The sequence below is a fragment of the Actinotignum urematis genome (assembly GCF_051264595.1).
Lineage (GTDB): Bacteria > Actinomycetota > Actinomycetes > Actinomycetales > Actinomycetaceae > Actinotignum > Actinotignum timonense_A.
Genome location: NZ_JBOZBG010000001.1, coordinates 173,015 through 230,685, shown reverse-complemented (window position 1 = coordinate 230,685; position 57,671 = coordinate 173,015). Strand labels below are relative to the sequence as shown.

Genomic DNA, 57,671 nt, shown 5'->3' with positions numbered 1-57,671 from the left:
CATGCCAGCATCGCCCGCAGCGAGCTTGCCCCGCTTCCCGCTTCCGCCACCACCAGGGAGCTAGGGGAATGGGGAGAAAGCCTGGCCGCCGCATATGTGCGGGAACACGGCTACCAGGTGCTGGCCCAGAATTGGAGATGCCGGCGCGGGGAAATTGACCTGATATGCCGCGAAGAACCCAGCGGGGCTTTGGTTGCGGTTGAGGTGAAAACCCGGCGCGGGCACAATACGGTGCCGGCACCGCTGGCCGTCAGCCCCGAAAAGTATCGCCGGCTCCGGTGCCTCCTGGCGCAGTGGCTCCACGCTGATGGCGCGCACTACCCTGATCTCGCGGTGGATATCGTGGCCGTCACCGTGCCCACCTCCGGTCCCGTTACCATCGAGCATCTGCGGAATGCCTCATGATTGGCACCTCCCATACCGTCTCGATCCTCGGAGTCCAGGGCCTGCCCATCCGGGTGGAAGTAGCGATCCTTTCAGGTCTGCCGAATTTCACGATTGTGGGCCTGCCTGATGCGGCGGTGAGCGAATCACGCGAACGCATCCGGGCCGCTTTCGCCGCCGCCCGGATCAACTTCCCGGCCGGGCGCGTCACCGTCAATCTGTCCCCGGCAGATACCCCGAAAGTCGGCACCGCTTTTGATGTGGCAATTGCTGCCGCCATCCTCGCTGCGCAAGCCCACACCCACCTGCCACCCGGCACTGTTTTCCTGGGCGAATTAGGTCTGGACGGATCGGTACGCCCGGTGCGGGGAGTATTACCGTGCGTGCTGGGCGCCGCCCACCACGGCTTCCGGCACGCCATCGTTCCCCACGGTTGCGGAACCGAAGCTGCACTCGCCCAGATCCAGGTGGGAGAAATCTGGCATATCACCCAGATCGCCCAGCGCCTGGGAGCGGCCAGTGACCCGGTGCCACCGCCGCCACCTGTGCCGGTAGCCCAGCCTCGCACCAGCACTGATATGGGCGACCTCTCAGAGGTACGGGGCCAATACCTGGCCCGCCACGCCCTGGAAATAGCAGCCGCGGGAAGCCACCATCTCCTCATGATCGGAGCACCAGGAGTGGGTAAATCTATGCTCGCCACCCGCCTACCGGGAATCATGCCGCCCCTCACCCGCGCCCAAGCCGTAGAAAGTGCCAGTATTCGCTCCATTGTGGGGCAATTTGAGGAGATCACCACCCGACCTCCCTACGTGGCGCCCCATCATACGTCGAGTGCCACCGCGTTGGTGGGAGGCGGAAGCCGGCCCCGCCCCGGCGCCATCTCCCTCGCGCACCACGGCGTACTTTTTCTCGACGAACTTCCCGAATTCACCACCCGGGCTATCCAATCTTTACGCGAACCCATGGAATCCGGAGAAGTGCATATTCACCGCGCCCAAGGCTCGGTATGCTTCCCGGCTCGTTTCCAACTGGTCGCAGCAGGAAACCCGTGCCGGTGCGGCAGGCTACTAGATTCCCCAACCTCTTGCACCTGTTCGGGAGCGGACCGCGCCCACTACCAGCATCGCATCGGAGGTCCGCTGCGGGATCGCATCGATCTCATGGTGAATCTGCCCAGGCCGAGCCGGGCGGAATTAGCCGCGGGCAATAGCGGCGATAGCAGCGAAACGGTTGCCGCGCGGGTGCGCGAAGCACGCGAACGCCAACACCACCGCTTCCGGAGTGAAACCTGGGACGTGAACGCCGCTATCCCAGGCACCTGGCTCCGGGCCCACACTCAGTTAGCAACTAGCTCAAGCGCGAGTCTGAGCGAGGCCCTCACCCGCGGCCTCATCAGCATGCGAGCCGCGGATAAAATCCTGCGAGTTGCCTGGACCCTCGCAGACCTAGCCGGCCATACACAACCCACCACCGACGACGTTGCCGGGGCGTTCGCCCTGCGCGGGAAAGGAAATTCTGGCTATGACGGAGGATAAAACACCCCGGACCAGCAGCGAAATAACGGGAGCTGCCGGCGCGAGCGGCACCGCCGCGGAAACGGCCGACACGCTAGCGGCTCACCCGGGAACTACCGGAAAAGGAGCGGCTCACCCGGGAACTACCGGAACAGGAGCGGCTCACCCGGAAACCACCGGAACAGACGCTGCCGGTTGGGAAGAAGAAACCGCAGCAATGGCGTGGACACGCTTGGCCGAAGGGGAGGATTACCACGCCGTTGCTCTCACCGATAACCTCGGTTACGCCGGAGCGCTTGCCTGGCTCGAGGAAGCACGCGCAGGCGCACCAGTTCCTGAACCGCTACGCGCGGCAGCTAGCCGCTGGAGCGCCCGGTACGATGCACAGGGCTTTGCGCGCGACCGCGAACTACTCAACCGAGGCTACGGATTCACGTACCCGGGTAGCCCCACCTGGCCGCAATCCTTAGCGCAGCTCGGGGAACAACGTCCGCTGGGGCTGTGGTGGAAAGGAAATATCGCGGCACTGGATCGTCCCGCGCTCGCGATGGTGGGCTCGCGCGCCGCTACCGACTATGGCGAAAAGATCGCCACCGATTTTAGTTACGAGCTGGCCGAACGCGGTGCCCTTATCGTTTCCGGGGGAGCCATAGGTATTGATGCGGCCGCCCACCGTGGCGCCGTGCTTGCGAATGCTCCGACCGCGGTGGTGTTCGCCAGCGGGATCAACCGCCCCTATCCCAAAGCCCACCAGGAACTCTTCGCGCGGATTCTTGATACCGGCGGGCTCGCCCTCTCCGAAACCGCACCGGGCAATGCTCCCCACCGGCACCGTTTCCTGGCCCGAAACCGGATCATTGCTGGCCTATCACAAGCCGTTGTTGTTATTGAAGCTCCCTACAGGTCGGGCGCCATTAACACCGCGGGGCACGCCCATACCTACGGCATCCCGGTCGGGGCAGTACCCGGCTCCATTTACGCCATGTGCTCAACGGGATGCCACCGGCTGCTGCGGGAAGGTGCAGTGTGCATTACCCGGGTGGAAGATATTGTGGAAATGCTCGGCTTTAGCGCCGGCCAGCAACTCCTCCATGTCAATCGCACTCGGACTGCGGCGCAGGGAAACGGGGCGGCTCATGACCGTAGCGGAGCCGCAAGCCGGACGGTCACTCGTGCCCTTGCCAGCGGGGTGCAATTAGGGCTCGGGCTTGCCGTTACCGATCCGCTTGCCGGTGATCCGCGGGCGGTGCGGGTGCGTGATGCGCTACCGGCTCGTAATTACCAGCCGCTGGATAAAATAGCGCAGACCGCGGGAATGGGATTTGCTGAGGTGATGGCGGCCCTCGGGAAACTCGAGGTAGCAGGAATCGCGGAAAGTCGAGGAGGGAAGTGGCGCCTGACGCCCCAGGCTCGGGAGGCGAGCCGGCAGCGGTCCTCCTAAGACTGGCATAAACTGGGGAGCATGCGAGTAGCAGATATCTTGGAACGTTATGAGCGAGAATTGCGGCTGCGCCGCGGATACTCCGAACATACGATCCGCGCCTATCTGCATGAGGTGCTCTCCCTCCTCACTTTTCTCCACGAGCTATCCACCGGAAACAAAGCGGGGGATGAGGACTTATCCGACCTCGATATTGACCTCGAACACCTGGATCTCGCTGATCTGCGGGCTTGGCTAGCACATTCGCGCGAACACGGTAGCGCTTTGGCTTCGATGGCCCGGCAATCGGCCGCGATACGAACTTTTAGTTCCTGGGCATACCGGTGCGGCTATACCGCTTCGGATGCGGCTTCTAGGCTGAAATCACCTCGGGTCACCAACGAGCTCCCGCATGTTCTCAACGAGCACCAGGCCCAACAATTGCTCAATAATGCGAAAAGCCACGCTGTTGAGAGCGGAGAAGCTCTTGCCTACCGGGACTGGGCGGCTCTCGAGCTCATGTACGCGGCGGGTTTGCGCGTGAGCGAAGTCTGTTCCTTGGATATTGACCAGGTTCGCCCCGATCTGACGGTGCGCGTCGTCGGAAAAGGAAATAAGGAACGCGTGGTCCCGTACGGGGTGCCGGCCATGCGGGCCGTGCAAGAATACCTGCCTGCGCGTGCCGCTCTTATGAAAGAACCGACTCGGGCGCTTTTTTTGGGGGCGCAAGGTAGGCGCCTCAACCCGCGCTCGCTGCGCGACGTCGTGCACCGTGCCGCCAGCCGCGCGGGGGTGCCCGATATTACCCCCCACGATTTGCGCCATTCCGCCGCCACGCATCTTCTCAACGGCGGCTCGGATTTGCGCAGCGTCCAAGAGATTCTCGGCCACTCCTCCCTGCAAACCACGCAGCGCTACACCCACGTCAGCGCAGATAGGCTGCGGGCCGCATTCGCGCAGGCCCATCCGCGGGCCTAAGTACTCCTCACCAGAAACATCGTTGAAGCACCACAGAAGCATCCCTGAAATACCACACGAGCGTCACGTGAGCGTCACGGATGTTACGGGTACAGGCGAATTTCACGCCGGTAGAGGAGCGAGAGCGGGTCAATATAGGTTTTCCCGCGCCGTGCGCCCCAGTGCAAAACATCCCCGGGGAAGCGCCCGCCATCCTCATGGCCGGCCAGCAACGTTCCAATCACGGTCCCGGCGCTCACGGTATCCCCGCGGTGCACGCTTGGCTCCACGGGTTCATAGGTGGTGCGCAGGCCATTGGCGTGTTCAATAGAAATAACGGGGCGGTCCGCGAGCATCCCGGCATACACCACGGTGCCCGAGCCAGCAGCCAGCACCGGACTCCCCGCTGGAAGCTCCACATCGACACCGCGATGCCCGGGCAGCCAATTGTGCTTGGGCGGATCAAAGGGCCGGGTCACCACCGGCGCGCTACCGGTAGGGGAGTGGAAGCCGGTGGCGCGAGGCTGCGCTGCTTTCGTATGGGCTACATTTTCAGCGTCCGCCACGGGCGTGGACGTAAGTGGTTTTTCCGGCTCGCTATCCGTTGTCGAGGTTGCGGCCGGCGCGGGGGTATTATCCGACGACGCCGCCACCGTGCCAGATGCTGATTCTGAAATAAGGCTCGCCACCAGGGTAAGAGCTGCGCCGGCCGCAGCCAGGCAGCGTGCCACGATTATGCGCCCCGCACGGGAGCGCGAGCGCACTGCGGCCCGGGCACGGGTACTGGTGCCCGGGCCACAGCGTGCACCGGGGAATTGAGTCGCAAAAATCCTGAGAGTCTTCATAGGGCTGAGCATGCCCTGGCTAGGACTCGCCTGCCAGAGGGCCACCGCAGGCTGTGGATAGTCGATGCGTTCCAGCATCCTGTGGATAGCTCGGGCTTGTATCCGGGCGCTCGCCCCGGGATTTTGCGCTGTTATCCGCGGTTTTTGCCCTTTAGGCGCATCGTTTCCCGCCGCCCGCGGGTATTCTCTTTCGAAGCGTGCCGGTCCTGGCTCCGCGCCGTTCTCGCATCGCTGCGGGAGCGTAACCGCTCCGCCTCCGCCATCATTCGCAGATAGCGATCCAGCCGGTCCACGTCCAAAGCACCGCTCGCGCATGCCTCGCGCACCGCACACCTCGGCTCTCGCCCGTGGCTACAATTCGCGAAATGGCACGAAGCAGCTAGTTCGCGAATATCCGCGAAGGTATCCGCAATCGCCTCCGTGTCCATCGTGGCTCCCAGTGCACGTACCCCGGGAGTGTCGATGACCGCGAAGTGTTCTCCGCAAACCAGCTGGCGTCCGGTGGTGGTGTGCCGACCCTTATGGTCGCTTTCGCGCACCGTTCCCACCGTCTGGGTGGCTCCGAGCAAGGTATTGGTGAGGGTGGATTTTCCCGCGCCGGAGCGCCCCACCACCACGACCGTGCCGGAGAGGAGCTCAACGAGTCGCGCCACGTCCACAGCCGAGCGCGCATCAAGCGCAAGCACTTCTTCGCACCCTTCCCCCAGTTCCTGAAGATCTGCCGGGTTTGCCAGGTCCGCCTTCGTGAGCACCAGCCAGGGGCGGGCCCCGCTCGCGTGGGCCAGGGCCACGAAGCGTTCGATACGCCCGCGACTGGCTGCTGGCACCGCGGGTTCCACAATGAGAACCACATCAATATTCGCGCAGATAGGTTGCTCGAGAGCAGCACGGCCCACCGACGGGCGGGTGAGGTAGGTCCGGCGCGGCAAAATGTCGAGAATATGCCCGGCATCATCCACGCCTACCCAGTCACCCACCATCGGCGGCCAGGATTCACTATCCCGGCAGTGGCCCGGAATATCGAGGTCAATGCGCAACGGTGCCCCGTCCGGCGCACCATGCGCAGCCCCGTCCGGCACCTCGTCCGGCGCACCGGCCTCATCAACGCGGAGAACCTCAACGGCGCCGCGATGTACCGCGGCGATCCGCCCGCCGTGCACGCGCGCGGCGCCGCCAAGGCTCATTTCCGCGACTGTCAGGTAGGCGGCCCAGCGTTCATCAAAACCCAGAAAAGTCATAAAACATCCCTCCGCATACCCGAACGCAGCCGGGCCACCGCATGGCGGGTCGCTAATACACCGATACCGGCCCAGAGCGCCGCAACCGCAATATCGCGGACTACCAGCCACCCGGCCGGCTCAGCGATACCGGCAATGGTTCCCGAGAGGGGGACGGCATTCGCCAGTGCTGCCAGCACGGGCGGGTAGTACTCGAGAGGCACAATAACCCCGGTGAATACCGGCAAGAACGTCGCGAGTAGCGTTGCCCCCAGATACGGATCGGGCAGATCCACCCCGATCCCGGCCGCTGCCACTCCGAGCAGCACCCCGCATACCAAAGCAGCCACCGCTAAGAGCGTCACTCGCCCCAGCAGCGCGGCATCTTTGTCCGGGGAGAGCAGGCAGACGGCGCCGATGGCCGCACTACCGGTGGAGACCGCCAAGATACATGGAACGGTAGCCACCGCCACCCAGTACACCACGTCGAAGCGACGGCGCAGGTGAACTTCCTGGAAGATCCCCAGCGCCCGGTCGGTTGCCACCGCGCTGACCACTCCGGAGGCCACCGACGTGGCCAAAGCAACCAGCGCCGCGGCATAGCCGGTGCGCACCAGGTCCGGGGTTCCCACATCATTGCCGAGCACCACATCAAAAAGCACGTCGAGGAGCGGAAGCACCAGGAGGGCGGTCACCGCCGTCCCCACCGTCGCAAAGGTCACTGACGAAGCCCAGGAGACCCGAATAATCGAGCGATAACGCGTCAGCATCACATCACCTCCAAAGTCCCGGAGCGGGTAGCACGGCGCAGCGCCGCGCGTCCCGCCACACCCGCCGCTGCCAGCCACGTACCCAGCACGACCGCCCAGATCGCCACGTCGCTCCAGGTAATAGCTTCTCCGAAGAGCAGGGAGGTGGGCATCGAGAGGGGGACGAAGAGGGAGAGATAGGCCAGCCAGGCAGGTGGCGCCGTCGTCGTAAAAAGAATCCCGGATGCTAAAAACATCGGAACCAGAAGCAGACCTTCGTAACTAATCGCGTTCGGGGTGAGCACGAAAAGCGCGGCGATGACGAAGGATACGCTCAAGCAACCCATCCACAACAGAAGGACGCCGCACGCAAAACCCCACGACGGTGCAGTAAAGGTGATTGAGGCGGAGCACAGAGCCCACGTCACCCAGGCCACCGGGAATGCCGCCAGCCCGAAGGAACCGGCCGATGCCACCACCGCGGCTAGGCTCCGTAGCGCCCCAATCGGCGCGCTCACCAGGTAGACGAGGGTGCCCTTATAACGCTCGAAACCAATAATTCCGGCGGCGCAAGTGGCCGTGGTCCACATGCCGATAATCCCGGCACGCACCCACCCCTGCGTCGCGCTCATAGTCCCGAAAGCTCGGAAACTCAGGAATTGCACCAGTGCGGTGGCGAGCGTCGTCGTCACCATGAGCTGGATAAAATAGGGGACAGACACAAATTGGCGCACGTGAAAAGCGCTCATACGTAACTGCCGGATCACCGCGCCAACCCATCTGCCAGCGCCAGATACGTTTCCTCCAGCGAGGCCGGGCGGGTCACCAGGTCCTCCGGCTCGTGCCCGAGAAGCGCCACCAGGCGTTCGGCTTGCGCACCGGAGCGCGCATCCCAATAGATCGTGACCGCCCAATTACCCGCGCGCGGACGGCGAATAATCACCGCTTCGGGGAACGCAGCTTCGAGGCCCGCGAAAATATCTGCCTTGCGCGCACCCAGTGTGAACGTTGTGGTTGCACCCACCCCGGCATAGTCCGCAATATCGCGCACACTGCCGCGAACCGCGATTTTGCCGGTGCCGATGACGGTGATGATATCCGCCAGTTCTTCCACCTCCGGCATGGAATGCGAGGTGAGGAGCACGGCGGCGCCGCCGGCGGCAACCTCGCGGAGAATATCGCGCACCGTTAGCGCGACATCGGGGTCCAGCCCCGTGGTCGGTTCGTCAAGAAGAAGGAGTGGCGGGGCGCCCAATAAGGCGCGCGCCAGGTGGAGACGCTGGCGCATACCGCGCGAAAACTGGCCCACCTTGGCCCCGGCAGAATCGGTGAGCTTGACACGCTCAAGAACATCAGCGACGGCGCCGCGCCGCTGCCCGCTCGCCACCCCTTGCAGGTCGGCAAAATAGAGGAGATTATCGCGCGCCGTAGCCCGCGGATAAAACCCGAGGTCGCCGCCTAACACCAGGCCCAGGCGTGAGCGTGCCTTCTCCGGATGGCGCACCGCGTCAATCCCCGCGATCCGCACCTGCCCCGACGTGGGGGCCAGCAAGGTGGCGCACATCCGCACCGTTGTGGTTTTCCCGGCCCCGTTCGGACCGAGCAAGGCATGCACCTGGCCTGCCTGCACCTGGAGGGACACATCTTCAACTGCAACAAATTTATCTTTCCCGAAAACGCGCCGCACATGGGCGACATCGAGGACGGGAATATGAGGATCTATCAAAATCCTTGTCCTTATCAATCCAATTGCCGTATTCAGGGCAGCATGAACCCCTCCCGCACCCGCCATTTAGGAAAGTACATAGGCGTACTCACCCGGAGGCTTCAGAAAAGTAGTTATAAGCTCCGGGCGCGCATCATCGCTAAACGCGTGCGAGAATACGACTTTCTCGCATTTTTATATAAAGAGAATTTCCTTGATGCGATAGGTGTTGGATTCAAGGACTCTCATAGGGCAGGTCGCTCCTAGATTGCAGTGTTAGTAACTATGCAGGTCATCCTATAGTCATGTGGCAACGCTGTACAACCTCAGCCGCATCGTGAGACGTAGCGGGTGCACGTGTGCGAGCGGCGCTCGCCCTGACGGTCCCGCACCATATACGCGCCGCCCCGTATACGTGCTTACCAGGCCCGTCTATGTGCCCGCCCCGTGCGCACACTCTCTAGCCGCAATATTCCCGCGAAAATCACATCCGCCCGCCGTTCCCCGTTTTTCCGGGTGGGGTAGTATGTACAGGCGGCCGGTTATCTCCGGTCGTAATACGCGTGCCCGCATACGAGGGTCGCGGATCGGTCCCGCTATGGGCTGCCCAGTGGGTGGCGCATATTGGGAACCGTGGTTCGTGGGCACCAGGGCGCGGCGGCAATTCCGCCGTCGTGCAAGAACCGATACCGCGCCATCGCCCCGATGGCGCCTGAGAAAGGACGCCGCATGGCTGTCGTCACCATGAGCCAGCTGCTGGAAGCTGGTGTGCACTTCGGGCATCAGACCCGCCGTTGGAACCCGAAGATGAAGCGTTACATCCTCACGGATCGTAACTCGATTTACATTATTGACCTGCGCAAGACGGTCGCCGATATCGACCGCACCTACGATTTCGTTAAGGAAACCGTGGCGCACGGCGGAAATATCCTCTTTGTGGGCACCAAGAAGCAGGCGCAGGAAGCCGTGAAGGAACAGGCCGAACGCACCGGGATGCCCTACGTGAACGAACGTTGGCTGGGCGGCATGCTCACCAACTTCCAGACCGTTGCCAAGCGTATTGAACGCCTCAAGGAACTCGAGCAGATGGACTTCGAGGACGTTGCCGGCTCGGGCCTGACCAAGAAGGAACTCCTCATGCTGTCCCGCGAAAAGGACAAGCTGGAGAAGACCCTCGGCGGCCTGCGCGATATGCACCGCCTGCCCTCCGCCGTGTGGGTTGTGGACACCAACAAGGAACACCTCGCGGTCTCCGAAGCCAATAAGCTCAATATTCCGGTGGTTGCCATCCTGGACACCAACTGCGATCCGGACGAAGTGGCCTACCCGATTCCGGGTAACGACGACGCCATCGGCGCCGTCGGGCTGCTCACCCGCGTCATCGGTGATGCGGTAGCCGAAGGCCTCCTGGCCCGCGGTGCCGGCAAGAACGCCACCGAAGATGCGATGCCCGAATGGGAACGCGAAGTTCTCGCGGCCGGGGAAGCTACCGAAGAAGCCCCCAAGGCTGAAGAAGCCGCTCCCGCCGCGGAAGCCGAAGCAGCTCCGGCCGAAGCCACCGAATCCGAAGAAAACAAGTCCGAAGAAGCTGACGCCCAGGCCTAAGCCTGAGCGCTACAAGTGAGGAGTGAAGCATGGCTAATTACACAGCCGCCGATGTGAAGGCGCTGCGTGACAAGACCGGCGCCGGCATGATGGACGCCAAGAAGGCTCTCGACGAAGCCCAGGGGGATTCCGCCAAGGCCGAAGAGATCCTGCGCGTTAAGGGCATGAAGTCCGCCGCCAAGCGTTCGGATCGCACCGCTGCGAACGGTCTGGTGGCCTCGCACGTATCCGATACCGCTGCCGGCCAGCGTGGCATTCTCGTGGAGATCAACGCCGAAACCGACTTCGTGGCCAAGAATGAGAAGTTCATCGGTATGGCCGATGAGATCCTCACCGCCGCCGTGGATTCCGGCGCCGATACCGTGGAAGCGCTGCTCGCCGCCAAGCTGGGCGACGGCACCGTTGCGGATCGCATCACCGCCATGACCGCCGTCATCGGCGAAAAGATGGAAGTCTCCCACGTGGAAGTCCTCGAGGGTGAGCACGTGGAAGCTTATATGCACCGCACCAACCCCGACCTGCCCCCGCAGGTGGGCGTGCTGGTTGCCACCGATGCCAAGGCTGCCGAAGTTGCGCACGACATCGCCGTGCACATCGCCGCGCTCGACCCGAAGTACCTCTCCATCGAGGACGTTCCGGCCGACGTGGTGGAAACCGAAAAGCGCATCGCCACCGAAACGACCATCGCCGAAGGCAAGCCGGAAAAGGCCGTGCCGAAGATCGTGGAAGGCCGTATGCACGGCTTCTACAAGCAGGTCGTTCTCGAGGAGCAGGGCTACGCCCGCGAGCCGAAGACCCCGGTCAAGACCATCGTGTCCCAGACCGGCGGCAAGGTGACCGGTTTCAAGCGCCTGCGCGTCGGTTCGCACGCTGAGTAAGTTTGCGCGCACCGGGATGTAGTTTCCGGTTGCCGGGAGCCTAGCTTTCGGTTGCGATAACGCTAAACGCCGGAGGGCGGGAGGTACGAGAGTACGTCCCGCCCTCCGTTGTATGTAACGCCGGTGCCTTGCGTGTAGGTGCGGTGCGATTGGTGGGCGCCGGTGCGGTGTGTGCGCGGTGATGCGCGCCGTTAGTACGACGACGCCGCCCCGCGTGCCGCGGGGCGGGGCCAGCCCACCGTCCGCACCGTCGGCGAGGGGCGATCACCATGATGCGCCGCGAACTGGCCCGCCATCCCAGAGCACCGTAGCCTGCACCGTAGGGCCCGCCGTCCGCACCGTGCCCCGTCTCTATCTGCTCGTAAATATCTATAGCTCTCAGCGGGCACTTTCACATAAGATGAGGGGCGCTGAACTGACAAAGGAGTAAGAGGTGAGCATAACCATTCCTGATCCGCATACCCTCGCGGTTGAAAACGCCCGCGCGGCATACAAGAAAACTAAGAAACCGCTGACGCGATCCTTCGTGATGGCGCTCTCCGGCGGTGCCTTCATTGGCATGGGATACATTTTCTACATTACGTCGCAACAGGGCCTGGCTGACGGGCCGCTCGGCCCGGCGAAAGTCCTGGGAGGCCTGTGCTTCTCCGTCGGCCTCATCCTGGTGGTGCTGACCGGCTCGGACCTCTTCACCTCAACCACGATGACGGTCATGCCGCTCTACCACAAGCGGGTGCGCCCACGGCGCTTCTTCGCTCACTGGGGCACCTCCCTGGCCGGCAATCTCGTTGGGGCACTGTTCCTGGCGTTGCTCGTCTTCGGGGCCGGCCAGGCGCTCGCCAACGGCGGGGCATGGGGCGAAGTTGCCCTCCACACGGCGGCGGGCAAGGCCGCGCATTCTATCCCCGAGTCCTTCCTGCTGGGTGTGCTCGCGAATATCGCGGTGTGCGCTGGCGTGTGGATCGCGCAGTCGGGGCGGTCCACGGCGGATAAGATTCTCGCCTGCCTGTGTCCCATTCCGCTCTTCGTTGCCGCCGGCTTCGAGCACTCCATCGCCAATATGTTCCTGCTCCCGCTCGGCCTCATGTGCAAGTACTGGGGCGGGGATGCCTTCTGGAATTCCGAAGCGGTGCTCGCTTCCGGCCACGGGCTCGCCGACTACGCCGCGTTCACGCCGGGCGCCGTCGCCCTCAATATCGGTGTGGTGATTCTCGGCAATATTGTGGGCGGCGGTTTCATCCTCGCCACCTACTTCTGGGTTGCGTATCTGCGTGACGACGACGCAGCCGACGTTTACGACGCACCGCTCAAGTAATCCACGGTGCCATAGCCATCGCCCCGGGTACGGGGCAAGGACATCCCCAGGTACGGGCGCATGGCCATCCCGACTGCTGGGCAAGATTTCTACCCGGCCACGGGGCAAAGAAAGCGGGGGCTCCTGAGTGGAGGCCCCCGCTTTCGCGTGTGTCGGATGCTACGCGGCTGCTACACCACGAAAACGGCCACGCAAGCCAGCCCGATCCCCACAATCACCAAGGTGAGAAGGAAACCGAAGAGGACGGTGCGTGCCCCCGTATGCATAATCGTCTTGAGGTGGACACCGGCGCCCATGGCGCCCATGGCGGCGATGAGAAGCCAGTTAGCAACGTCGTTACCAAGAATCTGCAAGGCACTGGCCGCCCAAGCCTGGTTTTCCAGCACGGAGGCGATCCCCACCGCGATAAGGAAGCCGAGCACAAACAGCGGGATGAGGGGAGCAGAGCTACGGGTGTGCCCGTGGGCATCAAGCGCCGCCCCGTCCAGCCCCGCGGCGCGGGCCTCACGTTGCTTAGCGGCGCGCTCCAGTAGCCCCACCACGGCGATAACGGCGGCCAGGCACACCACGCGCCCGAGCTTGGCAGCGGTCGCGGTATCGGCCACCCCACCGTAAATATTCGCGGCGGCCACCACCTGGCCAACCTCGTGAATGGTGGCACCCATCCACACCGCCGCCTGATTGGCGCTCAAATCCAGCAGGTGGGCCAGCCAGGGGAGGGCCACCAGGGTGAGGGTACCGAAAAGCGTGACGCAGGCAATGGCGGTTGCCGCGGCGGTATCACGCTCATCTTCGTTACGTACCCGCACCACGGCGGAGGTTCCGGCCACCGCGGAGGCTCCGCAGATTGAGGTGCCCACGGCGGTGAGAATAGCCGAGGCATGGGGCACTCGCAGGAGTTTACTCAGCGGCACCGAAATGAGCATCGTTGCGGTCACGCAGGTGATGATAGTGATAAGAGTGCCCCAGCCCAGTCCCAAAATTGCGGGGATGGACAGGCGCAGCCCCAGGAGCACCACTCCGGTGCGTAGCACCCGCTTGGACGTGAAGGTGAGACCGCGGTTGGCCGAGCGGGGAATAAGTCCCAGGTTGCGCACCAGCATGCCCAGTACGATGGCGAAGAGCATGGCAGAGAGCAGGGGCATCAACTTACTCAAGCCCCAGGATGCCACCGCGATGAGAGCGGCGAGCAGCACGCCCGGCGTGAGGGCGCGCAAGGACGCCGCCCACGTGGCGGCGTCGAAAGAAGTATTTTTATTAGACACCCGGATATTATGCCTCAGCGCGCGCTGGTATGGTTAAGCCCGATGAACTGAGCGACGGGAGGCAATGGTGACACTACTGGAACATGACGCGAGCTCGGATGGAGTCCGCCGAGTTCTTCTAAAACTATCTGGAGAAACTTTTGGGGCGGGTAGCGTCGGTGTCGATGCCGCAGTGCTCCAGCGCGTCGCCGGGGAAATTGCCGAAGCGGCGGCTTCGGGAATCCAAGTGGCCATCGTTGTAGGCGGAGGAAACTTCTTCCGCGGAGCCGAATTGCAACAGTCCGGAATGGATCGGGCCCGGGCGGACTATATGGGGATGCTCGGCACCGTCATGAACGCGATCGCGCTCCAGGATTTCATTGAGCAGGCCGGCACCCAGTGCCGCGTGCAAACCGCGATCCAGATGACCCAGATCGCCGAACCGTATATTCCCCTGCGCGCCATCCGCCACCTCCAGAAAGGGCGGGTGGTTATTTTCGGCGCCGGGGCCGGCATGCCCTACTTCTCCACCGATACCGTGTCCGCCCAGCGCGCCCTTGAGCTGCGCTGCGATGAGCTCCTCATGGGCAAGAACGGGGTAGACGGAGTCTATACCGCCGATCCGCGTACCCATCCGGAAGCGGAAAAGCTCAGCACCATTAGCTACGATACAGTGCTTTCCCACAACCTCCAGGTGGCCGACGGCGCCGCCTTTGCCCTGGCGCGGAATAACTCCCTGCCGATGCGGGTTTTCGGGATGACCGAGCCGGGGAATGTTACCGCCGCGCTGCGCGGTGAGAATATTGGAACGGTGGTCTCCGCTCAGGGCGCATAGCCCCGCTAAGCCGGTAAGATATGTCACATCGGGCGCGTGGATGCTGCTGCGTCGTCGTACCACGTAGCTACGCGCCGTGAACGAAACTGCGAAGGAAAAAATATGATTGAAGAAGCTTTGCGCGAAGCCCGCGAAAAGATGGGCAAAACTATTGAAGCAACCAGCGAAGAATTTTCGCATATCCGCTCCGGGCGGGCCAGCGCCGGGATGTTCAACCCGATTCTGGTGGACTACTACGGCACCCTCACGCCGCTCCAGCAGCTAGCCACCATCACCATCCCCGAACCGCGCACCGTCATGATCACGCCGTTCGATCCGGGTGCCAAGCAAGGGATCGACAAGGCGCTGCGCGAATCTGACCTGGGCGTCAATCCCTCCGATGATGGCAACGTGCTGCGCGTGAACCTCCCGGCCCTGACCGAGGAACGCCGCAAGGACTACGTCAAGCTGGCTCGCAACCGCGCTGAAGATGGGCGCGTGTCCATCCGCGCGGTGCGTCGCAAGGCGAAGGACACCCTCGAAGCTATTCAAAAAGATGGCGAGGCCGGGGAAGATGAAGTCAAGCGCGCCGAAGACGAACTGGAAAAGCTGACGAAGAGCTTCGTGGAGCAGATCGATAAGCTCCTCGAAGGCAAGGAAAAGGACCTGCTCGAAATCTAATGTCGCGCCCCTCGTTGCGGAGCATGCTCGCTCCGCGTCCCCCCCAACCGCCGCGCCCCACCTCCTCGCGGGCCGGCCGGAATCTCAAAGCCGCCGTCCCCACCGCGCTCATCCTGCTGGCGCTGGTGGCGCTTAGCGTTCTCTGGCGCATCGAGCTTTTTGTGGTGCTTGTGGTGGTGGCGCTCAGCTTTGCTGTATGGGAGGCCGCGGGCGCGTTTCTCGCGCGCCGTATTCGACTCCCGCTCACGATGCTGCTGGCCGGGAATATCGCCATACTGGCGCTTGCCTGGTGGCGCGGACTCGGCGCCGCCATGCTGGCGTTCGGGGCGACGGTGGTGGCCTGCGCCGTGTGGCTGGGGATACGCGACCGGGCGCGTGCACAGGTGAGCGACGCCGCCTGCGCAGTTTTCGTTTCCCTGTGGATTAGCGTGCTGGGGAGTTTCGCGGTGGCGCTGTGCCAGCTTGATTCCCCAGCGTGGATGGTGGCAGCGCTCATCCTCCTGCCCGTTGCCAATGACACGGGGGGCTGGGCCGCCGGCGTGCTTTTCGGGCGCCATCCGCTCGCCCCGCGCATCTCCCCGAAGAAAACCTGGGAGGGGCTGGCCGGGTCGGTGCTGGCCTGCCTGGTGGTGGCACTTCTTCTTGCCACGGTGGCCCTGGGGCACAGCGCGTGGTGGGCGCTGGCCATCGGTATGGCGGCGGTGGTGTGCTGCACCGCCGGTGATCTGCTTGAATCACGCCTCAAGCGCTGGCTCGGTGTCAAGGATATGGGAGCAATTTTCCCCGGGCACGGTGGCATGCTGGATCGCATCGATTCCATCCTGCTCTGGGCGCCGTTCTGCTACCTCTTCTTCGCTGCGGCGCAAGGGGTGTTCTGAAGGACTCTCCAAATTTCCACACCGTAGTACCGGGCGGTGCTGCGCTGTGAGCGAGAGCGGCGCGTGGCGGGCGCATATGGCAAAATGAGTGCGGCACATTAAGAGGGAAGGTCGGCATGCCGGCACCGTGGTGCTGGCACAGACAAGTGAGGTGAGTTGTGAGCACGTTTAAGCGAGTGGGTCCGCTCACGCGCGGATACAATACCGAGCAGGTCGATGATTTCCTCGCCCGCGCGAAAGACGCATATTCGCGGGGAACTGGCGATATGGACGAAACGGATGTGCGGCGCGTCGGGTTTTCCCGCCAGCGCGGCGGATACGATCCGGCCCGCGTGGATGCCGCCCTTGATCGCCTCGAAGCCGCCTTTATTCACCTCAAGCGCGCAAATACCATCGGGGCGCGCGGGGAACAGGCCTGGCTCAACCTCGCCTACCAGGATGCCAAAAGTCTCTACCCGCGCCTGCTACGCCCGGCCGGGCAACGTTTTGCCGACGCCGAAGACTGGGGATACCGCAAAACGGACGTTGATGAGCTTCTTGACCGCCTCGCCCGGTATTTCGACGGCGAAGAAACCGTAACCTCTGAAGTGGTACGGGATGCTATTTTCCCGGAATCACGCGGAAAAAATGCTTATGATGAGGCCGTCGTGGACGTGTTCCTCGAGCGAGCTGTCAGCGTCTTGCTTGCGGTGGAGTAAACACACCGCGATGAAACGCTCCATTTGGCCGCATCGAGCCGCATCCTCGCTGCGCCGTCTCACGGGCGCGGATAAATCCCGCGCCCTGGAATTTTTAGCCCGCGACCCGATCAATTCCGTGCTCGCCCGCGTCAATGTGGAACGCATGGGCGTGGGAACATCCTCGGCGCTGGCGGCGATGCACCGCCGCGATATTGAAGCCCTCGCTTGGGACGGCGGGAATATTATTCCCCTCGGATTTTCAGCGGCGGGGCTGCGCGAACTAGGCGACGACATTCTGTCCCGGTATCGGGTAGCCTGCTCCATCCTCGGGCCAGCCGACCAGGTTCTTGGACTATGGGAGCACCTGGAGCGCTCCTGGAGTCCCGCCCGCGAGGTTCGCGCGCGCCAATATTCCCTCTCCCTGACCCACGCCTCCCCGGTGGTGCCCGATCCGCAGGTACGCCCGGCCGAACCCTGGGAATTTGGCGCTGTTTTTCCGGCGGCGGTGGCTATGTTCACCGAGGAAGTCGGATACGATCCCACCGTGTACGGACCCACCTACGCACGCCGGGTCCGGGAGCTCATCCGCGCCGGCCGCACCTTCGTGCGCATGGGCATCGACCCCACCACCGGCGCCCCGCGGGTTGAATTCAAGGCGGATATCGGTGCGCTGGCCGGGGGAGTGGCGCAGATCCAAGGCGTATGGACCGCTCCCGACCTGCGCGGGCGTGGGATAGCAACCCGGGCAATGGCCAGCGTCGTCGATCAGGTGCGCGCCCGCCACGCGCCCACCGTCTCCCTCTACGTCAATGACTACAATGCCGCCGCGGTGCGGCTCTACCAGCATGTCGGCTTCAGCCGCGCGGGGGAGTGGGCGACGGTTCTCCTCTAGCTGCGGGGGGGGCACCGTATTCGCTCCAGGCACCGTGCTGCGCCGTATGCGCCGTGCAGCGCCCCGTATGCGCCGTGCCGCGCCGTCGCCCCGTCCACCACCGGTGCCGCCCCGTCCACCACCGGTGCCGCGCCGTTGCCCCGTCCTCCACCGGTGCCGCGCCGTTCCCGGCAAGCGGGTAGAATGGCGGGCGTGCTGAGAATGTCTAGTCTTTTTGTGCGCACCTTGCGCGAAGACCCGGCCGACGCCGAGGTCGCCAGTCATAAGCTCCTAGTCCGCGGCGGGTACGTGCGCCGCGTGGCTCCCGGTATTTACACCTGGCTGCCGCTGGGCCTGCGGGTACTGCGGAAAGTGGAGCAGGTTGTCCGCGAAGAAATGGATGCATCCGGGGCTCAGGAAGTACTTTTCCCGGCGCTGCTCCCGCGCGAACCCTACGAGGCCACAAACCGCTGGAGCGAATACGGCCCCACTCTTTTCAAGCTGGCGGACCGCAAAGGCAACGACATGTTGCTCGCCCCCACGCACGAGGAAATGTTCACGCTCCTCGTCAAGGATCTTTATTCTTCCTACAAGGATCTGCCCCTCACGCTTTACCAGATCCAAACGAAGTACCGCGATGAGGCCCGTCCGCGCGCCGGCGTGATTCGCGGGCGCGAATTCGTCATGAAGGATGCTTATTCCTTCGATATGGACGAGGCGGGGCTGGACGCTTCCTACAATACGATGCGCGCGGCCTACCAGCGTATTTTTGAGCGCCTGGGCCTGCCTTACGCGATTGTCTCCGCCATGTCCGGTGCGATGGGTGGCTCGCGTTCGGAAGAGTTCCTGTTCCCCACCGCTATTGGTGAGGATACTTTTGTCCGGTCCGCGGGCGGTTACGCCGCGAATACCGAAGCTGTTACGACGCCGCCGCTCCCCGAGCAGGACTTCTCCGACGTTCCGGCACCCGAACTGGTGGACACCCCCGGGGCGAAAACCATCGCTGACCTGGTTGAGATGGCGAACCAGGTACATCCCCGCTTGGATCGCCCCTGGAATGCGGCCGATACCCTCAAGTCGGTTATCGTGACCCTCACCCATCCCGACGGGGAGAAAGAAGTGGTGGTCATCGCCCTTCCCGGGGATCGCGAAGTCGATATGAAGCGCGTGGAAGCCAGCTTGGCGCCGGCCGAAGTGGAGCTTGCTTCTCCTGAGGATATGGAGAAGTACCCGGGAATCGTGCCGGGCTATACCGGCCCCGGTGCGGTTGGCCCGCAAGCGCGTGGTGGCGCCGTTGCCGACGGTGCCGATGACGGTGCAGCAACCGGCGACGGCGCAACGGTGCCGGTGGCGCGCCTTCTCCTTGACCCCCACGTAGCCCGTGGTTCGCGCTGGATCGCGGGTGGCAACGCGGTGGATAAGCACGTATTCAACCTGGTGTACGGGCGTGATTTCGAGGCCGATGGCACCATCGAAGCCGCGGAAGTACGCGCCGGCGACGAAGCCCCGGACGGCTCGGGCCCGCTCGATATCGCACGCGGTATCGAAATTGGCCATATTTTCCAGCTGGGGCGCAAATACGCCGAAGCTCTCGGCCTGACGGTGCTCGACGAAAACGGTAAAATCCGCGTGGTCACCATGGGTTCCTACGGTGTGGGTGTTTCCCGCGTCCTCGCCGCTATCGCCGAGCAATACCACGATGAGAAGGGCCTGGTCTGGCCGGTGGGCGTCGCGCCCGCGCAGGTACATATCCTTGCCACCGGTAAGGACGACGCCGTCTTCTCCGCCGCGGAGGACTTAGCTACGCAACTGACTGCCGCGGGTATCGAAGTCCTCTTCGATGACCGCCGTAAGGTGAGCGCCGGGGTGAAATTCGCTGATTACGAGCTCCTCGGTATGCCCTACGCGGTGGTGGTTGGGCGGGGCCTGGCCAACGGGACTGTGGAAGTACGCACCCGCGCCACTGGGGAATCCGAAGACGTGGCGGTGGCGGATGCCGCCGCACGGGTACAGGAGATCCTGGCTGCTGCCCAGGCTAGCGAGTAAACATTCCCACGCTGGGTGACAGTGTGCTCGACTCTGATAACTGATAACCACAAAATGCGCTTCCAGCTACATAAATATGTATGCTCTGGAAGCGCATTTTGTGTGCCCTGGGGGAGTGCAGGCCGGATCCGACCGATAGCCGGCTGGCGTTCGGCTAAAAGGCACCTATGACTCCCACTGCGAAGCAGAAAGCCAGGAGAGTCCCCATATCCGCGACGGTCTCAAGATTGAACCCGAAACGGGGCGGTTTACTGCCGGGCTTGCGATATTTCTTGACGATGACGAATAAAATCGTGAAGACAGCGCAGGCGCCCAGCAACCGCGGCCACTGGTAGGCGAGTGCCTCATTAGTTATTGATTATCGCAGGGATAACGCAATTAGCCTGCCGTGTGTGGCGAAAGTCCGGGGAGTGCTGCGATGCCAAGGCTCTGGCTGGCATCACCAGTGGCCCCGTTAGCTCCGTTCGCACCGTGAGCCCCGCCTGCACCGGTGCCACTGCCCCCATTGGGCCCACCGCCAGCACCATCCAAGGCAAGCACAAAATTGAGAGCTTCCGTGGCCGGAACCGGGCTATGCCACAGCGCCCCGATCAACGTAGCGTAAGCGGCGGATGCGAGTTCATCGTCTGCAACAGCCGGGAGCGGAACGCTGGTGGCTCGGGTATCCGGGGTGCCGGCCCGAAGTAGAGCTTCCTCCAGATCAGCAATGCGCGCGATGCGTTCCATACGCTCGACATGCCCGTCCATGCCGCGGCGTGCCGCATCAACTTCATACCACTGGCGGGCCGTATTCGCGGCCGCGAGAAGCTTCTCGTCGCCGCCCGCCGGCACCAGGAGGTCGACGTCGTACCTGGGGCCACCCGCAACCGCGGCACCGAAGGGCTCCGGGGCAGGCAACCCGGCAGCCTCAGCCACGGCCTGAGCATCCCACGTTGCCCGCAGCGCCATAGCAAAATAAAGTGCGCGCTCCCCGGCTACTTCCTCGGATATCTCCGCGCGAGCGGCGGCGTCTTTCATTGCGTCGCCTGCCGCACTATCCGCCCCGTTTTTCACCGGTGTTTCCGCTGCGGGCAGTAGCGCATCAGCCGCAGTGACCGCCACGGTGCGGATTTTGGATAATTCCGCGAGTAACTCAGTGGCATCCGGAGCAAGAGGAGAAGGCTCGGGAGAATTTGTGTGCCCGGCCGGGGCGCCGCTCGGCCACGCCTGCCACACCCCGCCCAATTGGTTTTCCCATGCGCTCGCGTGTTCGGCAACATCCTGATATACCTGCGCGGCGTAGCCGCCCGTCTCAGCGGCCAGGTCGGTGGCGGCCGCGGAGCACCGTTGGGATGCCACGGCGAGGCTTTGGCGCAGTTCTTGCGTCGTCGTCATGGGTGCGGGGGAGGGATCGCCATGTTCCCACCGCGCTCCCATCGCAATAAGAATGGCGCCAATGATGAGGATCGTAAGCACGGCGGTGCCCACCAGCTGCACCGTGGTTCGAACCGGCTGAGAGGTGCGCCGATGAACGGGCGCTCCGCTCCGGGGTGCAGCTGCCATGCTTCTCCGCTTTCTTGACGAGAATAAAACCGCTTATATTGTGCCACCTCCATCGGTCTGGGAGACGGTGCGCGCGCTGATAACGGTGCGCGTGCTGATAACGGTGCGCGCGGATAACGGCGCGTGGCGCACCGTGCCACCGTGCCACCATCGGCACCGGCAGCGCTACTTGCACCGTGGGAGACGGCGGGTGATAGCTGCACCGTCGGCGAGCGCGGTCATCCCTGCACCGTGAGCACCGTCTGGCACGCCCGTGTACCACGGCGCGGCGCGGAAACTGTAGGATTAGCCCATGAGTCATTCCAAGAGTTCGCGTCCTCCCGCGCGGCGGGACCGCCGCTCTACCGGGCCCCGTAAATCCAGTCAGGCACAGCGGACCGGTGAAATCATCGCCGCGATTGAACCTCTTGTCTCGCAATGCGGACTCTACCTGGAAGGCGTGACGGTGGGCCGTGCCGGCGGGCGCGCCGTCGTTCAGGTCACGGTCGATCTTCCCAGCGGCCCCGGCGGTGTTGGCTCGGATCAGCTCACCGACGTTTCGCGTCTTATTTCCGCGCGTTTGGACGATGTCGACCTCGTCCAGGGTGCCTATAACCTTGAAGTGTCCACCCCCGGTGCCACCCGCCCGCTCGTGGAGCCGCGCCACTTTTCTCGCGCCGTGGGGCGCCTGCTGCGTCTGACACCCTCCGGTGAGGATGAGATCGTGACCAGGCTGCGCGCTGTTGAAGGAGATACCCTCGTTCTCGCATCAGATAACGGGGGAGCGGAACGGCGCTTACCCATTGGCCGGGTGGAACGGGCCCGCGTTGATATTGAATTCCATCGCGACGGCGAGGAAGAGTAGGAGAAATCGTGGATATTCAAATTCACATGAACGAGCTGCGGGCCCTGGAAAGTGAACTTGGTCTGAGCTCCGATGTACTCGTCGAAGCAATTGAAGATGCCTTGCTGCACGCATACGCACGGGTACCCGGTGCGATTCGCGGGGCCCGGGTCGATATGGATCGGCGCACCGGCAAAATCGTGGTGTGGGCCCCGGAAATTGACGAAGAAGGCAACGTCGTCGGTGAATTCGATGACACGCCGCACGATTTTGGGCGCATTGCAACGGCGACGGCGAAATCCGTGATCGCCCAGCGCCTCAAAGAAGCCGAAGCGAATCGCGTGCTCGGTTCCTTCAAAAATAAGCAGGGTGACATTATTTCCGGCGTTGTGCAAGGCCGGGCCGGGCGCGATAGCTTCTCCCGCGATCTCCTCGTGGAAGTCGGGGATCACGAAGCTATTTTGCGAGCGGAGGAACAGGTTCCCACCGAGCATCTCAACAGGGGGGATCGCATCCGCGCCCTGGTCTTGGATGTAGTGGTCACCAGCCGAGGTGCCTCCATTCGGCTCTCGCGTACCCACCCGGATTTTGTGCGCCGTCTCTTCGAACTGGAAGTGCCTGAAATTGCCAGCGGGACTGTGGAACTCGTGGCGCTCGCGCGCGAAGCGGGGCACCGCTCCAAGCTTGCCGTGTACGCGGAAGATCCGGAGGTTAATGCCAAGGGCGCATGTATTGGCCATAACGGTCAGCGCGTGCGTGCGGTCACCACGGAGCTGGGGGGGGAGAAAATTGACATCGTTGATTACAACGATGATCCGGCGGTATTTATCGCCGCGTCACTGTCCCCCGCGAAGGTAAGCCGGGTGGATATCCTCTCCGCGGAGAAGCGCCAGGCTCGCGCCATTGTTCCCGATGGGCAGGCGTCCCTCGCCATCGGTAAAGAAGCGCAAAATGTGCGCCTGGCAGCCAAGCTCACCGGGTGGTCCATCGATATTCGTAAAGAATCCGATGTGCAAGAAGCCTCCGGTGGCGACGTCGCAGATGGCGCCGCTTCCAGCGCCGCTCCCGCCATCCCCGCCGTTGAAGCAAGCGCCGCTGAACACGGGGAAGATCACGCGCCGCATCCGCATGATGACGTGCGTTAGTAGCATCTTGCCGCTAAAATAGATAGGGTGTGACTTTCGAGGCGGTGGGATGATGGCGAAAAATCCGCGCATGTGCGTGGGCTGCCGTCAGCGTGCCGCCCGGGAGGAACTGGTGCGCTTAGCGCTCACCGATGCGGGAGTCGTTGTGGATAAGGAACGGCGACTGCCCGGCCGGGGAGCGTGGGTGCATCTCCGCCCTGACTGTCTAGCCAGGGGAATGCGGTCGGGACAACTTGCGCATGCCTTTCGCTGCGCCGTCGTTCTTCCTCCGCATGCCGTAACAGAAGTAATCAGTTCGCTCGCGTGAGCGGAGCGAAAACCCGAGACCAAGAAAGCGGGTTGGAAGCTGATGGGCACCCGATGAGTACCCAACGATGAACAACCGGATTTAACGGGTCCGTGCGCACTTTTGCCGGGCCCAACGAAGGAGAACTGTGGCAAAAGTCCGCGTCCATGAACTCGCCAAAGAACTGGGGGTGACCAGCAAGAAGCTGCTGGCCACACTCAAGGAGAATGGCGAATTCGTCAAATCTGCCTCGTCCACCATTGAGGCACCTGTTGTGCGTAAAGCACGTGAATACTTTGAAGCGCACCCCGAATTGGTTGAATCCAAGGGGAGCGGCAAGCCGGCACCACGCAAGCCGGTTCGTAAGCATCCTGTGGCCCCCGATGCGGTGGATATGCCCGCCGGTTCGGCCTCGATTGTCGATGTGACGGCGCAGGCGAAGGCCGCCGCGAAATCCGATGCCGCCGGTACCGCTGGCGCCGGTGCACCCAAACCCGGCCCGAAGCCGGCCCCGGCCAAGCAGCATGCGGATAGCGCCGCGGCGCCCACCCCTGCCGCGGTGGCAGGTGGCGGCGCCGCTGCCGGAACGGCCACCGGCACCGCTACCGGCACCGGTGCACCTAAACCTGGTGCCGCAGCTGGTGCGCACGGCGGGGCAGCCCCGAAGCCCGGCAAGCCCGGCTCGCAGCAAGCCACGCCGAAACCGGCTCCCAAGCCCGGCGCTCCCGTACCCTCCGGCAAATCCGGGGAAGCGGCTTCCGCCCAGGGCTCCGCTGCCTCGCACGGCGGCGCTAAGCCCCAGGAAACGGGGCACGCCGGCCGTTCCAATATTCCTACTCCGCGCGGCGCGGTGAAATCAGCCAAGGCCGCGCGTGCCGAAGCTGATCAGCGCACCCCGCGCCCCGGTAATAACCCCTACGCCACTTCGCAGGGTATGCCCCGTCCGGGTGGCGGGCGCGGTCCGCGGCCCGGCAATAATCCGTATGCCACTTCGCAGGGTATGCCCCGTCCCGGTGGCGGGCGCAAGAATGCTGGTACTCCCCGCCCCGGTGCGCACCAAGGCGCGCATCAGAACAACCACGGCGGCGGGCAGCGCTCCGGTGGCGGGCGCGGGCACGGCGGTTCGCGTCCCTCGCCGGCGATGATGCCTAACCAGATGGCCGGTGCTCCGTCCTCCGGGCGGGGCGGTCGCGGCGGTGGCCGCGGGCGCGGTCCGGCTGGCGGCGGTCAGAATCGCGGCGGGCAAGGCCGGCCCACGGGCGGCTTCACCCGCAGTGGCGGGCGTTCACGCGGCGGCTCCACCGCCGGTGCTTTCGGGCGCCGCGGAGGCGGCGGAGGCCGCAAATCCAAGCGGACCCGGCGCGAAGAATACGAAGCACAGTCCTCGCCGATGCTTTCCGGTGTCCAGGTTCCCCGCGGGGATGGCTCCACCGTGGTGCGCCTGCGCCAGGGTGCTTCGCTGGCGGACTTCGCCGAACGTATCGGTGCGTCCTCGGCGGCCCTCATTACCGTGCTCTTCCGCATGGGCGAAATGGCCACGATGAACCAGTCGCTGGACGAAGATACCTTCAAGCTGCTGGGCGCCGAACTCGGCTACGAGGTGGAAGTGCTTTCCGCCGAAGATGAGGATCGTGAAATCCTGGAGAGCTTCGATATTAACCTCGAAGAAGAAGAGCTCCTGGAAGACGAAGAGAACCTCAAGCCGCGTCCTCCGGTTGTTACCGTTATGGGCCACGTGGACCACGGTAAAACCAAGCTTCTCGATGCGTTCCGCCATTCGCGGGTGGAAGGTACCGAATCGGGCGGTATTACTCAGGCCATCGGTGCTTTCCAGACCGATATCGAATACGAAGGCGAAACCCGGGCGATCACGTTCATCGATACCCCCGGTCACGAAGCCTTCACCCAGATGCGTGCCCGCGGTGCGGATATTACCGACATTGCGATCCTCGTGGTCGCCGCGGACGACGGCGTGATGCCCCAGACGGTGGAAGCTATCAACCACGCGCAATCCGCGGGTGTGAAGATCATCGTTGCGGTCAATAAGATCGACGTGGAAGGCGCCAACCCGCAGAAGGTGCGCAGCCAGCTGACCGAATACGGCCTCATCGCCGAAGAATACGGCGGGGACACCATGTTCCTCGACGTGTCGGCCAAGCAGCGTATCGGCATCGACGATCTGCTCGAAGCCATCCTCTACGTGGCTGATGCCGAACTGGAACTCAAGGCAAATCCGGATCGCACCGCGCGCGGTGTTGCCATCGAAGCGAAGCTCGATCAGGGCCGCGGCTCGGTGATTACCGCCCTGGTGCAAACCGGTACGCTGCGGATCTCCGATCCCATCGTGGTGGGTATTGCTCACGGGCGCGTGCGCGCCATGTTCGATGCCAGCGGCAACCCGGTCAAGGAAGCCGGCCCCTCCATGCCGGTCCAGGTGCTCGGTTTGGACGCGGTGCCCTCCGCCGGGGATGCTTTCCTCGTGGCGGACGACGAACGCACCGCACGCCAGATTGCCGAACAGCGCGAATCGGCCCAGCGGGCAGCTTCCCTGGCGCGGCGTCGTAAGCGTGTGTCGCTGGAAAACCTCGGGGATGTCCTCAAGGAAGGCAGCGTCGAAACGCTCAACCTTATTATCAAGGGCGATTCCTCCGGTGCCGTGGAAGCGCTGGAATCCTCGCTCCTCGATATTGAGGTCGACGACGAAGTGGCGCTGCAGATCATCCACCGTGGCGTGGGCGCCATCACCCAGAACGACGTCAATCTCGCAACCGTTGATAACGCTGTCATTATCGGCTTCAACGTGCGCCCCGCCGAACGCGTGGCCGATATGGCCGAACGCGAAGGCGTGGAGATGAAGTTCTACTCGGTCATCTACCAGGCCATCGAGGAAGTGGAAGCGGCGCTCAAGGGCATGCTCAAGCCCGTTCTCGAGGAAGTTCAGCTGGGCAGCGCCGAAGTGCGCCAGCTCTTCCGCTCGGGCAAGGCCGGCACCATTGCCGGCTCCATTGTCCGCACCGGTGCGATCAAGCGCGGGGCGAAGGCACGGTTGGTACGCGACGGCGTCGTGGTGCAACCCGAGCTCGAAATTGTCTCGCTGCGCCGCGAAAAGGACGATGTTACCGAAGTGCGCGAAGGCTACGAATGCGGCATTACGCTCGGCTACCGCGATATTCACGAAGGCGACATTATTGAAACCTTCGAGATGCAGGAGAAGGCCCGCAGCTAGGGAACTGTCCTGAGGAACGTTGCGGCCCGCCGGCTCGCCACTGGCGCTGGCGGGCCGCAGCATATCCACCAGCAATAAAGGAGATGAAGATGGCTAATCCCCGTGCGGAACGGGTAGCGAAACGCATCCAGCAGATCGTGGCGCAAACCATTAACACCCGTATGAAAGACCCGCGGCTGAATATGGTGACCATCACCGATACCCGCGTGACCGGCGACCTCCAGCACGCGACCGTATTCTTCACCGCCATCGGGCATGAGCACCAGGTGAAAGACGCCGCCCGCGGGCTGGAGGCGGCCAAGGGTGCGCTGCGCTCAGAAGTGGGGCGCCAGCTCGGCTTGCGGCTTACCCCGACCCTGGAATTCGTGGCCGACGAACTACCCGAAGGAGCCCGCACCTTTGAGGACGTGCTGGCTGCCGCCCTGCACCGTGACGCCGAACTGGCGCGCAATGCGGAGGGGAAGGAATACGCGGGGGAGGCTGATCCTTACCGCAAGCCCCGTGAGGTAACGGAAGGCGACGGTGCCGCCGCACCGTTAGCCCCTGAGGCATTCCATGAAACCGATGCGCCAGAATCCCTGGCCTGATCTGCCCCGCGCGCAGCATCCGGCGCCGAGCGGCGTCCTGGTTATTGATAAACCAGCCGGGGTGACCTCGCACGACGTCGTTGCCGCGCTGCGCCGTCTATGCGGCACTCGCAAAGTGGGGCACGCCGGTACGCTCGACCCGATGGCCACCGGGGTGCTCGTGGTGGGTATCGGCGCCGGTACCCGCCTCCTCACCTACCTGAGCGGGGCCGATAAGGATTACCGGGCTACGTTCACGCTCGGCATCGGCTCTGATACCGAGGATTGCACCGGTACCGTCACATCCGCTCCAGGTTTTTCCGGTACGACGGCGCAGCTCGACGCTGCCCTTGCTTCCCTCCAGGGTGATATTTCGCAGGTGCCCTCGGCGTATTCGGCCAAGAAGATCGCCGGGCAGCGTGCCTATGATCTGGCCCGGGCCGGGCAAGAGGTGGTGCTCGAAGCGGTGCCAATCCATATTGCCCGCCTGGAACGGAGCGGGGAGCTTTGCTGGCGCCAGGCGCCGGTCAGCGGTACGGCGGCGCTGGACGGTCCGGCTCTAACGGATAGTGCGGCGCAATTAGATGGTGCGGCTCCGATAGAAACTCAAGCAGGAGCTGTGCCGGTTGCAGATGTCGATGTGGAGGTGAGCTGCTCCTCGGGTACCTACGTGCGCGCCCTTGCCCGCGATACCGGGATAGCGTTGGGAAGCGCAGCCCTCATGAGCGCGTTGCGGCGCACCCGCGTGGGTGGCTTCCGGCAAGACGAGGCGGTGAGCGTAGCGGAACTGGCGCAATTGGTGCGGGGAGGGGCGCAGCCCCCCGTTATCCCACTGGCGCAGGTAGCGGCTCGCGCACTCCCGACGGTGCAGATCGCGGCAGCCGAAGCCGAATCCGTGCGCCACGGCCAGTTCCTTGAGGCACGGGGGAGAGCGGTGACCCCCGCCGCAGGAACGGCGCAATCGCGTACTGTAGGTGCGGGAACGGTATCGGGACAAGCACCCGGTGCGGAAAGCGAAGCTGGCACCGTCGCCCTGCTGCACGGTGATGAGCTTGTTGCGGTGGCACGCCGGCACGGGGATAGCCTCCGGCCGGCCACCGTATTCCCGCCCGGCGCATAAATACATAGCTACGTAGACATATAGGTGCATAAAAATCCCCGCGCCGGCACCTCTGTGGTGACGGCGCGGGGTGATGCACGCGTAGCGATAATGTGCGGTTAGTTCGCTACCGCGGCACGGTGGATATGCTCGAGCATGGCCACTCGCTCGGGCAGCGAAGCATTGGCCGGTACGCAGATCTTGGCACCCAGATACTGCGCCCCGCCCTCGCGAGCGGCCGTGGCGCAGCGGGTGATTTCCTCCGCCGTCATAATCGACGTCGGCTCATCGGCCCGCGAGGGGAGATGCCCGTCAATCCAGGAGTAGCCGTACTGGGTTTCTGCCGGGCCCGCCCCGGAGAACATGAGGCCGGCGAGCACGCCCGCCTGTGCACATGCCTCGATATGCGCGAAAGCAGTATCCGCGCTGCGTTCCTCGAGTGCGGAGCGGCCCCAGTTAATGTGGATACCCAGGCCCAGCTCCTGGCAGATGGCGATTTCTTCCTCGAGAGCAAGGAAGCCCTTTTCCGGAGCTTGACCTTCGATATAGCGGTCACAATGCTCAATCACGGGAACTGCCCCGGACCAATCCCACTCCGATAGCTCGGCAAGGGAGGCGCGGAAAGCTGCGCCGTCGGCCTGCTTGGTGGGGGCCGAATGGAGCTGCACCTTCGTGATGACGGGGCGGCCACTGAGCTGGGCGAGGGAGGCAACGGCGTCGCGGATCTCGCGCGTGAAGGCGAGAGCGGCCGTGCGGCCCTCCTCGTCGGGGGAGGCCAGTCCGAAAGCCGGGTTTTTGCCGACGTTCTGCATGGTGCCGGGAATCGCGGTAATTGTGTTAAGCGTCCAGTGCGGGGCGATGACGTCCGCGATGGCCTTGGGGTCACCGGCGAGGACTCCGGGGAAAGGAATTTCGATTCCGGAGATCCATTCCTGCTCCGCCAGCAGGCGATAGTAGTCAGATTGCACCGCGGGTTCGGGGAGCGATGCATAAGCCCCAACAACGAAGGGGAGTGTCATTTATTTTCCTTCCAAAATAATATTTATCGCAGCGCCGGATCACCGGTGCGGACGGTGTCGACCTCCGCGGGAGTGGGGGAGTAGGCACCGTCATGGCTGACGGTCAGCCCCGCCGTAATAACCGCCTGGTGCAGGGCGGGGCGCACGTCGGAGAAGTGGGCGGCGCGTAGGCGCTGCTTGGCTTCCACCGATCCGAGGAGCCCGGCTTCTAGGAGCCCGGCCAACATCCCGGCCATGAAGGAATCACCGGCTCCCACCGTGTCTCCCAGCTCCACATTGAGCGGATCGACGACGAGCATATCGCGCTCCCCGGCCAGCTTGACATAAGCGCCCCACGGCCCGCGGGTGACCACCACCATGCCCGGCCCGGAGGTAACCCACCGGCGCATAATCCGCTCCACCGGTTCACCCGGGTAGAGCCATTCAAGGTCCTCATCGGAGGCCTTGACCACATCGCACAGCGCCACCAGTTCCTCAATGCTCTCCCGCACCTTTTCGGGAGAACCCATAAGATCCGGGCGAGCATTGGGATCGTAAGAGACCGTGCCGGTCAGTGCCTGGCGCTTGACGGCGCGTAAAATCTTCTTGCTCGAGGCACCCACCACCGCAGAGTACGAGCCGCAGTGCAGGTGGCCCACCGTATCCGGGTCTGGGATTTCGGGGAAGTCCGATTCGACGTCGAACTCATAACGCGCCCGGCCCTCCGCGTCGAGGAAGGCGCTCGCGGTAGTGGTGCGGCTGGCGCCGTCCGACCCGGGGACGATCTCCACACCCATAGCGGCGGCCTGCGCGGCAATCCGTTCCCCGCGCTCATCACGCCCGAACCAGGTAGCGAGCTCCACGTGCTGACCGAGCCGGGCGACGCCGGATGCCACATTGAGAAGTGAGCCGCCCACGACCTCGGTGCCGGGTCCGCTTTCTCCCTCACGGATAATGATGTCCACAAGCGCTTCACCGGCGCTCACAAATCGTGCCATTGGTGCCTCCCATCGCCACAGCTGTTCTGCGCGCAGGCCCGGGGCACCGTAACCTGGCTGCCCGACGCTGCGCACGCTTTCTTCGCACACCAGTTTATCTGGAAAATCGCGGTGATTTTGGGGCATACGGGGCGCGGAAGACCCCGCCCCGTGGCATAAAAATGTCAAGTCCGGGTGCGCAAAAAATTCTGGTTTTTGCGCGGGTGGGATAACGGGGCGAATAAGCTACCCTGGAGAACGTGCAGATTTGGACATCTCCTTCAGATATTTCGCCGGATTTTGACCGGAGCGTCGTGACCTTCGGGGTATACGATGGCGTCCACCGTGGGCACCGTGCCGTGCTCACCCGCGCCGTTGATATTGGCCGGGAGCTCGGCTGGCCCGTTATTGTTCTCACGTTTGATCCCCATCCGGCCACCGTCCACCGCCCCGAGGCCCATATTCGCCTCGTTATGAGCCTGCAAGATCGTATTAACCGCATTGAAACGCTGGGTGTGGATGCGCTTTACCTTCAGCATTACGACGCCGCCTACGCCCGCGCCACCGCCGCGGAATTTGTACGGGACCAGCTGGTGGGCCAACTTCGGGCCGGCTTCGTGGTGGTCGGGCATGATGCCCGCTTCGGGGCGGGGAATACGGGGGATGAGGCGGTGCTACGCTCCCTCAGCGCGGAGCTGGGCTTCGGCGTGGAAATCGTAGGTGAGCGGTGCGATGAGGCGGGGGAACGGTGGTCCTCCACCCGGGTGCGCGCCGCGCTCGCCACCGGCAATGTTGATCACGCCGCGCAGATCCTGGGGCGCCCGCACCGTATCCACGGCACCGTGGTACACGGGGCGCGCCGCGGGCGCGAATTAGGATTCCCCACCGCCAATCTCAGCGGGGATGACCTGGGCGAAGTGCCGGCTGACGGCGTCTACGCCGGGTGGCTGGTGCGCCGCGTGCCGGGCGGCAGCGCTGAAGAATACCTTCCGGCAGCCATATCCGTGGGCACCAATCCCCAATTCGATGGCCAGGAACGCACCGTGGAAGCCCACGTGCTCGGGCGTAGCGACCTCAACCTCTACGGGGAGCCCATCAGTATCGATTTCGTCTCCCGCATCCGCCCCATGCTCACCTTCGGATCGGTGGACGAACTGCTGGCCCGCATCGACCTGGACGTTTTAGAAACGGCGGATCGCCTGGGTGTTCCGCCCGCCGGACGCGTGCCACCCGGCGCCGTGCAAGCCTAGCGCCGGCGGCGCCGTCAGCAAACGGCAGGCAGCATTCGCTAGGGTAGGTGCATGAGTACATTCGCTCTTCGCGTCGCCATCAACGCTGTTGCACTGTGGGTGGCCACGCTCCTCATTCCCGGTCTGGCAATGGTGGGGGAGGCCCCCGATACCCTCCGTCTCATCGGATGGTTCGTGGTGGCTGGCCTCATTCTTGCCATTCTCAACGCGGTCATCCGCCCGATCTTGAAGTTCCTGTCCTTCCCGCTCTATATCCTCACGCTCGGGCTTTTCTCCCTGGTGATTAACGCGGCGATGATCTCGCTTACCGCATGGGCCTCCCAGGGCTTGGCGGTGCACCTGGTGGTGGGCAGCTTCTGGGCGGCGCTCTTCGGCGGGATTGTGGTCTCCCTCGTCAATATGGTGCTCAGCGGTTTCGTGGACCGCTCGTAGCGCCCCGTCAGCCCCACCGTCCGGTCAGCCCCGTCAGCCCGCCGTCCGGCCCGCCCCGTCAGCCCCGCCACCCCCACCGTCCGGTCACCACCACCGAGCGGCAAAGGGAAAGCGGGGAAGGCCACACCCGCACTGGCGGATACGCCAGTGCGGGGCGTCGTCGCCGTGTGCTAGAATTTTTAGGCCGTTTACATCGGCCACGGTAGCGTCATGCCTGGGAGAACATGCCCCGGAGCTCCGTGCAACGGAAACTAAGGAGAATCGCATGGCCCTCAAGCCTGAAGAAAAGCAGAAGATCATTGCCGAATACGCCACGCACGAGGGCGATACCGGTTCCCCCGAAGTGCAGGTGGCGCTGCTCTCGGCTCGTATTTCGCAGCTGACGGAGCACTTCCGCTCGCACATCCACGACCACCATTCGCGTCGTGGCCTCATGCTTCTTATCGGCCAGCGCCGCCGCCTTCTCAGCTACCTCGCTGAGGAAGATATCGAGCGGTACCGGTCGCTGATCGCACGCCTCGGCTTGCGTCGATAAGTACTTAAAGCGGCTCGGGTTTCATCCCGGGCCGCTTTCCGTATGCCCGCAGGCGTGAGAAGCGGCTCAGCATCGCCGCAAGTGAACTGTGCGCGGCGCTCAGCTGCTTGCTCGGGCATTACGATAGACAGGGTGCGGTGCGCCTACGCACCCCAACATGTGGAGTACCGCGAACGTGGTCTTCGGTGATGGTTGACGAAGGCGGGAACGCTAGGGCCCGTTTTCGTGAATTACCACTGATGGCCGCCTCGCGGCCGAAATAAAAGGAGGTCCCGTGGAGGGTCCCAATATTCATAGTGTGGAAGCCGTTGTTGATAACGGCTCCTTTGGAACACGTACCATTCGATTCAAAACCGGGCTGCTGGCCCAGCAGGCCAACGGCGCCGCCCTGGCCTACCTGGACGGGGAAACCACCGTTTTCTCCGCCACCACCGCCTCGAAAAGCCCGAAGGAACACTTCGATTTCTTCCCGCTGACGGTGGATGTGGAAGAACGCTCCTACGCGGCCGGTAAAATTCCCGGTTCCTTCTTCCGCCGCGAAGGCCGGCCCGGTACGGACGCCATTCTGGCCGCCCGCCTCATCGACCGCCCGCTGCGCCCGCTTTTCACCAAGGGCATGCGTAACGAAGTGCAGATCGTGGAAACCGTGCTCTCCATCCACCCGGATGATGCCTACGACGTTCTCGCGATCAACGCCGCATCCCTGTCCACCTCGCTGACGGATCTGCCCTTTGCCGGGCCGGTCGGCGGCACCCGCGTGTCCCTCGTGGACGGGCAGTGGATCGCCTTCCCGCGCTGGTCGGAAATGGCGCGCGCCACCTTCTCCATGGATATTGCCGGGCGCATTGTTGGGGACGACGTCGCCATCACCATGGTGGAGGCCCAAGCTCCCGAACAAACGGAAGCGAACGTGGCCGCCGGTGGTATTGCCCCCACCGAAGAGGTTATTACCCAGGGCCTGGAAGCCGCCAAGGGCGTTATCCGCACCCTCTGCGAAGCGCAGCTCAGCCTCATCAACGAATGCGGGAAGCCCACCGCGGACTACCCCTTCTTCCCGAATTACACCGACGCCCAGTTCGAGGCCGTCGGGAATGTTCTCGGTGATCGTTTCAACACCATCCTCGGGATTGTGGACAAGGTGGAGCGCGATACCGCGCTCAATGACCTCACCGATCAGATCGTTTCCGAGCTGACGGTGCCCGCCGATGCCCAGTTCAACCTGGAAGAAGACGGCCCTGGGCTCGCCGCTGCGGTCAATGATCACTTCAAGGAAGTCATGCGCCGCCACGTCCTCACCGAAAACGTGCGTATGGACGGGCGCCGCCCCACCGATATTCGTTCGATTTCCGCGCAGGCCGGCGTGCTGCCGCGCGTGCACGGCTCGGCGATCTTCCAGCGTGGCGAAACCCAGATCCTCGGGGTGACCACCCTCAATATGCTCAAGATGGAGCAGCCGCTGGATAATCTTTCCCCGATTACCCACAAGCGCTACATCCACCACTACAACTTCCCGCCCTACTGCACCGGCGAAACCGGGCGCGTGGGCAGCCCTAAGCGCCGTGAAATCGGGCACGGGCACCTGGCCGAAATGGCGCTGGAATCCCAGCTGCCCAGCCGCGAGGAATTCCCCTACGCGATCCGCCAGGTCTCCGAGACGATGGGCTCGAACGGCTCGTCCTCCATGGGCTCCGTGTGTGCCTCCACGATGTCCCTGCTCAACGCGGGTGTGCCGCTCAAGGCCCCGGTTGCCGGCATCGCCATGGGCCTTATTTCCGCTCAGATCGACGGGGAAACTAAGTACGTGACCCTCACCGATATTCTCGGTGCGGAAGACGCCCTGGGCGATATGGACTTCAAGGTGGCCGGCACCCGCGACTACGTGACCTCGCTGCAGCTGGACACCAAGCTGGACGGCATCCCCGCGGAAGTCCTCTCCGCGGCGCTGTCCCAGGCCCGTGACGCCCGCCTGGCCATCCTCGATCTCATGAACCAGGCCATTGACGGCCCCGATGAGATGGCGCCCACCGCTCCCCGTATCCTCACCGTGAAGATCCCGGTGGATAAGATCGGCGAAGTCATCGGCCCCAAGGGCAAGATGATCAACCAGATCCAGGAAGATACCGGTGCGGAAATCACCATCGAGGATGACGGCACCGTCTTCATTGGTGCTGCCGACGGCGCCTCCGCGGAAGCCGCTCGTGACACCGTCAATTCCATCGCCAACCCGCAGCTCCCCGAAGTGGGCGAACGCTACGTGGGTACCGTGGTCAAGACCACTACCTTCGGTGCGTTCATCTCCCTCACCCCGGGCCGCGACGGCCTCCTTCACATCTCCCAGATTCGCCGTCTCGTGGGTGGCAAGCGCGTGGAGAACGTGGAAGATGTCCTCAATGTGGGCGACAAGGTCGAGGTCGAAATCGGCGAAATTGATGATCGCGGCAAGATCTCCCTGGAAGCGGTCGTTCCGGAAGGCGAAGAGAACGCCGAAGCGGAAAGCTCCGATCAGGGCGATAACGGCGCTCACGGCGAAGCGGAGGAGAGCGCCCCGCGGCAGAATCGGGCGCGCTCCCGTTCGCGCCGGCGCAGCGAGTCCTCGGCGCCCAGCGCACCCTCGGCAGACGACTCCGATGCTGACTCCAGCTCGAGTCGCGGTTCGCGTGGAAGTCGCGGCTCGCGGCGGCGTCGTCGCACCGTCCACACGGACGAAGACTAAAACCTGCGCCCACGGGCGCTAAGGCATAGTGAACTCCCCGAATGTTTCCGGACGTTCGGGGAGTTTGCGTAACTATCCAGAAAAGTATTCCCATGATGTATAGCGAACTGCCCCTTCCGCTTAACGCGGGCGCCAGTCTCAATATTGACGACGACGGCGCACTCCTACGCCGCACCGTCCTCCCCGGCGGGCTACGTGTCCTCAGCTACCGCCTGCCCCATATTCACTCCACCTACGTCAGCATGTGGGTGGGCGCCGGGTCTCGCGACGAAGTGGCGGAGACCCAAGGATCCACCCATTTCCTTGAGCACCTGCTGTTCAAAGGCACGAAGCGGCGCAGCTCCCTCGATATTTCGCGAGAAACGGACTACCTGGGCGGGGGATTCAACGCGGCCACCTCGAAGCAATACACCCACTATCACGGCCATATTTTTGACGAGGACCTGCCCCAGGCCATCGATATCCTCGCCGATATGCTCACCAGCGCGACCCTCAGCGCCGAAGATTTCGCTGTGGAACGCGGCGTTATCCTCGAAGAACTCGCGATGTATGCCGACGACGCCACCGATACCGCGATGGAAAAAATCCCGCAGCTGGTCTTCGGGGATCACCCGTTGGCGCGCCCCGTTGGGGGAACGGCGCAGACGGTGCGGGCCCTCCAGCACGAGGCGCTTCTCGAGCACTATCACGGGGTCTACCATCCTGATGAAGTGGTGGTGGTTGCCGCGGGCGCCGTTGATCACGACAGGCTATGCGAGCTGGCGGTGGGTGCGCTGAGCGCCGGAGGCTGGGACCTGAGCACGGAGCGTGACGCCCACCCGCGCCGTATCGCTCCGCCTATCGTCTACCAGGAAGCGCGCGAGCTGCACGTTCCGAAGGAAGTGGAGCAGGCGGCGGTTATCGTGGGGATGCCGGGGCTGCGCTTGACCAGTGAGGATCTGCCCGCCTTGCTCGCCCTCAATGCGATTCTGGGTGGGGGAACCTCCTCGCGGCTTTTCCAGGAAATTCGGGAACGGCGCGCTCTGGCCTACTCGACCTATTCCTTCCCGATCAGCTACCGCGAAGGCGGCATGTTCTGCCTGGCGGCCGGTTGCGCCCCGCATAATGTGGGTACCGTGCGCGAACTCATGATGACCGAATTGGATCGCCTCGCCCGCGACGGCGTGAGCGAAGAAGAAACGGAATCCGCCTTCCGGCGCCTGCGCGCCGATATTGTGTTCGACGCCGAGCGGGTGGGCACCGCCATGACCCGGCTCGGCACTTCGGAGCTAGTGCGCGGCAGCCTCATTTCGCATGAGGAACACCTGCGCCGTGCCCGCGCCGTGCGCGCCGCAGATATAAACGAGCTGGCCCGCCGCATTGCGGCAGGCCAGCGTTCATGCGTAACCGTGGGACCGGAGAACTAGCGGGCGCTCCGCTGGGCCGCTAGTTCGCTAGTCGGTTTTCGGCTATTCGGCGTCCTCCGGGCTAGGCGCGGATGGGGCGCTGTCGCCCGATGGCGCGGACGGGGCACTGGGTGCGGAGCCCGCACTTGTTGCCGACGGCGCGGCCGCACCAGCCTCCGCGCCGTCCGCCTCCCTCGCATCCGCCGCGGGCTCGCTAGCGGCCGGTTCGCCCACCGGGGCATGCACCACCTTGAGGGTGCGGTAGCGGTTGAGCGCCGCGGCAATATCCACCGCGCGTGGCCGGGCCAGGAAAGCCGGTTTTTCGCCGGCCCCCAGGGCATCCAGGCCGTGCGTGGCAATGGTCTCCTCCAGGCGCGCAATACCTTCCGGAACGGTGTATTTGCCGCGCAGGCACAGAGCGCGGGTGGGGTCGGTCAGGGAGCGAATCGCCCAGGCAATCGCAGCGGTCTGGCCCGGATCCACAATCTGGGGCACATCGCTGAGATCAATATCAGCGCGGTCCAGAGAAATAAGATCCACCCCGCGCGACTTCGTTTTCGCCTTGACCCCGTGGGCCTTGAGGGGGAGCGGATAGCGCGGCGCCGGGTGCGTAAACTCGGCAATATCATTGCGCTCCCGCGGGTGCGCCGCGGCAACCTCCCGGGCCTGCTCCGTAACATCGTGGCACACATAGTGGTCCATGAGGAGCACCCGATCCGCGGCATCCAAATAATCGCCCGAGCCACCCATGACCATAATGGTGGAAATACCGGCGCGCGCCATACCAGCAATCCGATCCACAAAAGGCGTAATTGGTTCCTGGTTTGCCGGCACCAGGGCACGCATCCGCTCATCACGAATCATGAGATTTGTGGCCGAGGTGTCCTCGTCAATAAGCAAGACCCGCGAACCGGCTTCAATGGACTCGGCAATCGCGGCGGCCTGCGAAGTAGAACCCGAAGCATTTTCGGTGGAAAAATCAGTGGTGTCCGTGCCATCGGGCAGGGAATTAATGAAAGCGGAAACATCCACACCGGTCACCCAGCGCCCATCGGCGGCACGCACCTTCACCGCGCTGGGATCCATGGCGACCAGCTCGCGTCCATCCCCTGGAATATGCGGGTAAACACTGCGCTCCAGCGCGGAGAGCAGCGTGGACTTACCGTGGTAGCCCCCGCCGACGATCACCGTAATACCCGGAATAACCGGCATACCGGTCACCTCACCGGCATGGGGCAGCTGCACGCTTTCGCGCAAATTCTCCGGGCTGGAGAAGGCAATGGCATCACTCAAAGGCAGATCGGAAATACCCGACCGGCGCACCAGTACTGCGCCGTCGTTAATAAAACCAATCCAACCGCGCTCCCGAATCACGTCCTGAAGGGCGAGATAATCCTCATATGTTTCTACATGTTTACGTAACGCGTCCCGGTGAGCCGCAAACTCTTCCCCTTCGGAGGAGAAATTGAGTGTGGCTTCAATGATTTCGGGAAGGTACTCATCTGCGGTTTGGGCCATAGCATGCCCGAGGATCGTGCGCCCCTGCGCTGGGAAGTGGCATTGGAAACGCAGCTCTACGTGATTGGCGAAAACGGTAGCGCTGGAGCGCTCCAGAATTTCTTGCCCCACTTTCGCGATGGAAATATCGCGAGAATGGCGGGCGCGTTCCGCAAAAGTACGGGCCAGGAAATCAGCAACAGCCAGGCGCTGCTCCGGAGTGGTGAGCAAATCAGCGGGAATCCCCACCTTCGCTGGATCGGCCGTCACCCGCAGCGCGGACGGCGGGGCGTAGGGATCGGATTGCACCCGATCAATATGCACCGTGTACATGCCGTAGTCGTAATCGCCGATAACCGACTTGTAGGCAGGGTAATTGCGTCCGTCCAGTTCGTGGAGGCGGTCGATAAGGTCGACGTCGCCTCCTTCGACCCGCGCAAATTCGCGCCGTTCACGGGGCGCCCCGCCCCGCCTATCCCGACGGTCATATTGGCGATCCTGGCCCCCGCGCGGGCCCCGGCCTCCCCGGTAGTCCCGCCCGCCGCGGGCATCGTAACGTTCCGAGCTGTGCTCATATCCAAAACTCATAGCCCCTAGTCTATCCAGGCCACGTAGCATGGACGGTATGACTATCAACGTAGCTGTGGTGGGAGCGGCGGGACGGATGGGGAGCACCGTGTGCACCGCCGTCACCGCCGCCCCCGATATGAACCTGACCGCCCGGATCACCAAGGACGATCCCATCAACGCCCAGACCCTGGCGGGCGCCACTGTGGGAGTGGACTTCACCGTTCCCGATGCCACGGAAGATACCGTGCGAGCCCTCCTGACTCACGGCTGCCACGCCGTCGTCGGGGCAACGGGATGGACCCCGGAAAAAATCGCACGTATTGAGGCGGTGGCCAAGGAGACGGGGCGCCATGTGCTCATCGCTCCGAATTTCGGTTTGAGCGCCGTGCTCACCATGATGTTCGCGGAAATGGCCGCCCCGTATTTCGAATCCGTCGAAGTGGTGGAAATGCACCATCCCGATAAAGTGGATGCTCCCTCGGGAACGGCGCGTGCCACCGCGGAGAAAATCGCGGCGGCCCGGGCGGCGGCCGGATGCGCTCCCGCTCCCGATGCGACCTGTGGGCCGGCGCCCGCCCGCGGGGAGAAAATTGCCGGCATCCCGGTGCACGCGGTGCGCCTACGGGGCCTGAACGCCCACGAAACGGTGCTGTTGGGCAACCCGGGCGAACAGTTCACCTTGCGCCAGGATTCTTTTACTCGCGAATCGTTTATGCCCGGGGTGCTTCTCGCTATCCGTGGCATTGACCAACATCCGGGCGTGCAGGTGGGATTAGAGCAGTATATGAGCTGGGGACGATAGGCTGAGCTCATGGACGAGCACACTTTGCCTTCACGCAGTTTCGGATCCGTCAGCGTTGCGATGGTGACCCCTTTTCACGTCGACGGCTCCTTGGATGTTGATGCCGCGGTGGCGCTGGCCACCACCCTCGTGGACCAGGGCTGCGATGCCCTGCTCCTCTCGGGCACCACCGGGGAATCTCCCACCACGCACCAGCCCGAAAAAGATGTATTGGTGCGGGAAGTGTGCGCGGCGGTGGGGGATCGCGCCATGGTTATCGCCGGCGCCGGTTCTAATGACACTGCCCACGCCGTGCGCATTGCCCGCGGTGCCGAAAAAAGTGGGGCGCAGGGGCTGCTCGTCGTCGCCCCGTATTACAACCGGCCCTCCCAAGAGGGCGTGTACCAGCATATTTTGAACGTGACGGAAGCAACCGATCTGCCCGTCATGGTTTACGATATCCCGGGGCGCACCGGGGTGCGGCTCGAATTGGATACGCTGCTACGGCTAGCGGAGCATCCGCGCATCCTCGCCGTCAAAGATGCCACCGGGGACGTGGCGGGAGGTTTCGTGAAAATGGCGCGTACCGGCCTGGAGTATTACTCGGGGGACGACGCCCTCAATTTCGCCTGGCTCGCCCACGGTGCCTCCGGGGTGATTTCGGTGGCCGGGCACGTTATTGCGGCGCGCTTGCGGGCCCTGGTGGAGCAGGTTGATGCCGGGGATCTGCCCGCCGCCCGCCGGGAAGCCGCCGCGCAGCGCCATATTATTTCCGCGATTATGGGAAGTGGTCAGGGCGCCGTTATGGCCAAAGAGGCGCTCAAGCTCCTCGGGGTTATCCCCTCGGCAACCCTGCGGCTACCCCTGGTGGGAGCCTCCGCGGCGCAGATCGCGGAACTGGCGGAAGCGCTGCGCGCCGAAGGGCTCCTCGCGGATTAGCCGGTGCGGGCACGGCGGCAACGGCGGCGGGCGCCCCGTGCTGCGCCGTGCCCCGCCGAGGGTGCGGGCACCGTGCCGCGCCGTGCCGCGCCGTGCCGCGCCGTGCCGCGCCGAGGTTGTGCTCCCCGCGCCGCGCCGTGCCCCGCCGCCGCGGACTAGCAAGCCGCCAGTTTTACGCCCGGGCATGAAGCACCTATGGAAGCGCCCCGCTTCGTGAGAGAATACAGGGGTGAGTGATGAAGTGAAGAAATCTGTACCACCGCTGCGGAACGCCGTTCGTATCGTTCCCCTAGGTGGGCTCGGTGAAGTTGGCCGCAATTGCAATGTTCTTGAATACCAGGGAAAACTGGTGGTTGCTGATTGTGGCGTGCTGTTCCCCGAAGAAGCCCAGCCCGGTGTTGATCTTATTCTCCCCAATCTTGACTACCTGGAAGACCGCCTCGAGGATATTGCCGCCATCGTGCTCACCCACGGGCATGAGGACCATATCGGGGCGGTGCCCTACCTGCTGAAAATGCGCCCGGATATCCCGGTGATCGGCTCCCAATTGACCATTGCTTTCGTGGAGGCGAAACTCCAGGAGCATCACATCACCCCGAATGTCACCGTGGTGGCCGAAGGGGATTCCATGAGTATCGCGGGCATGGAATTTGAGTTCATTGCCGTCAACCATTCCATTCCGGATGCGCTGGCCCTGTTCATCCGCACCCCGGAGGGCAATATTCTTATCACCGGTGATTTCAAGATGGACCAGCTCCCACTGGACGGGCGCCTCACCGACCTGCGTGCATTCGCAGCAGCCGGGGATGAAGGCGTAGACCTGTTCATGTGCGATTCCACCAACGCGGAAATCCCCGGTTTTGTGCATTCCGAGTCGGAAATTCAGCCGGTGATCGATTCGGTGATCGGCGGGGCCACCGGGCAGATCGTCGTCGCCTCTTTCGCCTCGCACGTGCACCGGGTCCAGCAGGTCCTCAACGCCGCGGCCCACAACGGGCGCAAGGTTGCCTTCGTGGGCCGCTCCATGGTGCGCAATATGAAAATTGCGGAGGATCTGGGGTATTTGGACGTGCCAGAGGGCACCGTCGTCGATCTCAAAAATATGAAGGATCTGCCCGAAAACCGCCGCATCTACATGTCTACCGGCTCCCAGGGCGAACCCATGGCGGTGCTTTCCCGCATCGCGAATCGTTCCCACCCCAAGGTGGCAATTAATCCCGGGGATACGGTGCTGCTGGCCTCCTCCCTCATTCCCGGAAACGAAAATTCGGTGTTCCGGGTGATCAACGGGCTTATCAAGCTCGGCGCGAATGTTATCCACCAGGGAAATGCGCGGGTGCACGTATCGGGGCACGCCGCCCAGGGCGAATTGCTCTACTGCTACAACATTTTGCAGCCGGCCTACGCCATGCCCATTCACGGGGAGGTGCGCCACCAGGTCGCTAATGCCGGTGTCGCGGTGAAAACCGGGGTGCCTGCCGATAATGTGATTCTGGCGGAAAACGGTTCGGTTATCGATATGATCGACGGCGAAGTTCGCCTCGTCGGCTCGGTGCCTTTCCAGAATATTTACGTGGACGGTTCCTCGGTCGGGGATATTACCGAATCCGAACTCAAGGACCGCCAGATCCTCTCCAACGAAGGCTTTATTGCTATTTTCGCGGTGGTGGATACCAATGCGCGGCGCATCGTTACCGGCCCGCACCTCCAGGCACGCGCCATGGCCGAAGATGAGACCGTCTTTGACAGCATCACTCCGGAAGTCACGCGTGCCCTGGAAGAAGCCGTGGCGAAGGGCTCGGATAGCTACGGGATGCAGCAGGCCATGCGACGCGTGGTGGGGCGCTGGGTCTCGCGTAAATTGCGCCGTTCGCCCATGATTATTCCGACCGTCGTGGAGGTGTAGTCCCCCTCGCATGCGGCGCGCCGGGAGGGGCAACTTTTTGCACAAAGGCTAGGCTTTTGATGTGAAGTTTCAGCGACGTGTCAAAAAAACCGAGAAAGAGACGACGGCGCCCGCGCGCCGTCCGTCCCGCCGTACCGCACCGTCCGCTAACGGTGCGGGTACGGAGCGGGCGGAGGGGCGCCAGCTGACGGGGAATGTACGCAACGCCCTCGTGGCGACGTTCCTCGGTCTCGCGGTTATTGTGGCACTGCGCGAATGGTTCAATATTTCCGGGGTACTCGGCGGGGTTATTCACCACGCCACCGCAGGTATCTTCGGGCTGCTCTCCGTTCTTATTCCCGCCGTCTTCCTGGCCCTCGCTATCAGGCTGGTGGTCCCGGCGCGCGGGAATGAACACCGGCGGGTACTGCTGGGCGTGTTGATTATCGTGGTGTGCCTGGCCGGCATTATTCACGTTGTGAAACAACCGCGCAGCCCGGCCGACCACTTCGCGGACGTAGAAAACGCCGGCGGCCTGATCGGTTGGCTTGGCGGGGGCGTCCTCGAGATGCTGTTCTCCCCGTGGGGTGCTGTTCCCATTCTCGTCATTATTATTTTGTGGGCCGGGCTCTATATTGCCGACGTGTCCATGGCGGATATTGCTGCCACCATTCGAGACCGGCGCGAACAGCGCCAGCTTGATGCGGGGGAGGAGATCGCCAACCGTGGGCATTCCGCCTCGGTGCCCTACGATTCCCCGCATGATATTGACGCGGCGGAGAACACCACCCGCCTCCCCAGCGCCGGGCGCACGTCGCGGCGCGGCAAGAAAACCGCGCGCAGTTACTTGGATGCGGCACTGTCCGGGGCTTCTTCTGAGCACGACGACGCCGCTACCGATCCCGCCGCCAGTGACGGCGGGAACGGCGCGGACGGGGCGGCGGGGGCCGCCTGGGCAGACGGTGCCAACGGTGCCAGCGGTGCCAATGATGCGCAGGGCCAGGGCGCCACCACGGTGCTGCCGCAAGCCACGGCGGGTAGCGGGGCGGCGGGCCGGGCGGCGTCGTCGCCGAAAAAAACGGTGCGTACCAAGAAAACCGGCGGCGCTACAGAAACCCAGGATGCGGCGGCCACGGTGCCTGATCTTCCCGCACCCGATACTGGCGCACCGTTCACCCGCACCCAGCAGCTAGCCCTTGACCCGAGTATTTTGTATGAGCTGCCCTCCCCGGATCTGCTCAAACGCGGGGCGGTGCATCCCGAACGCACCGAGGCGAATGATCGCGTTGTTGCCGCGCTCACCCAGGTCTTCACCGATTTCGGGGTGGATGCGCAGGTGGTCGGCTTTTCACGCGGACCGACGGTCACCCAGTACGAAGTGGAGCTGGGGCCGGGCGTCAAAGTCGAGCGCATCACCCAGCTCTCGAAAAATATTGCTTATGCGGTGGCAAGCGCCGATGTGCGTATTCTTTCGCCCATTCCTGGCAAATCTGCGATCGGTATTGAGATTCCCAATGCGGACCGTGAAGTGGTGCAGTTGGGCGACGTCTTGGCTTCCGACGTGGCGCGCCGTGACCACCATCCCCTCACCGTGGCGGTGGGGAAGAATGTGCGCGGGCAGTTCGTGGTCACCAACCTGGCAAAAATGCCGCACCTGCTGGTGGCGGGCGCTACCGGTGCGGGAAAGTCGTCGTTCATCAACTCGATGATTACCTCGGTACTTATGCGCTGCACCCCGGACGAAGTGCGGATGATCCTCGTGGATCCCAAGCGCGTGGAACTGACGATTTACGCGGGTATTCCCCATCTCATCACCCCGATTATCACCAACCCGAAGAAGGCCGCCGAGGCGCTGGAATGGGTGGTCAAGGAGATGGACGCGCGCTACGACGATATGCAGTCCTACCGCTTCAAGAACATCACCGATTTCAACGAGGCGATCCGGGCGGGCACCGTTAAGGCACACGATCCGCACCGTACCCTCCAGCCCTACCCCTACCTGCTGGTTGTGGTGGACGAATTGGCTGACATGATGATGGTGGCCCCGCGCGACGTGGAATCCTCCATCCAGCGCATCACCCAGCTGGCGCGCGCCGCCGGTATTCACCTGGTGCTCGCCACCCAGCGGCCCTCCGTGGACGTGGTCACCGGTCTCATCAAAGCAAATATTCCCTCCCGCCTGGCCTTTATGACCTCCTCGCTGGCCGACTCGCGTACCATCCTTGACCAGGGCGGGGCGGAGAAACTCATTGGCCAGGGTGACGCGCTCTTTATGCCGGGCGGTGCTCAACCGATTCGCCTCCAGGGTGCCTGGGTGGACGAGGCGGAAATTGAGCGCGTGGTCGAGCACGTGAAGACGCAGCTGCGCCCCCAGTACCGCGAAGATTTCCAAGAAACGGTGGAAGCCGCCGGGCGCGAAAAGAAACAGCGCGAAGAAATCGGTGAGGACCTCGATATCCTGCTCCAGGCCGCGGAAATCGTGATCACCACCCAATTCGGATCCACCTCCATGCTGCAACGTAAATTGCGCATCGGCTTTGCCAAGGCGGGGCGGATGATGGACCTGCTCGAACAATACGAAATCGTGGGGCCCTCCGAAGGCTCCAAGGCCCGCGACGTGCTGGTGGCCCCGGAACTGGTGGAGGATGCCCTCGCCATGCTGCGCGGAGAACGCGACTCTATTTACGAGGACGAACCGAGCGAGGCGGAAACCGAGGCCGGGGCAGGCGGCGCCGCAACGGGGCACGGTGCGGACGGCGGGAACGCCGGGAACGGTGCTAATGGCGCCTACGCTGGAAACGGTGCGAACGGCGCAAACGGTGCGGGCACAGCGAACGGTGCTAATGGTGCAAACGGTGCAAACGGTGCGAACGGCGCCGGAGCCGGCACCGGGTACGCAAACCGCTACGCCGAAGATCCACTGACACACGACCCGGAGAGCACCGTCCCCACCTGGTACGACGACGATGACCCCGCCGGCGAATCCGGGGAGGACGCTTGGCAGCTCACGGGGCGGTAAAGTAGGGCCATGTCTCACACGAACGCTCCGGAGGCGAGCGAGCCGCCCCTCCTCAATATTGCTAATGCTTTGACGGTCGCGCGGATCATCCTCATCCCCGTTTTTATCTGGGTGTTCTGGGAGCCGACCGCCACCCGCAGTTTCTGGGCCTGGGTAGTTTTCGCCGTCGCCGCGTTCACTGACCGTCTCGATGGGCAGCTGGCGCGTTCGCGGGGCCTCATCACCAACTTCGGGAAGCTCGCCGATTCCATCGCTGATAAAGGCCTCATCGCGGCGGCGCTCATTATGCTCTCGCTCCACGACCGGCTGTGGTGGTGGGTCACTATCCTCATGATCGCCCGCGAAATTTTCATCACCCTGGTGCGGATGCTCGTGGTGACCAAACAGGTCATGGCGGCCGGCTGGATTGGCAAACTCAAAATGTTTGCCCAGTCCATCGGCGCCGGTATCCTCATGCTGCCGTGGATTGCGTGGCTCGGGCACCCGGGCGGAGATATTTTCCAGTGGCTCGGGTGGATCACCCTCGGGGTGGCGCTTGTACTCTCGGTGTGGTCCGCCGTCGGGTACGTCGGCGACGCGGTGCGGATCGCCCGCGGTAGCGGCCACGAGGCGCACTCATGACGACGGCGCAGCCAGGTGGCGTCGCGGACCTCGCCGCGCTCACGGAAACTTGCGTGAGGAACTTGCACGAACGCGGCCTCAGTCTCGCCTGCGCAGAATCCCTCACCGGCGGGCTGCTCACTGCACAATTCGTCACCATTCCCGGAGTTTCCGCGGTGCTGCGCGGGGGAGTGGTCAGCTATGCCACCGACCTCAAAGCCAGCATCCTCGGAGTGTCCAGCGAGCGTTTAGCCAGCCACGGGCCGGTGGACTGGGAAGTTGCGCTCCAGATGGCCCGTGGCGTATGCGACGTCGCCGGAGCGGATATCGGCATGGCCACCACCGGGGTAGCCGGGCCCGGCCCGCATGATGGACACCCGGCGGGAACCGTGTGGATCGCGGTGAGCACGCGGAGCGGGGCGCATATGGCGCGCGAGCTCCATATTGCCGGGGGCCGTAGCGACGTACGGAGCGGGGCGGTGCGCGGCGCCGTCGAACTTCTTGCCGCGTTTTTGCACGACGGCGCAACCGATCAGTGCGCCGAGTCGGCTGTGTCCTGACTAACTCCTGTTCGCTCCCAGTAAATCTTCAGATTCGCCTGGCTTAATATTTGTGGAACCTTTTGATGGCCTCGTGCCACGAGCCTGGCACCGGAGGCGATGAAGATGTTTCGCTCTGTGGGGAATAAAAACAGGAAGTAGGCGTTGAGGTTAGTGATGACAATTGATACCCGTACCGGCGTAACCCGGAAGAATGATTTCGTAGTGCGTCCTGAACAGCGCCAACCCGCTCTCCTTCGCGAAGAGATTGGCGAGGTTTTGCGGGCCTACCGGCAGCGGCAAGGGCGTACCCTGCGGGAAGTTTCCTCCGATGCACGTGTTTCCCTCGGATACCTCTCCGAAGTCGAACGCGGTCAGAAAGAAGCTTCCTCGGAACTCCTCGCCTCGATCTGCCGGGCGCTCAACGTGCCCATGAGTCACGTGCTGCGCTTGGTTGCTGATCGGATTGACCTGGTTGAAGGTCGCATCCCGGCCCACCTGCGCGTACCGGAAAGCCCGGCAGAACTCATGCGCGGGGAACTTTCCACTACGAAGTAATCCCTATACACCACGTCGCAAACGGCGCGGTCAAGGTAGCGCCCCGCTCGCGAAGCGGGAGCGCTCGGAGCTAGCTCACTAGCTTCAGTATCCCTTGATACGCGCCGTTATGCTGTGTCGAACGCTTCTCACCAGGCGCCCTAATCGAAGCCCCACACCAATAAAGGAATGCAAAGCACCGGTGCGTGAATCTGAATTCTGGCTCAATATTGATCGTGCTTTCCCGCACGGGCGCGGGAGAAGCGCAGCCCAAGATCTCGTTCTATCCGCTCTGGGTGACCGTAGCCCGGCTCAAGCCCTCGAAGCCGGGGAAGATCCGCAGCGGATCTGGGATGCCGTGTGCGAGACGATGGGATTTCCGGATTACTACCATTACCTCCACCGGCTCACCCCGGAAGATTTCGCGGCCCGCGAGTAGCTGCGCGAATGCAGTGGGTGACACACCGCCTCCATGCGGTACCGAACAACCGTTCGTATTAGAATAGTCCACAGATCCTCAGGCGTCAGCGTTATCCACAGGAGTTTCGCGGCGCCTAAGTATGTCGTAGGCCGGATATACAGTGATCTCGAGCCTCTCGGAGAGGGAGTGTCTCGCCTAGGCCTGATCTGTAGGAAACGTGAGTAAGGATGGGATATGGCCGCAGCTAAAGCTAGTGCCCGCACCAAAACGGTCGGGCGCCCCGCAGTGGATGATCGCAAACAAGCAATTGATACCGCTCTGGCGCAAATTGATAAGCAATTCGGTAAGGGCTCCGTGATGCGGCTGGGTGACCATGTCCGTCCGCGGGTGGAAGTCATTCCTACCGGATCTATTGCTCTGGATATTGCCCTTGGCATTGGTGGCTTGCCGCGCGGGCGCGTGGTGGAAATTTACGGTCCGGAATCGTCGGGTAAAACCACGGTTGCGCTCCACGCTGTTGCTAGCGCGCAGCGCAATGGCGGGATCGCCGCGTTTATCGACGCGGAACACGCGCTTGACCCAATCTACGCGCGGGCTCTGGGCGTTGATACCGATTCGCTGATTGTCTCCCAGCCGGATACCGGAGAACAGGGCTTGGAAATTGCCGATATGCTCATTCGCTCCGGCGCGATTGACATCATCGTCATCGACTCCGTGGCAGCCCTCGTTCCCAAGGCCGAAATTGAAGGCGATATGGGTGATTCCCACGTTGGCTTGCAGGCACGCCTCATGAGCCAAGCGCTGCGGAAAATGACCGGTGCGCTCTCCGCCTCGGGCACCACCGCCATTTTCATTAACCAGCTGCGTGAAAAAATCGGAGTTATGTTCGGTAACCCGGAAACCACCACCGGTGGAAAAGCCCTCAAGTTCTACGCCTCCGTCCGTATGGACGTGCGGCGCATTGAGACCCTTAAAAACGGTAGTGAACCCGTGGGGAACCGCTGCCGTGTCAAGATCGTCAAGAACAAGATGGCACCGCCTTTCAAGCAGGCAGAATTTGACCTCATCTACGGTGAGGGGATTTCCCGGGAGGGAAGCCTCCTCGATGTTGGTGTGGAACTGAATATCATCCGCAAGGCCGGTGCCTGGTTCACGTATGAGAGTGACCAATTAGGCCAGGGTAAAGAAAAGGCCCGCCAATTCCTCATGGATAATCCGGATTTGCGTGATGAAATTGAGGATAAAATTCTCCGCAAGGCCGGCCTGCGGGAAGACCCGGAGGAAGCTGAAGCAAGCGAAACTGAAGCTAAGGCCGGAGCAGATAGCGCTACCGCAGGAGCTGGCGGTGCTAAGCAAGCCGCATCCGCGAAAAGCACTGGTAACGCCGCGGAAACCGTTGATTTCTAAGTAGGTGGTCGGGGTGGCACACTACTCGGATACCGATACCGATACCGGCGGCGGTCGATCATGCGGCGCTAGTTACGTGCGTCGCGGCGGCCGTTCACAGCGCGGTGCTAGTAGAGATGGGCGCGGCGCTCGGAGAGGGCCTGACCTCGAGTCCTTGAGTGAAGAGGAACACCTGCACCGGGCTCGGGATATTGTTTATCGCCAGCTCGGCATGATGGATCGTTCCCGCTATCAACTCAGCCAGGCGCTCCACACCCGCCAGGTGCCGGAAGCCGTGGCTGAGCGGGTACTCCACGAATTCGAGACGGCCGGCTATATTGACGATGCCAAGTTTGCGCGCACGCTCACAGTGGCTCGCCGGCGTGATAAGAATGCCTCCCGGCGCGCCATCGCAGCGGAGCTGCGCCGTAAAGGCGTAGACGCGAGCATCATCGAGGAAGTACTTGCTGATATCGAACCGGAAGCGGAACTCGATTCGGCGGTGGAGCTTGCTCTCAAGAAGCTACGCAGCGCCTCCGGGAAACCGGAAACGCTCGCCCAACGCACCTACGCCATGCTGGCTCGGCGCGGCTTCACGGCCGAACAATGCGCCCAGGCGCTCCGCCAAGCCCGCGCGGTGCTCCTAGAAGAACGCGCCGCGGAGGAGTGCGTCGCTGAGGAGTGCGCCGCGGAAGAACTCGCCGCGGAGCAAACTGATGATGATCAGTACGGTTACGCGGCAGATGAGGCGGTGGCCGGGTGATTATTGCAGTGGTGGGCCCCACCGCAAGCGGAAAAACATCCGTCTCGCTGGAGCTGGCGGAGCTTCTGGGCGGGTCGCAAAAAGTGGAGATCATCTCCGCCGATGCCATGCAGCTCTACCGCGGCTTAGATATTGGTACCGCCAAGCTTCCGGTTTCCCAGCGGCGCGGAATTCGCCACCATCAGATTGATGAGTTGGATATCGCGGAAGAAGCTTCGGTTGCGGCCTACCAGAAGCATGCCCGGCAGGATCTCGCTGCTATCACCACGGCGGGGAAAATTCCGCTGGTGGTGGGAGGTTCGGGGCTCTATGTATCTGCGCTTCTTGATGAATTGCAGTTCCCTGGAACTGATCCCGGGTTGCGCGCCGCGATTACGGAGGAAGCTCGCTGTGATTATCCCCGGCTCCTGCGGGAGTTAGAGGAACGCGATCCGCAGGCATACGCCACCATCGATACGCGTAATGAACGCCGCGTCATTCGTGCCGTGGAAGTTATTCGACTGACGGGAAAGCCCTATACCCCGAGTTTTCCGCGCCATACCTCCCACTACCAGGATGTGCATATCTTCGCGATCCACCGGGAATCAGCCGATCTTCACGCCGCTATTAACGAGCGGGTTGATGAGATGATGCGGGAGGGGCTCCTGGAAGAAACCGCCGGCTTGCTACGCCGAGGCTTGCGGGAAGCGCCCACCGCATCACGGGCAACCGGCTACCCCCAAGCCATGGCCATCCTGGACGGCACTCTTGGCCTCGCTGAAGGAACCGAAGAGATCCGTATCGCCACCCGAAAGCTCGCGCGCCGGCAACGCTCGTGGTTCCGGGCCGATCCCCGCATCACCTGGCTGGACGCAGGTACGGACACGCCAGCCCAGCTAGCCGCGCGCATCCTCACGAAACTCACTCGGTGAGTCCGAGGAACGGCGCGGCGGTTACCGAAGGAGCGCTTCCGTCAGTATCGAGTTAGCTCCCGTATCACTACCGGCGTACGTACAAGACCCGGAATCCCTTAGAGGAACCAATCTTCTCGCACTGATACCCCTCGTTTACCAGCCAGGAAGCAAGGGAATCAGCACCCAGATTCTTCTGTACAACCAGATACGCTTCCCCGTCATCACTCAGACGGCCCAACCACGTGGTGAGCAGCTCATGCAGGGCAGCTTTCCCGATACGGATAGGAGGATTTGACCACAGCAACCGAATCGACTTCTCACCCAAGCGTTCCAGAGCCTCATCCGGAGCCAACACCTCACCATGCAGGCCGTTTGCCTCAAGATTCATACGGGTCAATTCGCGCGCCCGCTCATTCACATCCACCGCGATAATCTGAGGTGCCTCGGCGGCCAAAGCCAAGGTGATCGGCCCCCAGCCACACCCGAGATCCACCGCGATATCGCCCGGCTCCAGCTCCGGCTCGGGCACTTTTCGTAAGAGCACTGCGGTGCCTTTATCGAGGCCACCGCCGGAAAAGACGCCGTCGTCGACCGTAACGGAATAGTCCCGTCCGCGGATCGTTACCTCGAGGGTGCGCGCATTACTCGCGGTATCCGGATGCTCTGAAAAGTAGTGCGAAGTCATAACACCAGCTTAAAGGAGCGTGCAGCGGCGCGGAAACTCTCGCGCAAACTCTCGCGAAAAATCCCGCGCACATACCTGAAGCACGCGTGCCACTTCCCGGTAGGAAACTCCGGCGCAACGTGAGAAAATAAAAGCGAATACAAAGGAGAACGTGGCCATTAGCAACGAAGTACATGAACACAAGCACCACGTCGGTGATGTCGATATCTCCACCCGCCGCGGCACGGTACTCCAAGCCGATACCGCCTGGCAGGCCAATACCGATAGCATCCACCGTGACCACACCGGCCTTCAGGAAGTGGAAGGCCTGGCGCGCGGTATCGAACGCGAACAAGGCATCGATGTTGAATACCGCCAGGTTCGCCTCGAAAGAGTCATCCTCGTGGGAGTCTTTTCTGAGGACCGCCCCCGCGCCGAAGAATCCCTGCGCGAGCTTGCCGCATTAGCCGATACCGCCGGCTCAACGGTACTGGCCGGGGTTATCCAGCGCCGCGCGCTACCCGACCGCGCCACCTACCTGGGCGCCGGCAAGGCCCGCGAACTCGCTGCGATGGTCGAAGCCCAGGAAGCCGATACTGTCATTGTCGATACCGAGCTCGCGCCCTCCCAGCGGCGCGCCCTCGAAGATATCGTCAATGTTAAAGTAATCGACCGCACCGCGCTCATCCTCGATATTTTTGCGCGGCATGCCCAATCGAAAGAAGGCAAAGCCCAGGTCGAGCTCGCGCAGCTCGAATATCTCCTCCCGCGCCTGCGCGGTTGGGGTGAATCGATGTCGCGGCAGGCCGGCGGGCAGGTGGCTGGTGGTGCCGGCATTGGATCGCGCGGCCCGGGTGAAACCCAGCTCGAATTGGATCGACGCCGCATCCGCCAACGCATGGCAAAGCTTCGCCGCGATATCAAAAAGATGGCACCGGCCCGTTCCACTCGGCGTGCCGAACGGCGCCGTACCGGGATTCCCTCCGTGGTGGTGGTTGGCTACACCAACGCTGGGAAATCCTCGCTGCTCAACCGGCTCACCGGTGCGAATGTTCTGGTGGAAAACGCGCTTTTTGCCACTCTTGATCCGACGGTCCGCAAAGCCATCACCCCGGAAGGTCGCGAATTCACGCTCTCGGATACCGTGGGATTCGTGCGGAATCTGCCCACCCAGCTGGTGGAAGCTTTCCGCTCCACCCTTGAGGAAGTGGACGGGGCGGATGTCCTCCTCCACGTCGTGGATGCCTCCAATGCGGATCCGGTCGCGCAGGTCACCGCCGTGCACGAGGTGCTTGCGGATGTGCCCGGGGCCCGCGATATCCCGGAGATTATTGTGCTCTCCAAAGCCGATATTGCCGCTCCGGTCGATCTGACCGCGCTGCGTTCCCGTTACCCGTCCGCTATCGCGGTGTCTTCCCACACCGGGGCGGGTATTGATGAGCTCCTCGCGCGCATCGAAGAAGAACTGCCCCACCCGAATATTGAAATCGACGCGGTCATTCCCTTCGAGCGCGGTGATCTTGTTTCACGGATCCTGGAAGAGGGGGAACTCCTGGAAGAACTTGAGTATCTGCCCACCGGAACTCGCATCCACGCGCGGGTGCGGGCAAATATTGCGGGCCAGATTGAGGCCCGCTGGGGTGCCCAAACAGACGTGCCCACCAGGATGCGGGCATGAGGAAAGAACTAACCGAGATCCTCGAGCTGGTGGTCGCGGATCTCGGGGGAGCGGTCCGCGAAGGGCAGAATCGCATGGTCGAGGAGACCGCCACCGCGCTGGAGGACTCCTCCCACCTGCTGATTCAGGCCGGGACGGGCACCGGGAAATCTATCGGCTACCTGGTCCCGCTCATGGAATGGTCGGTGCGCACCGGCCAGCGCGCGGCCGTTTCCACCGCCACCCTCGCCTTGCAGCGCCAGATCGTGGGGCAGGACGCGCCGCGGGTGGCGCGGGCCGTCAGCGCCGTAACCGGCCACGAACCGCATATTGCCCTGCTCAAAGGCTGGAATAATTACGTATGTTTGCGTAAAGTCCACGGCGGCTACCCGGAGGATGATGCCCTGGTCAGCCGCGCCGAAGGGGAATACGGCGCCAGCGCAACCGGCGAAGAAGTGATGCGCTTGCGCGAATGGGCCGCGGAAACCGAGACCGGGGACCGTGATGATCTTGTTCCCGGTGTCTCGGAGCGTGCCTGGCGCCAAGTCTCCTTGAGTAAACCCGAATGCGTGGGCGTCAAGTGCCCGCTGCGCGAGGTGTGCTTCCCGGTGCGCGCCCGCACCGAGGCCGCCGAAGCGGATATCGTCATTACCAATCATGCGATGTTGGGCGTGCATAGCTCGGGCACCCCGGTGCTCCCCGACGTGGATGCTTTCGTCGTGGACGAAGCCCATGATCTGGCTGACCGGGTCACCAGCCAACTCACCTTCGCGCTCTCCCACGGCGAGATCACGGGATTGGCGCGCCTACTGCGCCGCGAAAAAATCTTGGCTGATGGGATCGAACGGGCCCGTAACGGCGTCGTCGATATTCTTGATGAGCTGGAGGAAGGTCGCCTCACTTCCCTTCCGGCGCCCCTGCAGGACGCTCTTATGTTGCTATTGCGTGAATTGCAGCTGGTGGAGAACGACGTCGCAGCTCTGCCCGGTAGTACCGAATCGGATGCCGCAACGAAAGCGGTGGTGCGCCACCGGCTTTCTACCTGCGTCGATATGGTGAGTGCGATGGTCAGTGACGAGGTGGCGAACGGCTCTCTCGTCGTGTGGGTATCCCGTGATCTGGAGGGGCGGTCGAGCTTGTGCGCGGCGCCTCTCGACGTGTCCGCGCCGCTGGCGGATACTCTTTTCGAGGCGCGCCCCGCGATTCTCACCTCCGCCACGCTCGCTATTGGCGGGCGTTTTGACCTGGCCGCTCGGCAGATTGGTTTTTCGTATCCGAGCCAGGGGCCGTGGCGGGGAATCGACGTCGGCTCTCCTTTTACCTACCACCAGCAGGGCATTCTCTATATTGCGCGCCACCTGCCCGTGCCGGGAAAGGACGGGTACGGGGAGGAAACCCTGCGCGAACTCGTGGAGTTAATTGAGGCTTCCCGGGGCGGGGCGCTGTGCCTTTTCACTTCCCGTAAGGCCGCGAATGAGGCCGCGGCTTTCGCTCGTGATCACCTTGACCTGCCGATTTTCGTGCAGGGCGAAGACCAGTTGCCCACGCTTGTTAAGGATTTCGCGGCGGATCCGCATGCCTCGCTTTTTGGCACGCTTTCGCTGTGGCAGGGCGTGGATGTGCCCGGCCTGACGTGCCGCCTGGTGACGATTGATCGGATTCCCTTCCCGCGCCCCAATGACGCATTGGTGCAGGCACGTTCGCGGCGGGCTAACGAGCGTGGATTTAACGGCTTCATGGATGTTTCTGCCGCGCATGCTGCTTTGCTGCTGGCGCAGGGGGCCGGGCGCCTGATCCGCAGTGAGGCTGATCGGGGCGTGGTGGCGATTCTGGATCCGCGGCTTGTGACGGCGCGTTACGGCGGGTTCTTGCGTGCCTCCCTTCCGCGTATGTGGGGTACGGCCGACGGTGCCGTGGTGCGTGCGGCCCTGGGCCGGCTCGCGGAACAGCTTGGGTAACGGGAAGTAGTACGACGACGCCGCCTCGCGGCGGGAGGCTGACCTGCCACAAGTGTGGGCGTGGCAATGGCTGGGCCCGGGGCCTCAGCCCGGAGGCAGCTCAACCCTGGGACTTAGCGCTCAGCCGGCTCCGCCCGAGGTTGCTTAGAGGGTGCGCAGTACCATGACGACGCGGCCGAGCACTTCGCTATCATCGGCGGGAATGGGGGAGTAGGCGGGGTTGCACGGGAGTAGCGTGACGTGGCCATCGCGGCGTTGGAGGACTTTGACCGTGGCTTCGCCATCGATCATGGCGGCAACAATTTCCCCGTTTTCCGCGGTGGGCTGGCGGCGCACCACCACCCAGTCCCCATCGCAAATCGCGGCATCAATCATTGATTCGCCCTGCACTTTTAGCGTGAAAAGCTCACCGGTTCCAGTCAATTGGCGCGGGAGCGGAAAAACATCTTCTATGAGTTCTTCGGCCAGAATTGGAGCCCCAGCCGCGATCTTCCCGACAACGGGAACATTGATCGCCTCGCTAATATCAACCGGCACATCGGATTCCAGGCTTCTCTGAGCGGGTTCACCCACGGGGAGTAGTGTGCTTTCCCATGCCGAATCGCTGCGAGAACTACGGGCATGGGCGAGCCCCGCTTCCGTGAGTTCAATCATGCGTGGCCGGCGTGGGTTACGTGAGATATAGCCCTTTTCTTCCAGTGCATCGAGCTGGTATTTCACCGAGGAAGGGGAAGACATTCCTACTTCCTCACCAATTTCCCGCACCGTTGGGGGGACGCGGTGGGTGACGATCCCGTTAATAACAACGTCCAGTATCTCTGCCTGGCGAGCTGTGAGCTGAGGACGATCCATATGCACTCCCGAGAGTTCGTGCCGATTTTTATGTCGTAAGGGCGGGTTTGAATTGTTCTATGAGGGCGAGGCCCGGAACGTTACCGAAGCGAACGGAATCGAACGAACGTTCTAGACAAACCCTCACTGTCGTACTAGTCTAACATACAGATGTTCGGCGAACGAATGTTCGAGGAGTGAAAAATGAGTGTCGCATACCAGGAGATTCCGCGGGAAACTAGCCGTGCTCACACCAGCCGGCGGCACCCGAAACTGCGGGTGGTGGGTGAGCATCCGGCTGCTGTATATCGTGAGCTGCGCGGGGAAGAAGTGCGCTGCGGGGATGATTGTGGGGATGCCCGCGGAAGTGTCCGCGGGGGAGCTTCAGTTACCGCGCTGCGGGTGGTGCAAGCTCGTCGGCGTTGGAATACGCCGGCCCTGGGTGCGGTGCGCCGTCCGGTGGCTTTTGCGCCGCAGTCGATTGCCCGGTCAGCTACCCAACGTGCAGAGCCAGTGGCGGTCCGTTCGCGTACCGCTCCAGCTTCGCTGGATGTCATTGTTCGCATGGGGGTGCGGGTAGCACTGACTATCGCAGTCACCCTCCTGCTGGCCAGCTTTGCCATGATCGTGGGCACCACTTTCCTGGAAACGGGAATGGCCACGGTAACCGTGCAGGGCGGGGATACTCTGGCCAGCATTGCTGCCAGTATTCCGGGTGTTCCGGATATTTCCACCGGGGTGGCGGATATTGTCAATCTCAACGGACTTGTTTCTCATGACCTGGTTCCCGGCCAGGTGTTGGAGATTCCAGGCTATTAGTCCCGAGCTACCGGCTGTGCGCGGGCGGCACGGTCGGTGCGGGTAGTACCACGGGTAGCACTAGCGGGTCTGTCATAGTTATGCGGTTGGCGTATTATAGCTGAGACATTTAGAATGATTAATGTGCATTGCCCATTTTGTCGCAACCCTGATTCACGGGTGATTGATTCTCGTACCGCTGATGACGGTCTGTCCATTCGCCGTCGTCGTGAATGTCCGAACTGCCACCGGCGCTTCTCCACGCTGGAAACTGCCAGCCTCGTGGTTGTCAAACGCTCGGGTGCTACCGAACCTTTCTCCCGTCAGAAAATTATTAGCGGGGTGGGGAAAGCCTGTCAGGGGCGTCCGGTTACCGAAGATCAACTTGCGCTGCTCGGAGCCCAAGTGGAAGAAAAAGTCCGCTCCTCGGGAAGCTCGCAGATTGATGCGCATGATATTGGTCTTGCCATTCTCGAACCGCTCAAGGCTCTTGACCTGGTCGCGTACCTGCGTTTCGCCTCGGTCTACTCGAATTACGATTCCATTGACGACTTTGAGCGAGCCATTGCAGATCTACGCCAGGATCCGGATGTCCCAGTTGCATCCGAATCGCCGGATTTCTCGAAACCCCAATCCTGAGGGTTCTACGCGCCTGATGGTTCCACGCGCAAAGAACTGCGTCGGCGCAGGGTACTACCGATAGCGCCGGATGTTCCGGTGGCCGGGGCTATGCGGTTTCTTCGGGCTTGGCGCGGTCTTTCTGATCGGTCGCGTCGTCTCTAGTGGCACCTTTGTCTTTCGCTGCGGGTGTGACGGATCGTGTAGTGCCAGCAACCAGGTCGTGACCGGAACGCACCACCCACGTGGCAAAAGATTCCAGCGTGGCTCCCGCGGAGCGCACAAAAGCAGCAATCGTTTCGCCACTGGGGGCCGTTTTATCCACCCACTGGCGTACCGCATCGCCACTTTCCGCAGCGGACTTCGTGACACTGGACGCCCAGCTTTGAATCTGATCAACAGTCAGGTTATATGTGGTCTCCAACCCGGCCAAGACCCGCTCGAAAGTCTCACGGGTCATATCGCTCACCGCGGTAGTAGCACTACCTGCAACCGCGCCGGCTTTCTTCACCCATACGCCGGCTTTCAGCTC

The 57,671-nt window shown here is 63.0% G+C and carries 52 protein-coding genes (2 of these 52 running past the window's edge); 39 read left to right on the top strand and 13 right to left on the bottom strand.

What is annotated here, in order from left to right; all coding sequences use genetic code 11:
* The 4 genes in view from ACRQDJ_RS01030 to ACRQDJ_RS01015 are tightly spaced (at most 21 nt apart) and all read left to right on the top strand, a layout consistent with a single transcriptional unit that may run on beyond the window.
* A protein-coding gene (locus tag ACRQDJ_RS01030) for a YraN family protein (protein ID WP_284904337.1) crosses the window boundary here: on the top strand, positions 1–405 show its 3' portion. It extends 21 nt beyond the left edge of the window; the window shows 405 of its 426 coding nt (coding positions 22–426); its start codon lies off the left edge, out of view; the stop codon is at positions 403–405.
* Positions 402–1,922: a YifB family Mg chelatase-like AAA ATPase gene (locus tag ACRQDJ_RS01025; RefSeq protein WP_284904336.1), complete on the top strand. Its 1,521-nt coding sequence runs from the start codon at positions 402–404 to the stop codon at positions 1,920–1,922. The genes ACRQDJ_RS01030 and ACRQDJ_RS01025 overlap by 4 nt, the downstream gene beginning before the upstream one ends.
* A complete protein-coding gene (dprA, locus tag ACRQDJ_RS01020; protein ID WP_284904334.1) occupies positions 1,909–3,342 on the top strand; it encodes a DNA-processing protein DprA in 1,434 nt (477 codons plus the stop codon). The genes ACRQDJ_RS01025 and dprA overlap by 14 nt, the downstream gene beginning before the upstream one ends.
* 21 nt (positions 3,343–3,363) lie before the next feature.
* Positions 3,364–4,299 carry a tyrosine recombinase XerC gene (locus ACRQDJ_RS01015; protein ID WP_026428531.1) on the top strand — a complete coding sequence of 312 codons (936 nt, stop codon included), beginning with the start codon at positions 3,364–3,366 and terminating at the stop codon, positions 4,297–4,299.
* 83 nt (positions 4,300–4,382) lie between these two features.
* Here ACRQDJ_RS01015 and ACRQDJ_RS01010 read toward each other — a convergent pair whose 3' ends face one another.
* The 5 genes from ACRQDJ_RS01010 to ACRQDJ_RS00990 all read right to left on the bottom strand — a co-directional run bounded on the left by ACRQDJ_RS01010 (position 4,383) and on the right by ACRQDJ_RS00990 (position 8,815).
* Positions 4,383–5,009 carry a M23 family metallopeptidase gene (locus ACRQDJ_RS01010; RefSeq protein WP_284904332.1) on the bottom strand — a complete coding sequence of 209 codons (627 nt, stop codon included), beginning with the start codon at positions 5,007–5,009 and terminating at the stop codon, positions 4,383–4,385.
* 245 nt (positions 5,010–5,254) lie between these two features.
* Positions 5,255–6,361 carry a ribosome small subunit-dependent GTPase A gene (gene rsgA, locus ACRQDJ_RS01005; protein ID WP_284904331.1) on the bottom strand — a complete coding sequence of 369 codons (1,107 nt, stop codon included), beginning with the start codon at positions 6,359–6,361 and terminating at the stop codon, positions 5,255–5,257.
* Positions 6,358–7,110 carry an ABC transporter gene (locus ACRQDJ_RS01000; RefSeq protein WP_284904330.1) on the bottom strand — a complete coding sequence of 251 codons (753 nt, stop codon included), beginning with the start codon at positions 7,108–7,110 and terminating at the stop codon, positions 6,358–6,360. The genes rsgA and ACRQDJ_RS01000 overlap by 4 nt, the downstream gene beginning before the upstream one ends.
* Positions 7,110–7,838 carry an ABC transporter permease gene (locus ACRQDJ_RS00995; RefSeq protein WP_284904329.1) on the bottom strand — a complete coding sequence of 243 codons (729 nt, stop codon included), beginning with the start codon at positions 7,836–7,838 and terminating at the stop codon, positions 7,110–7,112. Before ACRQDJ_RS00995 ends, ACRQDJ_RS01000 begins: the two co-directional genes overlap by 1 nt.
* A 14-nt stretch (positions 7,839–7,852) precedes the next feature.
* Entirely contained in the window at positions 7,853–8,815 is a 963-nt protein-coding gene (locus ACRQDJ_RS00990) for an ABC transporter ATP-binding protein (protein ID WP_284904327.1), read from the bottom strand.
* Between the two features lie 708 nt (positions 8,816–9,523).
* On the opposite strand from ACRQDJ_RS00990, the gene rpsB reads away from it, so the two are divergent.
* The 3 genes from rpsB to ACRQDJ_RS00975 all read left to right on the top strand — a co-directional run bounded on the left by rpsB (position 9,524) and on the right by ACRQDJ_RS00975 (position 12,592).
* Positions 9,524–10,399, top strand: coding sequence for a 30S ribosomal protein S2 (gene rpsB / locus ACRQDJ_RS00985; protein ID WP_284904326.1), 876 nt, complete (start codon positions 9,524–9,526; stop codon positions 10,397–10,399).
* A 29-nt stretch (positions 10,400–10,428) separates the two neighbouring features.
* Positions 10,429–11,277: a translation elongation factor Ts gene (tsf, locus tag ACRQDJ_RS00980; RefSeq protein WP_284904324.1), complete on the top strand. Its 849-nt coding sequence runs from the start codon at positions 10,429–10,431 to the stop codon at positions 11,275–11,277.
* Positions 11,278–11,710: 433 nt separating this feature from the next.
* A complete protein-coding gene (locus ACRQDJ_RS00975; protein WP_284904323.1) occupies positions 11,711–12,592 on the top strand; it encodes a formate/nitrite transporter family protein in 882 nt (293 codons plus the stop codon).
* 170 nt (positions 12,593–12,762) lie between these two features.
* Here ACRQDJ_RS00975 and ACRQDJ_RS00970 read toward each other — a convergent pair whose 3' ends face one another.
* Positions 12,763–13,857, bottom strand: coding sequence for a YeiH family protein (locus ACRQDJ_RS00970; RefSeq protein ID WP_026428539.1), 1,095 nt, complete (start codon positions 13,855–13,857; stop codon positions 12,763–12,765).
* A gap of 64 nt (positions 13,858–13,921) precedes the next feature.
* Between ACRQDJ_RS00970 and pyrH the strand changes: the two genes are divergently transcribed.
* The 6 genes from pyrH (at position 13,922) to ACRQDJ_RS00940 (ending at position 19,806) form a co-directional block, all read left to right on the top strand.
* A complete protein-coding gene (gene pyrH, locus ACRQDJ_RS00965) occupies positions 13,922–14,671 on the top strand; it encodes a UMP kinase (protein WP_284904320.1) in 750 nt (249 codons plus the stop codon).
* A 102-nt stretch (positions 14,672–14,773) separates the two neighbouring features.
* Positions 14,774–15,331, top strand: a complete 558-nt coding sequence (gene frr / locus ACRQDJ_RS00960; RefSeq protein WP_016442491.1) for a ribosome recycling factor — start codon at positions 14,774–14,776, stop codon at positions 15,329–15,331.
* Entirely contained in the window at positions 15,331–16,209 is an 879-nt protein-coding gene (locus tag ACRQDJ_RS00955; protein WP_284904318.1) for a phosphatidate cytidylyltransferase, read from the top strand. The genes frr and ACRQDJ_RS00955 overlap by 1 nt, the downstream gene beginning before the upstream one ends.
* Positions 16,210–16,367: 158 nt before the next feature.
* On the top strand, positions 16,368–16,907 hold the full coding sequence (locus ACRQDJ_RS00950) for a DivIVA domain-containing protein (RefSeq protein WP_284904317.1): 540 nt from the start codon (positions 16,368–16,370) through the stop codon (positions 16,905–16,907).
* Between the two features lie 10 nt (positions 16,908–16,917).
* A complete protein-coding gene (locus tag ACRQDJ_RS00945) occupies positions 16,918–17,781 on the top strand; it encodes a GNAT family N-acetyltransferase (RefSeq protein ID WP_284904316.1) in 864 nt (287 codons plus the stop codon).
* A 201-nt stretch (positions 17,782–17,982) separates the two neighbouring features.
* Positions 17,983–19,806 carry a proline--tRNA ligase gene (locus ACRQDJ_RS00940; protein ID WP_284904209.1) on the top strand — a complete coding sequence of 608 codons (1,824 nt, stop codon included), beginning with the start codon at positions 17,983–17,985 and terminating at the stop codon, positions 19,804–19,806.
* Positions 19,807–20,184: 378 nt separating this feature from the next.
* Here the strand turns inward: ACRQDJ_RS00940 and ACRQDJ_RS00935 are convergent, their stop codons facing one another.
* Complete coding sequence (locus tag ACRQDJ_RS00935) at positions 20,185–21,348, bottom strand: hypothetical protein (RefSeq protein ID WP_284904202.1); 1,164 nt, start codon at positions 21,346–21,348, stop codon at positions 20,185–20,187.
* A 292-nt stretch (positions 21,349–21,640) separates the two neighbouring features.
* Here ACRQDJ_RS00935 and rimP point away from each other — a divergent pair, with 292 nt between their 5' ends.
* The 6 genes from rimP (at position 21,641) to truB (ending at position 28,514) form a co-directional block, all read left to right on the top strand.
* Positions 21,641–22,192, top strand: a complete 552-nt coding sequence (gene rimP, locus ACRQDJ_RS00930; protein WP_087070982.1) for a ribosome maturation factor RimP — start codon at positions 21,641–21,643, stop codon at positions 22,190–22,192.
* A 14-nt stretch (positions 22,193–22,206) separates the two neighbouring features.
* Positions 22,207–23,316, top strand: coding sequence for a transcription termination factor NusA (gene nusA, locus ACRQDJ_RS00925; RefSeq protein ID WP_284904207.1), 1,110 nt, complete (start codon positions 22,207–22,209; stop codon positions 23,314–23,316).
* Positions 23,317–23,365: 49 nt separating this feature from the next.
* A complete protein-coding gene (locus tag ACRQDJ_RS00920) occupies positions 23,366–23,623 on the top strand; it encodes a YlxR family protein (protein WP_350309595.1) in 258 nt (85 codons plus the stop codon).
* A 127-nt stretch (positions 23,624–23,750) separates the two neighbouring features.
* Positions 23,751–26,828, top strand: coding sequence for a translation initiation factor IF-2 (infB, locus tag ACRQDJ_RS00915; protein WP_284904200.1), 3,078 nt, complete (start codon positions 23,751–23,753; stop codon positions 26,826–26,828).
* An 89-nt stretch (positions 26,829–26,917) separates the two neighbouring features.
* A complete protein-coding gene (gene rbfA, locus ACRQDJ_RS00910; RefSeq protein ID WP_284904199.1) occupies positions 26,918–27,415 on the top strand; it encodes a 30S ribosome-binding factor RbfA in 498 nt (165 codons plus the stop codon).
* Positions 27,393–28,514: a tRNA pseudouridine(55) synthase TruB gene (gene truB, locus ACRQDJ_RS00905; protein WP_284904198.1), complete on the top strand. Its 1,122-nt coding sequence runs from the start codon at positions 27,393–27,395 to the stop codon at positions 28,512–28,514. The genes rbfA and truB overlap by 23 nt, the downstream gene beginning before the upstream one ends.
* Before the next feature lie 98 nt (positions 28,515–28,612).
* Here the strand turns inward: truB and ACRQDJ_RS00900 are convergent, their stop codons facing one another.
* Together ACRQDJ_RS00900 and ACRQDJ_RS00895 are read right to left on the bottom strand one after the other, a co-directional pair.
* On the bottom strand, positions 28,613–29,512 hold the full coding sequence (locus ACRQDJ_RS00900; RefSeq protein ID WP_284904197.1) for a DUF4862 family protein: 900 nt from the start codon (positions 29,510–29,512) through the stop codon (positions 28,613–28,615).
* Positions 29,513–29,535: 23 nt separating this feature from the next.
* On the bottom strand, positions 29,536–30,489 hold the full coding sequence (locus tag ACRQDJ_RS00895) for a PfkB family carbohydrate kinase (protein ID WP_026428554.1): 954 nt from the start codon (positions 30,487–30,489) through the stop codon (positions 29,536–29,538).
* Between the two features lie 239 nt (positions 30,490–30,728).
* On the opposite strand from ACRQDJ_RS00895, the gene ACRQDJ_RS00890 reads away from it, so the two are divergent.
* The 5 genes from ACRQDJ_RS00890 to ACRQDJ_RS00870 all read left to right on the top strand — a co-directional run bounded on the left by ACRQDJ_RS00890 (position 30,729) and on the right by ACRQDJ_RS00870 (position 36,804).
* Positions 30,729–31,718 carry a bifunctional riboflavin kinase/FAD synthetase gene (locus ACRQDJ_RS00890; RefSeq protein ID WP_435713305.1) on the top strand — a complete coding sequence of 330 codons (990 nt, stop codon included), beginning with the start codon at positions 30,729–30,731 and terminating at the stop codon, positions 31,716–31,718.
* Between the two features lie 51 nt (positions 31,719–31,769).
* Positions 31,770–32,150 carry a phage holin family protein gene (locus tag ACRQDJ_RS00885; RefSeq protein WP_026428556.1) on the top strand — a complete coding sequence of 127 codons (381 nt, stop codon included), beginning with the start codon at positions 31,770–31,772 and terminating at the stop codon, positions 32,148–32,150.
* 265 nt (positions 32,151–32,415) lie between these two features.
* A complete protein-coding gene (gene rpsO / locus ACRQDJ_RS00880; RefSeq protein ID WP_016442511.1) occupies positions 32,416–32,685 on the top strand; it encodes a 30S ribosomal protein S15 in 270 nt (89 codons plus the stop codon).
* Positions 32,686–32,959: 274 nt separating this feature from the next.
* On the top strand, positions 32,960–35,398 hold the full coding sequence (locus ACRQDJ_RS00875) for a polyribonucleotide nucleotidyltransferase (RefSeq protein WP_435717715.1): 2,439 nt from the start codon (positions 32,960–32,962) through the stop codon (positions 35,396–35,398).
* 92 nt (positions 35,399–35,490) lie between these two features.
* Positions 35,491–36,804: a M16 family metallopeptidase gene (locus ACRQDJ_RS00870; RefSeq protein ID WP_284904193.1), complete on the top strand. Its 1,314-nt coding sequence runs from the start codon at positions 35,491–35,493 to the stop codon at positions 36,802–36,804.
* A 42-nt stretch (positions 36,805–36,846) separates the two neighbouring features.
* Here ACRQDJ_RS00870 and ACRQDJ_RS00865 read toward each other — a convergent pair whose 3' ends face one another.
* Positions 36,847–38,868, bottom strand: coding sequence for an ABC-ATPase domain-containing protein (locus ACRQDJ_RS00865; protein ID WP_284904192.1), 2,022 nt, complete (start codon positions 38,866–38,868; stop codon positions 36,847–36,849).
* A gap of 37 nt (positions 38,869–38,905) precedes the next feature.
* Between ACRQDJ_RS00865 and dapB the strand changes: the two genes are divergently transcribed.
* The 11 genes from dapB to miaA all read left to right on the top strand — a co-directional run bounded on the left by dapB (position 38,906) and on the right by miaA (position 50,631).
* Entirely contained in the window at positions 38,906–39,652 is a 747-nt protein-coding gene (gene dapB, locus ACRQDJ_RS00860) for a 4-hydroxy-tetrahydrodipicolinate reductase (RefSeq protein ID WP_284904190.1), read from the top strand.
* A 9-nt stretch (positions 39,653–39,661) separates the two neighbouring features.
* Positions 39,662–40,570 (top strand): 4-hydroxy-tetrahydrodipicolinate synthase, encoded by a 909-nt coding sequence (dapA, locus tag ACRQDJ_RS00855; RefSeq protein WP_284904189.1) that lies wholly within the window; start codon positions 39,662–39,664, stop codon positions 40,568–40,570.
* Between the two features lie 229 nt (positions 40,571–40,799).
* Positions 40,800–42,476: a ribonuclease J gene (locus tag ACRQDJ_RS00850; RefSeq protein WP_284889643.1), complete on the top strand. Its 1,677-nt coding sequence runs from the start codon at positions 40,800–40,802 to the stop codon at positions 42,474–42,476.
* A 61-nt stretch (positions 42,477–42,537) separates the two neighbouring features.
* Positions 42,538–45,474: an FtsK/SpoIIIE family DNA translocase gene (locus ACRQDJ_RS00845; RefSeq protein WP_284904187.1), complete on the top strand. Its 2,937-nt coding sequence runs from the start codon at positions 42,538–42,540 to the stop codon at positions 45,472–45,474.
* 9 nt (positions 45,475–45,483) lie between these two features.
* The gene (gene pgsA, locus ACRQDJ_RS00840) at positions 45,484–46,095 is read left to right on the top strand and encodes a CDP-diacylglycerol--glycerol-3-phosphate 3-phosphatidyltransferase (protein ID WP_087070963.1); all 612 of its coding nucleotides are present in this window, start codon (positions 45,484–45,486) and stop codon (positions 46,093–46,095) included.
* Positions 46,092–46,634, top strand: coding sequence for a CinA family protein (locus tag ACRQDJ_RS00835; RefSeq protein WP_284904186.1), 543 nt, complete (start codon positions 46,092–46,094; stop codon positions 46,632–46,634). The genes pgsA and ACRQDJ_RS00835 overlap by 4 nt, the downstream gene beginning before the upstream one ends.
* 156 nt (positions 46,635–46,790) lie before the next feature.
* Positions 46,791–47,171: a helix-turn-helix domain-containing protein gene (locus ACRQDJ_RS00830; protein ID WP_026428564.1), complete on the top strand. Its 381-nt coding sequence runs from the start codon at positions 46,791–46,793 to the stop codon at positions 47,169–47,171.
* 181 nt (positions 47,172–47,352) lie between these two features.
* Positions 47,353–47,589, top strand: a complete 237-nt coding sequence (locus ACRQDJ_RS00825) for a DUF3046 domain-containing protein (protein WP_234984521.1) — start codon at positions 47,353–47,355, stop codon at positions 47,587–47,589.
* Positions 47,590–47,805: 216 nt separating this feature from the next.
* Entirely contained in the window at positions 47,806–48,978 is a 1,173-nt protein-coding gene (recA, locus tag ACRQDJ_RS00820) for a recombinase RecA (protein WP_284896747.1), read from the top strand.
* A 154-nt stretch (positions 48,979–49,132) separates the two neighbouring features.
* A complete protein-coding gene (locus ACRQDJ_RS00815) occupies positions 49,133–49,720 on the top strand; it encodes a regulatory protein RecX (protein WP_284904185.1) in 588 nt (195 codons plus the stop codon).
* Positions 49,717–50,631, top strand: coding sequence for a tRNA (adenosine(37)-N6)-dimethylallyltransferase MiaA (miaA, locus tag ACRQDJ_RS00810; protein WP_284904184.1), 915 nt, complete (start codon positions 49,717–49,719; stop codon positions 50,629–50,631). Before ACRQDJ_RS00815 ends, miaA begins: the two co-directional genes overlap by 4 nt.
* A gap of 67 nt (positions 50,632–50,698) precedes the next feature.
* Here miaA and ACRQDJ_RS00805 read toward each other — a convergent pair whose 3' ends face one another.
* Positions 50,699–51,298 (bottom strand): class I SAM-dependent methyltransferase, encoded by a 600-nt coding sequence (locus ACRQDJ_RS00805; protein WP_284904183.1) that lies wholly within the window; start codon positions 51,296–51,298, stop codon positions 50,699–50,701.
* Between the two features lie 151 nt (positions 51,299–51,449).
* Here ACRQDJ_RS00805 and hflX point away from each other — a divergent pair, with 151 nt between their 5' ends.
* Together hflX and ACRQDJ_RS00795 are read left to right on the top strand one after the other, a co-directional pair.
* Positions 51,450–52,955, top strand: coding sequence for a GTPase HflX (hflX, locus tag ACRQDJ_RS00800; RefSeq protein ID WP_284904182.1), 1,506 nt, complete (start codon positions 51,450–51,452; stop codon positions 52,953–52,955).
* Entirely contained in the window at positions 52,952–54,892 is a 1,941-nt protein-coding gene (locus ACRQDJ_RS00795; protein WP_284904181.1) for an ATP-dependent DNA helicase, read from the top strand. Before hflX ends, ACRQDJ_RS00795 begins: the two co-directional genes overlap by 4 nt.
* 144 nt (positions 54,893–55,036) lie before the next feature.
* On the opposite strand, the gene lexA is transcribed toward ACRQDJ_RS00795, so the two are convergent.
* Positions 55,037–55,744, bottom strand: a complete 708-nt coding sequence (lexA, locus tag ACRQDJ_RS00790) for a transcriptional repressor LexA (protein ID WP_284904180.1) — start codon at positions 55,742–55,744, stop codon at positions 55,037–55,039.
* 183 nt (positions 55,745–55,927) lie between these two features.
* Here lexA and ACRQDJ_RS00785 point away from each other — a divergent pair, with 183 nt between their 5' ends.
* Positions 55,928–56,542, top strand: coding sequence for a LysM peptidoglycan-binding domain-containing protein (locus ACRQDJ_RS00785; protein ID WP_284904179.1), 615 nt, complete (start codon positions 55,928–55,930; stop codon positions 56,540–56,542).
* A gap of 114 nt (positions 56,543–56,656) precedes the next feature.
* Positions 56,657–57,160, top strand: a complete 504-nt coding sequence (gene nrdR / locus ACRQDJ_RS00780) for a transcriptional regulator NrdR (RefSeq protein WP_026428570.1) — start codon at positions 56,657–56,659, stop codon at positions 57,158–57,160.
* Between the two features lie 88 nt (positions 57,161–57,248).
* Here the strand turns inward: nrdR and ACRQDJ_RS00775 are convergent, their stop codons facing one another.
* Positions 57,249–57,671 carry the 3' end of an AMP-binding protein gene (locus ACRQDJ_RS00775; RefSeq protein WP_284904177.1) on the bottom strand. The gene runs 1,680 nt beyond the window's last position, so only the last 423 of its 2,103 coding nucleotides appear in the window; the start codon falls outside the window, past its right edge — the gene reads right to left on this strand; the stop codon is at positions 57,249–57,251.

What these genes read in the sequence shown, in the direction of transcription:
- ACRQDJ_RS01025 (WP_284904336.1), top strand. Translation starts at nt 402, where the DNA reads ATGATTGGCACCTCCCATACCGTCTCGATCCTCGGAGTCCAGGGCCTG.
- dprA (WP_284904334.1), top strand. Translation starts at nt 1,909, where the DNA reads ATGACGGAGGATAAAACACCCCGGACCAGCAGCGAAATAACGGGAGCT.
- ACRQDJ_RS01015 (WP_026428531.1), top strand. Translation starts at nt 3,364, where the DNA reads ATGCGAGTAGCAGATATCTTGGAACGTTATGAGCGAGAATTGCGGCTG.
- rsgA (WP_284904331.1), bottom strand. Translation starts at nt 6,361, where the DNA reads ATGACTTTTCTGGGTTTTGATGAACGCTGGGCCGCCTACCTGACAGTC.
- ACRQDJ_RS01000 (WP_284904330.1), bottom strand. Translation starts at nt 7,110, where the DNA reads ATGCTGACGCGTTATCGCTCGATTATTCGGGTCTCCTGGGCTTCGTCA.
- ACRQDJ_RS00995 (WP_284904329.1), bottom strand. Translation starts at nt 7,838, where the DNA reads ATGAGCGCTTTTCACGTGCGCCAATTTGTGTCTGTCCCCTATTTTATC.
- rpsB (WP_284904326.1), top strand. Translation starts at nt 9,524, where the DNA reads ATGGCTGTCGTCACCATGAGCCAGCTGCTGGAAGCTGGTGTGCACTTC.
- tsf (WP_284904324.1), top strand. Translation starts at nt 10,429, where the DNA reads ATGGCTAATTACACAGCCGCCGATGTGAAGGCGCTGCGTGACAAGACC.
- pyrH (WP_284904320.1), top strand. Translation starts at nt 13,922, where the DNA reads ATGGTGACACTACTGGAACATGACGCGAGCTCGGATGGAGTCCGCCGA.
- frr (WP_016442491.1), top strand. Translation starts at nt 14,774, where the DNA reads ATGATTGAAGAAGCTTTGCGCGAAGCCCGCGAAAAGATGGGCAAAACT.
- ACRQDJ_RS00955 (WP_284904318.1), top strand. Translation starts at nt 15,331, where the DNA reads ATGTCGCGCCCCTCGTTGCGGAGCATGCTCGCTCCGCGTCCCCCCCAA.
- ACRQDJ_RS00945 (WP_284904316.1), top strand. Translation starts at nt 16,918, where the DNA reads ATGAAACGCTCCATTTGGCCGCATCGAGCCGCATCCTCGCTGCGCCGT.
- ACRQDJ_RS00940 (WP_284904209.1), top strand. Translation starts at nt 17,983, where the DNA reads ATGTCTAGTCTTTTTGTGCGCACCTTGCGCGAAGACCCGGCCGACGCC.
- ACRQDJ_RS00935 (WP_284904202.1), bottom strand. Translation starts at nt 21,348, where the DNA reads ATGGCAGCTGCACCCCGGAGCGGAGCGCCCGTTCATCGGCGCACCTCT.
- rimP (WP_087070982.1), top strand. Translation starts at nt 21,641, where the DNA reads ATGAGTCATTCCAAGAGTTCGCGTCCTCCCGCGCGGCGGGACCGCCGC.
- ACRQDJ_RS00920 (WP_350309595.1), top strand. Translation starts at nt 23,366, where the DNA reads ATGATGGCGAAAAATCCGCGCATGTGCGTGGGCTGCCGTCAGCGTGCC.
- rbfA (WP_284904199.1), top strand. Translation starts at nt 26,918, where the DNA reads ATGGCTAATCCCCGTGCGGAACGGGTAGCGAAACGCATCCAGCAGATC.
- truB (WP_284904198.1), top strand. Translation starts at nt 27,393, where the DNA reads ATGCGCCAGAATCCCTGGCCTGATCTGCCCCGCGCGCAGCATCCGGCG.
- ACRQDJ_RS00900 (WP_284904197.1), bottom strand. Translation starts at nt 29,512, where the DNA reads ATGACACTCCCCTTCGTTGTTGGGGCTTATGCATCGCTCCCCGAACCC.
- ACRQDJ_RS00895 (WP_026428554.1), bottom strand. Translation starts at nt 30,489, where the DNA reads ATGGCACGATTTGTGAGCGCCGGTGAAGCGCTTGTGGACATCATTATC.
- ACRQDJ_RS00885 (WP_026428556.1), top strand. Translation starts at nt 31,770, where the DNA reads ATGAGTACATTCGCTCTTCGCGTCGCCATCAACGCTGTTGCACTGTGG.
- rpsO (WP_016442511.1), top strand. Translation starts at nt 32,416, where the DNA reads ATGGCCCTCAAGCCTGAAGAAAAGCAGAAGATCATTGCCGAATACGCC.
- ACRQDJ_RS00870 (WP_284904193.1), top strand. Translation starts at nt 35,491, where the DNA reads ATGATGTATAGCGAACTGCCCCTTCCGCTTAACGCGGGCGCCAGTCTC.
- ACRQDJ_RS00865 (WP_284904192.1), bottom strand. Translation starts at nt 38,868, where the DNA reads ATGAGTTTTGGATATGAGCACAGCTCGGAACGTTACGATGCCCGCGGC.
- dapB (WP_284904190.1), top strand. Translation starts at nt 38,906, where the DNA reads ATGACTATCAACGTAGCTGTGGTGGGAGCGGCGGGACGGATGGGGAGC.
- dapA (WP_284904189.1), top strand. Translation starts at nt 39,662, where the DNA reads ATGGACGAGCACACTTTGCCTTCACGCAGTTTCGGATCCGTCAGCGTT.
- pgsA (WP_087070963.1), top strand. Translation starts at nt 45,484, where the DNA reads ATGTCTCACACGAACGCTCCGGAGGCGAGCGAGCCGCCCCTCCTCAAT.
- ACRQDJ_RS00835 (WP_284904186.1), top strand. Translation starts at nt 46,092, where the DNA reads ATGACGACGGCGCAGCCAGGTGGCGTCGCGGACCTCGCCGCGCTCACG.
- ACRQDJ_RS00830 (WP_026428564.1), top strand. Translation starts at nt 46,791, where the DNA reads ATGACAATTGATACCCGTACCGGCGTAACCCGGAAGAATGATTTCGTA.
- recA (WP_284896747.1), top strand. Translation starts at nt 47,806, where the DNA reads ATGGCCGCAGCTAAAGCTAGTGCCCGCACCAAAACGGTCGGGCGCCCC.
- ACRQDJ_RS00805 (WP_284904183.1), bottom strand. Translation starts at nt 51,298, where the DNA reads ATGACTTCGCACTACTTTTCAGAGCATCCGGATACCGCGAGTAATGCG.
- ACRQDJ_RS00795 (WP_284904181.1), top strand. Translation starts at nt 52,952, where the DNA reads ATGAGGAAAGAACTAACCGAGATCCTCGAGCTGGTGGTCGCGGATCTC.
- lexA (WP_284904180.1), bottom strand. Translation starts at nt 55,744, where the DNA reads ATGGATCGTCCTCAGCTCACAGCTCGCCAGGCAGAGATACTGGACGTT.
- ACRQDJ_RS00785 (WP_284904179.1), top strand. Translation starts at nt 55,928, where the DNA reads ATGAGTGTCGCATACCAGGAGATTCCGCGGGAAACTAGCCGTGCTCAC.
- nrdR (WP_026428570.1), top strand. Translation starts at nt 56,657, where the DNA reads ATGATTAATGTGCATTGCCCATTTTGTCGCAACCCTGATTCACGGGTG.